Source organism: Microcoleus sp. AT3-A2 (assembly GCF_036705685.1).
In the GTDB taxonomy this organism is placed as follows: domain Bacteria; phylum Cyanobacteriota; class Cyanobacteriia; order Cyanobacteriales; family Microcoleaceae; genus Microcoleus.
Window position 1 is genome coordinate 57,672 of the sequence record NZ_JAUBVF010000001.1, and the last position, 57,671, is coordinate 115,342.

At 45.3% G+C, this 57,671-nt stretch carries 42 protein-coding genes and 1 tRNA gene (2 of these 43 cut by a window edge); 25 read left to right on the forward strand and 18 right to left on the reverse strand.

The window, feature by feature from the left end:
- Both QUB37_RS00270 and QUB37_RS00275 read right to left on the reverse strand, forming a co-directional pair.
- Positions 1–187, reverse strand: partial view of a hypothetical protein gene (locus tag QUB37_RS00270; protein ID WP_333158006.1) — the 5' portion only. The gene continues 287 nt to the left of window position 1, outside the view; the window shows 187 of its 474 coding nt (coding positions 1–187); it begins with the start codon at positions 185–187; its stop codon lies beyond the left edge, outside the window.
- Between the two features lie 73 nt (positions 188–260).
- Positions 261–896: a hypothetical protein gene (locus tag QUB37_RS00275; RefSeq protein ID WP_333070590.1), complete on the reverse strand. Its 636-nt coding sequence runs from the start codon at positions 894–896 to the stop codon at positions 261–263.
- 626 nt (positions 897–1,522) lie between these two features.
- Between QUB37_RS00275 and QUB37_RS00280 the strand changes: the two genes are divergently transcribed.
- The 3 genes from QUB37_RS00280 to QUB37_RS00290 all read left to right on the forward strand — a co-directional run bounded on the left by QUB37_RS00280 (position 1,523) and on the right by QUB37_RS00290 (position 3,971).
- Positions 1,523–2,452, forward strand: coding sequence for an energy-coupling factor ABC transporter permease (locus QUB37_RS00280; RefSeq protein ID WP_333158007.1), 930 nt, complete (start codon positions 1,523–1,525; stop codon positions 2,450–2,452).
- Positions 2,445–3,101, forward strand: coding sequence for an energy-coupling factor transporter transmembrane protein EcfT (locus tag QUB37_RS00285; protein ID WP_333158008.1), 657 nt, complete (start codon positions 2,445–2,447; stop codon positions 3,099–3,101). Before QUB37_RS00280 ends, QUB37_RS00285 begins: the two co-directional genes overlap by 8 nt.
- Positions 3,102–3,236: 135 nt before the next feature.
- Positions 3,237–3,971 carry an ABC transporter ATP-binding protein gene (locus QUB37_RS00290; protein WP_333158009.1) on the forward strand — a complete coding sequence of 245 codons (735 nt, stop codon included), beginning with the start codon at positions 3,237–3,239 and terminating at the stop codon, positions 3,969–3,971.
- Positions 3,972–4,068: 97 nt separating this feature from the next.
- Here the strand turns inward: QUB37_RS00290 and QUB37_RS00295 are convergent, their stop codons facing one another.
- Positions 4,069–5,073 (reverse strand): ion transporter, encoded by a 1,005-nt coding sequence (locus tag QUB37_RS00295; protein ID WP_333158010.1) that lies wholly within the window; start codon positions 5,071–5,073, stop codon positions 4,069–4,071.
- A 243-nt stretch (positions 5,074–5,316) separates the two neighbouring features.
- Between QUB37_RS00295 and QUB37_RS00300 the strand changes: the two genes are divergently transcribed.
- Entirely contained in the window at positions 5,317–6,324 is a 1,008-nt protein-coding gene (locus tag QUB37_RS00300) for a 2-hydroxyacid dehydrogenase (protein WP_333158011.1), read from the forward strand.
- A gap of 196 nt (positions 6,325–6,520) precedes the next feature.
- The gene (locus QUB37_RS00305; protein WP_333158012.1) at positions 6,521–6,958 is read left to right on the forward strand and encodes a CAAD domain-containing protein; all 438 of its coding nucleotides are present in this window, start codon (positions 6,521–6,523) and stop codon (positions 6,956–6,958) included.
- A gap of 309 nt (positions 6,959–7,267) precedes the next feature.
- Here the strand turns inward: QUB37_RS00305 and aroA are convergent, their stop codons facing one another.
- Positions 7,268–8,623: a 3-phosphoshikimate 1-carboxyvinyltransferase gene (gene aroA / locus QUB37_RS00310; RefSeq protein WP_333158013.1), complete on the reverse strand. Its 1,356-nt coding sequence runs from the start codon at positions 8,621–8,623 to the stop codon at positions 7,268–7,270.
- A 445-nt stretch (positions 8,624–9,068) separates the two neighbouring features.
- Between aroA and QUB37_RS00315 the strand changes: the two genes are divergently transcribed.
- Entirely contained in the window at positions 9,069–9,572 is a 504-nt protein-coding gene (locus QUB37_RS00315) for a hypothetical protein (protein ID WP_333158014.1), read from the forward strand.
- 118 nt (positions 9,573–9,690) lie between these two features.
- Here the strand turns inward: QUB37_RS00315 and QUB37_RS00320 are convergent, their stop codons facing one another.
- Positions 9,691–10,170, reverse strand: a complete 480-nt coding sequence (locus QUB37_RS00320) for a hypothetical protein (RefSeq protein WP_333158015.1) — start codon at positions 10,168–10,170, stop codon at positions 9,691–9,693.
- 280 nt (positions 10,171–10,450) lie between these two features.
- On the opposite strand from QUB37_RS00320, the gene QUB37_RS00325 reads away from it, so the two are divergent.
- The 3 genes from QUB37_RS00325 to QUB37_RS00335 all read left to right on the forward strand — a co-directional run bounded on the left by QUB37_RS00325 (position 10,451) and on the right by QUB37_RS00335 (position 12,580).
- Positions 10,451–11,128: a hypothetical protein gene (locus QUB37_RS00325; RefSeq protein WP_333158016.1), complete on the forward strand. Its 678-nt coding sequence runs from the start codon at positions 10,451–10,453 to the stop codon at positions 11,126–11,128.
- A gap of 237 nt (positions 11,129–11,365) precedes the next feature.
- Positions 11,366–11,668, forward strand: coding sequence for a putative quinol monooxygenase (locus tag QUB37_RS00330; protein WP_333158017.1), 303 nt, complete (start codon positions 11,366–11,368; stop codon positions 11,666–11,668).
- A 105-nt stretch (positions 11,669–11,773) separates the two neighbouring features.
- Positions 11,774–12,580 carry an MOSC domain-containing protein gene (locus QUB37_RS00335; RefSeq protein ID WP_333158018.1) on the forward strand — a complete coding sequence of 269 codons (807 nt, stop codon included), beginning with the start codon at positions 11,774–11,776 and terminating at the stop codon, positions 12,578–12,580.
- Between the two features lie 12 nt (positions 12,581–12,592).
- Here QUB37_RS00335 and QUB37_RS00340 read toward each other — a convergent pair whose 3' ends face one another.
- The 3 genes from QUB37_RS00340 to QUB37_RS00350 all read right to left on the reverse strand — a co-directional run bounded on the left by QUB37_RS00340 (position 12,593) and on the right by QUB37_RS00350 (position 16,079).
- The gene (locus QUB37_RS00340) at positions 12,593–13,420 is read right to left on the reverse strand and encodes a Uma2 family endonuclease (protein WP_333158019.1); all 828 of its coding nucleotides are present in this window, start codon (positions 13,418–13,420) and stop codon (positions 12,593–12,595) included.
- Between the two features lie 40 nt (positions 13,421–13,460).
- On the reverse strand, positions 13,461–14,330 hold the full coding sequence (locus QUB37_RS00345) for a calcium-binding protein (protein WP_333158020.1): 870 nt from the start codon (positions 14,328–14,330) through the stop codon (positions 13,461–13,463).
- Positions 14,331–14,405: 75 nt separating this feature from the next.
- Complete coding sequence (locus QUB37_RS00350) at positions 14,406–16,079, reverse strand: methyltransferase domain-containing protein (protein WP_333158021.1); 1,674 nt, start codon at positions 16,077–16,079, stop codon at positions 14,406–14,408.
- 369 nt (positions 16,080–16,448) lie between these two features.
- Between QUB37_RS00350 and QUB37_RS00355 the strand changes: the two genes are divergently transcribed.
- The 7 genes from QUB37_RS00355 to QUB37_RS00385 all read left to right on the forward strand — a co-directional run bounded on the left by QUB37_RS00355 (position 16,449) and on the right by QUB37_RS00385 (position 30,262).
- Entirely contained in the window at positions 16,449–20,300 is a 3,852-nt protein-coding gene (locus QUB37_RS00355; RefSeq protein ID WP_333158022.1) for a glycosyltransferase, read from the forward strand.
- Between the two features lie 273 nt (positions 20,301–20,573).
- Positions 20,574–21,323, forward strand: a complete 750-nt coding sequence (locus QUB37_RS00360) for a peptidylprolyl isomerase (RefSeq protein WP_333158023.1) — start codon at positions 20,574–20,576, stop codon at positions 21,321–21,323.
- A gap of 120 nt (positions 21,324–21,443) precedes the next feature.
- The gene (locus QUB37_RS00365) at positions 21,444–24,452 is read left to right on the forward strand and encodes a peptidase domain-containing ABC transporter (protein ID WP_333158024.1); all 3,009 of its coding nucleotides are present in this window, start codon (positions 21,444–21,446) and stop codon (positions 24,450–24,452) included.
- A gap of 52 nt (positions 24,453–24,504) precedes the next feature.
- Complete coding sequence (locus tag QUB37_RS00370) at positions 24,505–26,511, forward strand: chromosome partitioning protein ParA (protein WP_333158025.1); 2,007 nt, start codon at positions 24,505–24,507, stop codon at positions 26,509–26,511.
- 225 nt (positions 26,512–26,736) lie between these two features.
- Positions 26,737–28,440, forward strand: a complete 1,704-nt coding sequence (locus QUB37_RS00375; protein WP_333158026.1) for a hypothetical protein — start codon at positions 26,737–26,739, stop codon at positions 28,438–28,440.
- Between the two features lie 3 nt (positions 28,441–28,443).
- Positions 28,444–29,205, forward strand: coding sequence for a glycosyltransferase family 2 protein (locus QUB37_RS00380; protein WP_333158027.1), 762 nt, complete (start codon positions 28,444–28,446; stop codon positions 29,203–29,205).
- On the forward strand, positions 29,198–30,262 hold the full coding sequence (locus QUB37_RS00385; protein WP_333158028.1) for an NAD-dependent epimerase/dehydratase family protein: 1,065 nt from the start codon (positions 29,198–29,200) through the stop codon (positions 30,260–30,262). The genes QUB37_RS00380 and QUB37_RS00385 overlap by 8 nt, the downstream gene beginning before the upstream one ends.
- A gap of 84 nt (positions 30,263–30,346) precedes the next feature.
- Here the strand turns inward: QUB37_RS00385 and QUB37_RS00390 are convergent, their stop codons facing one another.
- Positions 30,347–31,036, reverse strand: coding sequence for a methyltransferase domain-containing protein (locus QUB37_RS00390; RefSeq protein ID WP_333158029.1), 690 nt, complete (start codon positions 31,034–31,036; stop codon positions 30,347–30,349).
- A 50-nt stretch (positions 31,037–31,086) separates the two neighbouring features.
- On the opposite strand from QUB37_RS00390, the gene rfbC reads away from it, so the two are divergent.
- The 4 genes from rfbC to QUB37_RS00410 all read left to right on the forward strand — a co-directional run bounded on the left by rfbC (position 31,087) and on the right by QUB37_RS00410 (position 35,471).
- Positions 31,087–31,632 (forward strand): dTDP-4-dehydrorhamnose 3,5-epimerase, encoded by a 546-nt coding sequence (gene rfbC, locus QUB37_RS00395; RefSeq protein WP_333158030.1) that lies wholly within the window; start codon positions 31,087–31,089, stop codon positions 31,630–31,632.
- A gap of 2 nt (positions 31,633–31,634) precedes the next feature.
- Positions 31,635–32,507 carry a dTDP-4-dehydrorhamnose reductase gene (rfbD, locus tag QUB37_RS00400; RefSeq protein ID WP_333158031.1) on the forward strand — a complete coding sequence of 291 codons (873 nt, stop codon included), beginning with the start codon at positions 31,635–31,637 and terminating at the stop codon, positions 32,505–32,507.
- A gap of 106 nt (positions 32,508–32,613) precedes the next feature.
- Positions 32,614–34,404, forward strand: a complete 1,791-nt coding sequence (locus tag QUB37_RS00405) for a hypothetical protein (protein WP_333158032.1) — start codon at positions 32,614–32,616, stop codon at positions 34,402–34,404.
- 92 nt (positions 34,405–34,496) lie between these two features.
- Entirely contained in the window at positions 34,497–35,471 is a 975-nt protein-coding gene (locus tag QUB37_RS00410) for a glycosyltransferase family 2 protein (RefSeq protein ID WP_333158033.1), read from the forward strand.
- 136 nt (positions 35,472–35,607) lie between these two features.
- On the opposite strand, the gene QUB37_RS00415 is transcribed toward QUB37_RS00410, so the two are convergent.
- The 5 genes from QUB37_RS00415 to smc form a co-directional block, all read right to left on the reverse strand.
- A complete protein-coding gene (locus tag QUB37_RS00415; RefSeq protein ID WP_333158034.1) occupies positions 35,608–37,440 on the reverse strand; it encodes a DUF6798 domain-containing protein in 1,833 nt (610 codons plus the stop codon).
- Positions 37,441–37,452: 12 nt separating this feature from the next.
- A complete protein-coding gene (locus QUB37_RS00420) occupies positions 37,453–39,633 on the reverse strand; it encodes a hypothetical protein (protein WP_333158035.1) in 2,181 nt (726 codons plus the stop codon).
- 142 nt (positions 39,634–39,775) lie between these two features.
- On the reverse strand, positions 39,776–40,801 hold the full coding sequence (locus tag QUB37_RS00425) for an SGNH/GDSL hydrolase family protein (protein ID WP_333158036.1): 1,026 nt from the start codon (positions 40,799–40,801) through the stop codon (positions 39,776–39,778).
- A gap of 327 nt (positions 40,802–41,128) precedes the next feature.
- On the reverse strand, positions 41,129–42,157 hold the full coding sequence (locus QUB37_RS00430) for a PRC-barrel domain-containing protein (RefSeq protein ID WP_333158037.1): 1,029 nt from the start codon (positions 42,155–42,157) through the stop codon (positions 41,129–41,131).
- Positions 42,158–42,225: 68 nt separating this feature from the next.
- Complete coding sequence (gene smc, locus QUB37_RS00435) at positions 42,226–46,116, reverse strand: chromosome segregation protein SMC (RefSeq protein WP_333158038.1); 3,891 nt, start codon at positions 46,114–46,116, stop codon at positions 42,226–42,228.
- A gap of 738 nt (positions 46,117–46,854) precedes the next feature.
- Here smc and murA point away from each other — a divergent pair.
- From murA to QUB37_RS00460, 5 genes are all read left to right on the forward strand, one after another.
- Positions 46,855–48,270, forward strand: coding sequence for a UDP-N-acetylglucosamine 1-carboxyvinyltransferase (gene murA, locus QUB37_RS00440; RefSeq protein ID WP_333158039.1), 1,416 nt, complete (start codon positions 46,855–46,857; stop codon positions 48,268–48,270).
- A 136-nt stretch (positions 48,271–48,406) separates the two neighbouring features.
- Entirely contained in the window at positions 48,407–49,276 is an 870-nt protein-coding gene (locus tag QUB37_RS00445; protein ID WP_333158472.1) for a M48 family metallopeptidase, read from the forward strand.
- Positions 49,255–49,336: transfer RNA gene (locus QUB37_RS00450), tRNA-Leu, on the forward strand. Before QUB37_RS00445 ends, QUB37_RS00450 begins: the two co-directional genes overlap by 22 nt.
- Positions 49,337–49,527: 191 nt before the next feature.
- On the forward strand, positions 49,528–50,403 hold the full coding sequence (locus QUB37_RS00455) for a DMT family transporter (RefSeq protein WP_333158040.1): 876 nt from the start codon (positions 49,528–49,530) through the stop codon (positions 50,401–50,403).
- Positions 50,404–50,566: 163 nt separating this feature from the next.
- Positions 50,567–50,698 (forward strand): hypothetical protein, encoded by a 132-nt coding sequence (locus tag QUB37_RS00460; RefSeq protein WP_333158041.1) that lies wholly within the window; start codon positions 50,567–50,569, stop codon positions 50,696–50,698.
- A gap of 164 nt (positions 50,699–50,862) precedes the next feature.
- Here the strand turns inward: QUB37_RS00460 and QUB37_RS00465 are convergent, their stop codons facing one another.
- The 4 genes from QUB37_RS00465 to QUB37_RS00480 form a co-directional block, all read right to left on the reverse strand.
- Positions 50,863–52,500 (reverse strand): acetolactate synthase large subunit, encoded by a 1,638-nt coding sequence (locus QUB37_RS00465; protein ID WP_333158042.1) that lies wholly within the window; start codon positions 52,498–52,500, stop codon positions 50,863–50,865.
- Between the two features lie 148 nt (positions 52,501–52,648).
- The gene (locus QUB37_RS00470; protein WP_333158043.1) at positions 52,649–54,016 is read right to left on the reverse strand and encodes an NAD-dependent succinate-semialdehyde dehydrogenase; all 1,368 of its coding nucleotides are present in this window, start codon (positions 54,014–54,016) and stop codon (positions 52,649–52,651) included.
- A gap of 422 nt (positions 54,017–54,438) precedes the next feature.
- Positions 54,439–56,763: a polysaccharide biosynthesis tyrosine autokinase gene (locus tag QUB37_RS00475; protein ID WP_333158045.1), complete on the reverse strand. Its 2,325-nt coding sequence runs from the start codon at positions 56,761–56,763 to the stop codon at positions 54,439–54,441.
- Between the two features lie 143 nt (positions 56,764–56,906).
- Positions 56,907–57,671 carry the 3' end of an SLBB domain-containing protein gene (locus QUB37_RS00480; protein WP_333158047.1) on the reverse strand. It continues 957 nt past the right edge of the window, so only the last 765 of its 1,722 coding nucleotides appear in the window; its start codon lies beyond the right edge, outside the window; it ends in the stop codon at positions 56,907–56,909.

Below are 57,671 nucleotides of genomic sequence, written 5' to 3' on the forward strand. Positions count from 1 at the left end.
GAGTCACCATCATTGTAAAACAACCAATTGCTGCACTAATTACTGCGGCTGCTGCCGGCCCGGAAACACTAGGTGCTGTTTCCGATCCTTCAGCTAAACCGCTGGGAAAGTGTTTTAATTTAGTCCAAAATTTCCCGTAAACAGGTTCATTACCCGCATAATTTTGGCGGGATAATTGTCTAGTCATTTCAAAAATCTCCTAAGTTTGGGAATCGGTAATTAGCCAGCGCCACTACTTTCAAATAACTATTAACCACTGACTATAGAGCGTGAATTTTAGCAACACCAAGTCCGCTCACCATGCCGCCCATTGCGAAAAACATGATTGCCATCAAAGCCACGCAGGTAGCGGTTAAAACTGGGCGATTTTGCTTTTCTAAAATCGAGTTGCCGTAGTTCCACAAAATCCACGCACAAGCTACTGTTAAAGGCAATGTAAACAGCACGCTAAATTCGTGATATTCCATCAAAACGTACTGCGCTAGAGGAGAGTTTTCTTTCAGCGCTGCTCTAGCTCCGCCGAAATCTATGCCTGCTCGATACCGCATATAAGCCCAATTGCCAGTAGCAATGGCTAAAAAACTCAAAAGAGTTGACCAAAAGGCTAATGTACGCATTTGTGGCAAGATTTTAGGGACACCTCTCAACAAGGGAAAAGCCAAATGTCCTGTATAAACCATTACCACTAATGCCAACATTGCGCCCATGCCGTGAATGGTTCCCATCCACCGCTGCCAAGGGCTTGGATGCAGTAGGTTAACTAAAGGTAAAAACAGAAATAAACCAGCGGATAAAAAGCTAAGTCCGTAGACAGAAACTTGAGCGATATCTAACTGTTTGGGAAATTCAGATGGAACTAAATCGGTAGTTGAGTCTTGGGTTGAGTGCTGCACCACTGGCAAACATCCTGTAGGTTGTGCGGAAAATTACTTGAGAATAAGTGCATTAGTATTTTGAGTTTCTTGATAATGCAGCTCGTGGGGTCGTTGATCGCACATTGGCACGATCGACAACCGCAAACATACTGCTAACTATATAAATTAGCAATAATTTAGACTTTTTAGTTTCTCTAACACGCAATACTTGGGCTGTGACTAGCTATCTGCTAATTTCACTGCTGCGCTCGTCAAAAACTTAATGCTATTTATTCTCAAGAGTTGAGAATAAAACCAATGAGAGATTTTCAGTATATTCTTTATATTTTTTTAATATTCTTGCTTGAGCTTGACGGTGAATACAATTTGGCAGTTGAATCTGTAAACAAACATTGATAATTCTTATCAAAAAGCTTGAATGTGGGGGGGGTCGGTAAAATATCCGAATAATTCTTCAGGATTATTTAATGTTACATTTCTCATCCTCAAAACTCTGGCTGGGAAGCCCGAATCTATATCGAGTAAGCGATCGCCCGCCGCAAATCCCCCGATCGCTCGAACCCATTAATGCCCCCAGAGGGGGTTTTAAATTTTTGTAAAAAATAGTTGACTAAAGAGTTGGAACTTCTCTCGTTTGGGATAGATAGATGCACATACCTGATGGTTTCCTTTCACCGCCAGTAGCCATTGCCACCGGCATAGCAAGCGCAGCAGTAATTGCAGTTGCCCTAAATAAAACCCGCGCCAGTCTTGGACTTCGACAAGCCCCAATCATGGGCTTAACTACAGCTTTCGTGTTTGCAGCCCAGATGATCAACTTTCCCGTAGCTGGCGGCACCAGCGGTCACTTGTTGGGAGGGGCGCTCGCATCCGTCGTTTTGGGGAGTCCTTGGGCGGCAACTTTAGCGATGAGTACAGTTTTTATAATTCAGAGCGTCTTGTTTGCCGACGGGGGCATCACCGCCTTGGGAGCCAATATTTTTAACATGGGGCTAGTTGGCATTTGGGTTGGCTGGTGGCTGTTGCAGCCATTGCAGCAACTTTTGGGAGGTTCCAGAAATCGTTTGCCCCTAGCTGCAGGTATCGCCGCTGGCCTCAGCGTCGTGGCTGCTTCAATTTGTGTGGCGATCCAATTGGCAATTTCTGGAACAGTAGCGCTCAATATCGCATTGCCAGCAATGGTAGGGGTACATATTTTAATTGGGATTGGCGAAGGGGTAATTACAGGTGGCGTTTTAACTTATCTCGTCAAAGTGCGGCCGGATTTACTGCCGGGAGAACAGCCACAATTGCAGAAATGGGTAGTGCCAGTAATCGGAGTTTTATTAATTTCGGGGGTGCTTTCGCTGTTTGCTTCAAGTTGGCCTGACGGGTTAGAAGCGGTAGCCGAAAAACACGGCTTTAAAGATAAAGAAGCTGTGGCGATCGAAAACCCTACTCCTTTAGCAGATTACACAGTTAAAGGATTAGAAGAACAGCCTATTGGTACTAGCATTGCTGGACTTTTAGGCTCTGCATTCAGCTTCGGTGCGGCGTTTGGCATTGCTCAGTTGGTGGTAAAACCTAAAGATGTCTAAACTCTCCATACCTTTTCGATTGCGGCTGTCTTTGACAATTGTCATCGGCATTGGTTTTATGAAGACTGGTGCTTGGCTGTGGCTGGGAATTTATGGGGCGATCGCACTTTTTTGGTCGTTTTGGCTCAGGGCTCCGGTGCGAACCCTAGCGCAACTATTGGGAGCAGAATTGCTTTTTCTCTCTTTATTAGTGCTGCCCCAAGGTTGGGAACGCGCCAGTTTTCTGTTGCTGCGTTCCCTAATTTGCCTGCTAATTATGAACAGTTTTCTGCTAACTTTACCACCCCACAGTTTCGGAATCGCCCTCAAAGGATTACCCCTACCAGCAGGTTTGCAAGAGATTGTACTTTTAACAGGACAATACTTAGAAATCCTGCTGGCAGAAGTCAACCGCATGAAAATATCTGCCCAACTCCGGGGCTTGTCCGGCACCGGAGGATGGCTGCGTTACGCCAGCGCTTCCATGATCGGAGCGCTTTATTTGCGAAGTCTCGATCGGGCAGAAAGAGTACACGCAGCCATGCTAATTCGCGGCTATCAAGGAGCTTTACCTGCTGACTCAAAATCAACACCAAAAGAGCGACTCTGGCTGAAAGTAGCAATTTTAATGGCAGCCGGATTAACAATAGCTTCTTATGGTAAGTGGTAATTTAGAAGGGGCAATTGGTAATTGGTAACTGATTCATTCATGCCTCTACCTTTTGCCTTCTCCCTTCCCCTCTCTGCGGTCTCTGTGTTCTCTGCGGTTAAATACTCTTAATCCTAAAATCGAGGCAAATAAAAATTGACTAAACTCAAATCCGTGCCAACAATTGAAGTAGAAAATTTAGTATTCGGATATCCCCAACAAAAACCAATATTACGGGGAATTTCTTTTACTTTGCAACCGGGAGAAAGAGTTGCTCTACTCGGTCTGACAGGTGCTGGTAAAAGCACTTTGCTCGAAAACTTGATCGGATTAAAAATGCCTCAATCGGGCGAGATTAGAGTGCAGGGAAAAAAGTTGGAAGAGGCGACTTTATCGCAGGCGCGGAGGCAGATTGGATTTTGCTTTCAAGATGCTAACGACCAGCTATTTATGCCGACTATTTTAGAGGATGTCATGTTCGGCCCCCGCAATTACGGAGTGCCGCCGGGAGTTGCGCGCGATCGAGCTTTATCGCTATTAGACGAATTTGGTTTAGTAGAATTTGCCAACCGTTCGGCCCACGAACTTTCAGGAGGCCAAAGAAGATTAGCAGCCTTGGCAGCCATTTTAGCATTAGACCCAGCAATTTTAATCTTAGATGAGCCGACGAACGGACTCGATCCCTCGTGGCGGCGTCACTTGGCTAAGGTTTTGTCCCAATTGCCGATCGAGGTAATTTTGATCGCTTCTCACAATTTGAATTGGATTGGGAAAACGACTCAAAGGGCGTTAGTTTTGGCGGATGGTGAGATTAAAATTGACCGAAAAACCCAAGATTTGCTGGCAGATAAATCAACTCTAGAATATTACAATTTGCCGCCAGATTGGTAATCAACCATTGGTCATTAGTCATCACAGAAAGCAGTCATAACAAACCACAAGCTATCGTAACGATTGGGTGGCAATCACAGGCAATATATATCTGTAATTACAGCTCGAATTTGCTGAGGGCTTCATTGTACAGATGAATAGCTAAATCGCGCAGAATTTGTTCGTTTTGGAACTCACTTCCTAACTTCTGTTTTGCCATTTGAACACACATTTTCATCAACTCTGACGAACTTTCGATGTGAAGCGCGATCGCCCTTTGTTTTTGGCCAAACCCGACCTCGATTTCCGCCAGCCTTTTCACCGATTGACAATTCGCCGATTGCTCTAAATTAGCCGCCATTTTTTCCTGCTTTCTCCTTTGGACTTCCTCGGAAAAACCCGCAGCAATGAGCCCCGCAGGTAACGCAAAAATTCCGATTCCCAAAAATGCTAATATTGCTCCTAAAAGTTTCCCTAAAGGAGTGATTGGATAAATATCACCGTAACCGACAGTAGTTAAGGTCACAACTCCCCACCACATTGCATCGGGTATGCTCGCAAAAGTTTCTGGATGCGCCTCATTTTCAACAAAATACATGACGCTAGAGGCAAATATTAACAGAATAAAAACTGCAAATGCAGTGGCAATTAACTCCTCTTTTTTAGCGTACAATACTGCTGCCAGAGTTCTGAGTGACTGAGAATAACGGCTCATTTTTAGCAACCGTAACAAGCGCAGGACACGAATTAAATTAACGAAGTTTAAACTAGGAAAGAACAGCAAAAAGTAAAAAGGTAAGATGGAAATTAAATCTATCAAACTTAGGGGTGTAAGAGCATATCTCAATCTTCCCCAAAGCGGGTGGATGTATCTGCGATCGACTGTGGACACCCACAGCCTTAAAATATATTCTATTGTAAATACTAAGGAGGAAACAATTTCGATGTTTGCCAAAAAGGATGTGTGTTCTGGCGACAATGTGGGCGAAGTAGAAGCAATGAAAGCTGCGACGTTGATCAGAATTAAACAAGATATGAAAATATCATCTGCTAAACTGTATAAATTGCTTGAATCTGAGGTTTCTAAAATTTCATAAATTATAGTTTTGATTTTTCTACGCATCTGAGTTTGTCCTAAATTTTTAGCAATTAACGATCGCGCTTGACTACAGTATAAGCAATTAAATTCCAAAAATTAAGCAGGAGTTGCCCTCAAACTAAAAATTTGGTGTCTTCAGAGATCTCTTGTTACGAAACTCAATATTTCTCATGGAAAGTGGGTTGTTTGGGGCAACGGCGCTCTAGTAAAATTTAGAGTTAATCTGGAAAAAATTTCCAACTATTACTGGATTTGCAGGCAAAAATCATGAAGGTAGCCGTATTTAATACCAAATCCTACGATCGCACTTTTCTGGAAGCAGCGAATGTCGGCGGCAAACACGATTTAGTTTTTTTTGAACCACGTCTGAACCTGGAAACCAGCGTTTTGGCTGCTGGATTTCCGGCCGTCTGCGCGTTCGTGAACGACTCCTTGGACGCGAAAACGCTGCTTGCCATTGCCGAAAAAGGCGTCCGCTTGCTGGCCCTGAGATCCGCAGGATTCAATCACGTCGATTTAGCAGCAGCGAAGGATTTAAATCTAACTCTCCTCCGAGTTCCTGCTTATTCTCCCTACGCAGTGGCCGAACACGCAGTCGCCATGATTTTGTCTCTCAACCGCAAAATCCACCGGGCATACAACCGCGTCCGCGAAGGCAATTTCGCCCTAGATGGCCTGTTGGGTTTCGACCTTCATGGTAAAACGGTGGGAATCGTCGGAACAGGCAGAATTGGCGCAATTACTGCCCAAATTCTGCACGGATTCGGGTGTCGCCTGCTGGGATACGATGTTTACCAAAACCCAGATTGCCTCGCCATAGGCATGGAATACGTCGCACTCCCGGAACTATTCGCCGCCTCTGATATTGTCAGTCTCCATTGTCCGCTGATACCGGAAACTTACCATTTGATCGGTGCAGAGGCGATAGAGCAAATGAAACCGGGGATGATGCTGATCAATACCAGCCGCGGTCAGTTGATTGACACTAAAGCTGTTACCAAAGCACTAAAGTCTGGTATAATTGGCTACCTCGGTTTAGATGTGTACGAACAAGAGACGGATCTGTTTTTTGAAGATTTGTCAAATCACGTCATCCAAGACGACGTTTTTCAGCGTTTGCTGACTTTCCCCAACGTCCTGATTACCGGACATCAAGCTTTCTTCACCGAGGAAGCTTTGAAAAATATCGCCGAAACCACGATCGGCAATATCACCGACTTTGAACAAGGACGCCCTTGCCCGAATCAAATCGACCTCGATCAAGTGAAAAAATGAGTCAAAAGAGCGATTTGGCAACGAGGGAAATTGTTTAAAATCAAGTCATATCGTTATTTTTGCTTGCAATTTGTGAAACTCTGCCTTAGTCTCATCAATTAGTCCCTGCAGCGCGGATGCTGTGCTAATTGCCGGACAATTATACTGGCAGCAATTCACAGCCTGCAATTTTACCTGACAACGGAGGAAGTATCCAATGACACAAGCTAACTTTTCGGACGAGACACAAACAATCACTGATGTCGTGACAGTAGATCTGGTGGAGGACAAACCGGGGGTCATGACTACAGTGACAACCACAGAAACACCGACGAGCCAGTTCCAAGATATTAAAGACCAAGTTATTACAATTTTGTCGGAGCTTCCAGCCTATCTCTCCAATTTTTTTGCTGACTACCAAAAGCCCCTCATAACTGTTGGTTTAATTCTGGCAGGCGGTATTAGTATTAAGGTAATGCTGGGAGTTTTAGGTGCTCTTAATGATGTCCCTTTGGTAGCTCCAATTTTTGAGTTGATTGGCATGGGATATACGGGTTGGTTTGTTTACCGCTATCTGCTCAAGGCTTCCGATCGCCAAGAGTTGTTAACGGAAATTGATTCTTTAAAAGAACAAGTTGTAGGTAAAGATTCTTAGAGGAAGTCATTAGTCATTAGTCATTAGTCATTAGTTAGTGGTTATACCAATTTTAAAAAAGAATGCAACAGTGGAGATCCCCCCTAGCCCCCCTTGAAAAGGGGGGGACAAGAGTTAATCAAAGTCAACCCCATACTCCCCTTTTTAAGGGGAATTTAGGGGGATCTCCCTACTGTTGCATAACTTTGGAGAATTGGTATTATTTGTGAGGCTATACCAATAACCGATAACAAGTAACCAGCAACCAATGCCCAATGCCCAATGCCCTGGGAAGGCCAATGCCCAATGCCCAATGCCCAATGCCCAATCTTAATTTGGATGGCACACTTGTTGCAAAGTGGCGGTAAAGTCGGGGTAGGAAATGGCAGCAGCTTCTGCCCGGTGAATGTTAGTAATACCTGTGGCGTTGAGGGCTGCGATCGCCAAACTCATCGCTATTCTGTGGTCGGTGTAGCTGTCAACATCCGCGCCGATCAAAGGAGTTCCCCCAGTAATTTCTAAACCGTCGGGTAACTCGGAAATTTTGGCTCCCATGCGGTTGAGTTCGGCAGCAGTCACGGCCAGCCGATCGCTCTCTTTGACTCGCAACTCGGCCGCATCTCGAATTATTGTAGTACCCGATGCAAAGATCGCCGCTACGGCCAAAATCGGGATTTCGTCAATCAGTCGGGGAATTAAGTCGCCAGCAATGGTGCATCCCCGCAATTGGCCGGAACTGCGAACCAAAATATCCGCTACCGGTTCCCCAGCCGCCTCTCGCTGATTTTGCAGTTCAATGTCGGCCCCCATCATCTCCAAAGCTTCCAAAATGCCTGTACGAGTTGGGTTGACGCCGACATTTTCGACGACGATCTCCGAACCCGGGACGATCGCCCCAGCAACTAGCCAAAAAGCCGCCGAACTAATATCCCCCGGTACAATCACATTCTGCCCTTGCAGTTGTGTCGGCCCAGTGACTGTCACGCTACAAGTTTCTGGATCGACGCTCAATTGGGCTCCAAACGCTCGCAGCATCCGCTCGCTGTGATCCCGCGACAGAGCGGGTTCTGTGACTGTAGTTTCTCCGCTTGCCATCAAACCGGCGAGCAATATGCAAGATTTAACTTGAGCCGAGGCGATCGGAGAATGGTAGTGAATCGGTTTTAACTGCTGTCCGAGTATCCCTAAAGGAGCTAAAGAATTACTTTTTCGGCCCCAAATTTGCGCTCCCATTTGTTGCAGCGGTTTAATGACGCGCGACATGGGGCGCGATCGCAAAGAACTGTCACCCGTTACCGCAAAAAAACGCCCCGGATGAGAGGCTAAAATTCCCAACATCAGCCGCATCGTTGTGCCGGAATTACCTGCATCCAAGACATCCACAGGCTCCTCTAACTCGCCAATTCCGACGCCCCGGACTGTCACCCGTTCCGCGTTGAGTTCAGAAACTTTGGCTCCCAGGAGCGAGAAACATTTAGCCGTGCTGCGGGGGTCTTCTCCTAGGAGTAGTCCCTCAATTGTCGTTTCACCTTGGGCGATCGCACCCAACATCAAAGCTCGGTGAGAAATCGACTTATCGCCCGGAACTCGAATCCTCCCGACCAGCGACAAGCCCGATGCCGGTTTTTGAATTCTTAAAGTTTGGCTTTTGTCAAGAAGCGTAGTAGTTATAATGTCAGCTTGCATTGAGATAAACTAGGATTGGATGGCGTTAGCTATCCTACCTTTTTCCCAGTCCTAAGTCAGTTGTCTTTTGTACGGCCTGCGGGTTTTTTCCCAATGTGTCCGGTTAACTTAAAGCCTGATAAAACTCGCCCAGAGACTCCGCTGTCAGTTATCGATGACACGGGAGTGCGGACGCAACGGCACGGATTTCACATTAATTTCACATTAATTTCACAAATATTATCCGTGTATATGCTTAGATTTCATGTCCAGCTCTGAGTTATCGACCAGATGATTGAATTTTGACTAAACAATTTTCGATTTTCGATTGCCAGTTGTAGATTTTTCATTTTTTTAAGCAAAAGCTCCGGAATTTGGAACCCAGCTAATCTAAAATCTAAAATCTAAAGCCTAAAATCTCAAATCTCAAACCGCCCGATCCACAACAACTCCTAAACTTTTATTTATGCTGACGCATCACCGCAAGCCTGTAAGTTTATCGCTCGTATCCACTGATTTACCATTGTGGTCAGTTGTTGAAACCGCTGGTACGCTTTATCAAAAAGACCGCGATCGCTTTCACTTGTTGTTGCATGAACCAGCCATCATCGATCGCCAATTTTCCGACGACTCCGACGCATCTGCCGAGCCAGTTACAATCTTGCCCCCAACTACAAAACCCCGGTTGCTCTGGCTAGAAGTTTCGCCCTATCGAGTCATTATGACGATGCAAGGAAACGGCAAATACAGTTACCGCCACTGCTGGGAACGAGGAATGTACGGCCTGAGCCGTTATTGGCTTCAGGGCGAATCGCTGGCGACTCCCGAACAGTTGCGACTCCGCAACTTCACTCGCAACTTGACGCTGACAGGAACGCCAGAACCGGAACACCTGCGGTTAGAATATGAGTTGTGGTCGGAGAAAGTGCAACTCGGTCGCTATATTTTGAATTTAGAAATTCATCACTAAATTGGGTAATTGCAAAGCGGTAGATAGTAGGTGAAGGCGACGCATTCCTCCAATTCATTCACCCCCCGTGGGTTGTTGGGGTTCGCGCGGCCATCTCAAAACTCAAAATTCTTAGCCTTTAGCGATCGCTCTTACAATAATTAATCAGTTTGCTAGTCAAAGCGTCTTGATTTGCGGCTGCTTGATTTGCCTGTTGGCCTGCTCTAATTATATCTGCTTGAGCTGTTTGGATTTGCTCTCGACCTTCTATACTTGTAGAAGCGAGATTGCCAGCCTGAAGACTTTTGCTTATGTCGCCGAGTGCTTGACTAATTTCCTGGAAGGATTTAACCGATGGCTCCTGAATTTCTTTCAGGGTTGGATCTGTTATTCGCAGAGCTTGAAGTTCATTCGCTATCAGGTTCAAATTTTTAGCTAAGTTGTCGGTCGTTGCAGCATCGTTGCTGTCTTTATCAACATCAATGAGAGCGTTGCCTTTGTTGACAATTTCAGTAAATTTAGTACACTGGACAGCTCGGCTCTCGCTGCAACTAATCGTCAGCGTACAGCAAGCAACAACTATCAGCAGGATGGCAATCTGTTTGCGAAAAAAGTACATGAACCCTCGGTTGAAAAAAAAGTAGATTCTGGGATTTTGTCGTAGAGTGCGTCACTCGATTTTCGATTTTCGATTTTCGATTTTCGATTTACTTGCGACATTGAATCAAAGGAGCTGGAACTTTGGTCTAAAATTAGGGATTGTCCACAAGGCGAGTGTACGCGGCACAGTATCCGTTTTTGGGTGTGTCAGCGGGCCGATCGATATATCGACTGTCGAGAAACTTTCGCGGCATTCAGACACACTCTACTAAGCTAAACTACGTACCTGTTTAGGAACTATGGTCAAAAACAGCAATAACCTAAAGAAGGGAAGCATTTGGGGATATCTTACCCTGCTTTTGCCTATTTCCTTGACGGCGGTTGCCAGTTTCGAGTCGGGAAGGATGTTTTGGGCGATCGCCACCACAGCGGGCGTTGCTTTGGCTTACAAGCTCTATCAGCAGCAGCAAAAAAATAAACTCGCTCATTTAGACTCGGTTTTCTATAAGTTGATCAAGGAAAATCAAGGGCGAGTTACGGCTTTGGATTTGGCGATGAATGCGAAACTCCCCGGAGAAAAGGTTCAAGAGTATCTCGACGAACGAGCCTCTGAGTTTGCCGCAGATTTTGAAGTGACGGAACAAGGCGGAATTTTGTATTATTTTCAAATAGCTCCACCTGTCAATCAAAGCGAAACAGCTAATGCGGGAATAGCTGTTCAAGAGCCTCCCACAAATCGGGAAAAAGCACAAGATAAAAAACCAAATTTATTCCCCATTGCTCAAACCAAGACTCCTGAAAAGCCCAAAATCTCTTTTACCCAGACGGAACTCTCCCGCAGGTTCAAAGTTCACGCAACTACGATCGGCAAGTGGAAACTTAAGCCGGAGTTTGCTCAGTGGAGCCGCGAAAAAGACCCGGAGGATCTCGCCTGGGAATATTCTACAGAAAACAAGCGATTTTATCCCAAAGATTGAGTGCCTCCGATATTTGCCAAAATATCTCAAGAAACCCGGTTTATACGACGCTCTGCGCTTAGTAACGAAGAATTTGGCAAGAAACCGGGTGTCTAAGAATTGAGCGCGTCTAGGACTGATTTTACTGCGGTTGACCGATCGACCTGTGTAGGTTATTTTAAGTAAAATCTTCTATAGTTGAGTTTGCCAAATAAAAATCGGTAAATTCGATCGTCCTATCTGTGACTTTTTTCTCCTATGTCCAAAACAACCTTGCGAGTGGTCGCCCGCCTCGTCGCCTTTCCCGACAAAGTAGCAGAACTTAAATCTCTTCTGCTGCTGAGCATTATGGAACCCACTCGCAAAGAAAAAGGCTGCATCAAATACGAACTCCTGCAAAATCAAGCCGATCCCACAGATTTTACGTTTGTTGAAGAGTGGGAAAGTGCAGATTTGCTCGAACTACATCTCGGTTCAACTCACATTCAAGACGCCGTGCAGAAATTAGACGGTTTGGCCGTTGGGCCTCCAGATATCCGTCGCTATGAATTGCTAGCTTAATCGGGTTTTTATAGCAATTTTATTAATGTTTGTGACACACTTTCGATCCCCCCTAACCCCCCCTTAAAAAGGGGGGGACAAGAATTCAGTTTAAATAAAAAAATCATGACATTAGCAACAATAAAACAGTTATTTATTTATCCAATAAAAGGGCTGACGCCACAAGAAATGTCGGAGTTTGCTTTAACCGCAGGACACGGAATTAAGGGCGATCGAGCTTTTGCCTTAATGTTTGCAGATAATCTTGAAGCTGCAAAGATGCCCGCCCAAAATATGCCTTGGATGAGCAAAAAAAATTTTGCTGTCCAAAACGATTGGCCTCTCTTAGCAGCTTTGGAATGTGATTATCAACCGGAAACGGCCGTTTTAACAGTCAAGCGTGAAGGAGTTGCAGTGTTATCAGCAGAAACGAACACAGCAGCGGGGCGCGATCGCATCGGCAGTTTTTTCACCGAATATTTGGCGGCAATTGAACCCACAAAAGAAGCGAGACACCCGCAGTTTGAACCTTTGCAATTAGTCGGTGACACCAGCGGCGAAACTCGTTATCCCGATCGAGAACCCGTACACATTTCTTTACTCAGTCAAGCCACATTAGACCAATTAACAGAAATCGCTGTTCAAAAGATTGATGTGGCCCGATTTCGCCCGAACATTGTGCTAGAAAATATGGCAGCTTGGTCAGAATTTGAGTTGATCGGAAAACAGTTTCAATTAGGCACAGCGCGCATAGAAGTTACAGCACGAATCGGTCGGTGTGTCAATATAGAAGTGAATCCAGAAACGGGCGATCGGGATATTTCCCTACTCAGTTTACTCCAAAAGGAATTCGGTCACGCACAAACAGGAGTTTTAGCCAAAATTATCAACAGCGGCACAGTTAAAATCGGGGATGTTTTGACTTCTGATTAATAAAAAGCAACATTAAGATTGTGAATGCTGCCTAACTTCCTCTACTGATAAACCGAGTGCTTCTGCCACTTGCTGTGTATTCAATCCCATTGCCAACAACCGAGGGATGGCATCCCGCCGTGCTTGGGCTTCTGCACTCAAAGCCTGCTCTGCTAAGGAAGCTCGTTCTGTACCTGTCAGCAGCAAATTGCCCTCGCTGTCCCACCACCGCAGCCACAGCATTGTCTGGTTTTGATAACTGCCTTGCCACAGTCCTAATTCTACGCCCATTGGCGCGATCGGATAATGAGCGCGATCGTTCGGAAGCAACTGCTGGTAAAACCCATTGTTCAGGCTGTAAACCTCCAGCCTGCCACTATTGATTTCATAGATGCCATAATACGGAATCCGCATGATCCGCTCATAGACCCAAAACTTCCCAGGTCTTGGTGCCGATTCGACTTCTGAGTACGATAGCGGCGTTCTGTCTCGCTCTTGTGAACCGTCTCCCGATGCGAACTCCAAAGCAATCATCGGAGCCATGAATTCCCGCCACAGCACGTAAGAGCGACGAATCTGATTTCCTAATGTTGGTGGCACGTTGGACACGTAGAACCAATCAGGAGCTTCTGCTCCCTTTTCAAGCGGGTCTGTTTCTCGCCAATAGATGCCACAGTCTTGCCCTATAGCATATTGCCCATCGGGATGAAGCCCTTGCAATACCGACCCGATAGAATCAGTCAAAATAATGCTCTGGGGATGCTCCTGAAAATTCTTCACAAAAGTGCCGTCTTCCTCTGGCAGTTGAGTGTGGTCGGGGAAGGGAGAGGGAAGGACAATCTTTTCGGTTGCCGGGGTCATGCTACCTCTCAAGTATTGCAGCTTACCTGAATATCTTAACTCATCCTTCTTCCGGCACCCTCACCTTATTACCAATCAAGTTCAGAAAACTCGTTCCAAAATGTTGAACCTCCAAAAAATTAGCATAAGCAGGAGTTGACTTGTAAACTCTAAAAGTCCGCATAATTCCTAAAGTTGCCGCGCTTTCCAGCGGGCCGATAAAGCTAGTATCCCTGTCCAAAAAATGAGACTGCTTAGCCCAGTGTGCCATCTGTTCCGCATTCAAAAAATAGCAGCCGGAATGAGGATTTAAGGCCCGCTCAAAAGCGACTGTTTGTTCCATGATTTTTCCCATTAACTGCCGCTGCTCCTCTACATTTTGAAACGGAGAAGTCGCTGAGTCTGCTAAATCCCCATCAACATATGCTTTAAAAACCGCGCCTTTAGGCGCTATTTCATAGCGATTAGGTTGCAGCAAATTTCCATTTCCCCCGTGATGCGTAAACCACTTTAATTTACTAAAAAACCACGGATCATGCAGCACTAAATCATCTTCCAAATAACAGAAATAATCGTATTTGTTAAGACACGCTCGCAAAACTGCTTGACACTCAAACCCCAACAGCAGCGGTTCGCATTTTGTAGCGTGGTGCATAAAACATCTGGGCTGCACTGGGAGCTGAGGCAACAGATGATAACCTTGAGTAGTGCAAACAACAATGTCAATTTCGTGCTGTTGAGATTGATTTGCTGGGATAGTTGCACATTCGCTAATGTCAATCATGGACTGAGATTTGCCGTACAAAGCTTGCAGCGATGTCACGCAAGCCGTTAAAGCATTTAGTCGTGGTTGCGGATCATTTCGCTGGGAAGCGTGTTTCCCGTCGCCGCTGGGATTGTAAAAGTGAGCAATAGTGAAGAGAATTCGCATTGGTGTGGAGTAACAATTAGAAATTAAACAATAAAACAGAACGATCGCACAATAACCCTATAAATCTTACCGCACTTAGTCACCAAATAACTCCGGCAGACGATCGCGCAACTCAGCATTTAAACGTGGCAACTCGTCCCGCATCTGTAAGTACCAATCTCGCCGCTGCCGGTAGTGCCCACGCAGCAAGCGGTTGTCCCGCACCCATTCGTAAGCATTCGCGGCTATTTTTCGGCGCATAGAAGTGTCTGAAATCAGCGAATTTAGTTTGGTTTCAAACTCTTTTTCATATCTATAAATCAATCCGGTTTCACCTTCGACAATCGAATGTTCGTAAACAGTGGGACTCGCCAGTACCGCTACTCCCCGCGCTGCACATTCAATAAATTTTAAGTCGGATTTCATTTCGTTAACCGGGTTGGAAACGAGCGGTAACAGAGCGATATCGCAACTGTACATGATTTCTTGATACCGTTCGTAACTGCAAAAGGGTTCAAATTCTTTTTGTTGTATTTTCAATGATTCAAAAAATTTGCTATCGTGGATTACTTTAACTCGAATCCGGTGCTTGTGTGCAACTAAAACTCGATTGAGCGCTGCCATAATCGGCTGCCAATCTTTTTCGCGGTTGAGCGCACCAAAAAAGATTGTGACTGTATCTTCAATCGGATAAATTCGCGGGGGCGGTAGATAAGCTAATTGATTGGGAAATACGGCAACATTGGGATTGTAGTGCCGCAAAATTTTTGCTAGCGGTTCGGTAGAAGTTTGAACGCAGTGACAGCCGCGATAGCTGAGGTAATTATTATCTGCATATTCGCGGCGACGGATGGGATTGTCGTCAATTTCAGCTACTATTAAATAGCCTTGTTGCAGCAGTTCTTTGAGTTTGGGAATATAGGCGGGATATTGCATGATTGTCCGCTGCCAGATGAAGACTTTTTCTTCTCCAGACAGGGGCGGAATTAATTCTGCTGTTTTGACGTGGGATACCGTGCGGACACCGGGAATTGTGGCGCTAAATTTGTCCGGTTCCAAAACTCGCACGCGATCGCACCCTGTAGGAGCCATAATGATAGTTTGAATCAGCAGTCTGCGGGCAGGTACGGTCGATTTGGTCGATCGCACGATATAATGTTCAGCACCGGTTTCCGTAGCAAAGCTGCTCGATGTGAGCTCTAAAGCCTTTACCATTGGATGCAATAATTCCTGAAAGTGGACAAAATTTTCGGTTTTGTGTCCCTTCCCTTGAAATTCATAAACCTGCAATCCGGCCTGAGCAAATAGTGATTTAATACTTTCTAGGGTAAACCAGTGCTGCATCTTACTGTCGGGATTCTCCCACTGTCCCCGCAACAGATTGACAATCCGCCGCCAGTATTGAACATTAGGGATTCTGGCGAGAATTTGCCCCTCTGGATTCAGTAAACCACTGTACTGCTTGAGCACTTCCCAGGGATTTTTGAGGTAGGGTAGCAAGTCACCAAAAACCAAACAATCGACGGTTCCTGGGGCGATGTCGAAACTTTCGAGGGCAATTTCTTCAATATCAGCTACCGTCACCCAGTTTAGCCGATCGACTGCAATTTTAGCTTTTTCTCGATCGCATTCAATGCCAATATACTGACAATGGGGATTGATCAGCTTGTACTCTTGGCCCGTCGAGCCCGTACCGCAGCCAATTTCAACAATGACTTTAGCATCCGGCGGTAGCAGCTTCAAGAAGTCGTGGTTGACGCGATCGATCACTTTCTCTAAAATTCCTGATTAGTTTATCGTAAAATAAAACCGAGCCACCCATGCCAACAGAATACGAGCCGAAGGTTAGCATTGCGATGCCAGTATACAATGGCGATCGGCACATTTGTCAAGCACCAAATTTTCTGTTGCCAACTCTTTCTCTTCCCCCTCTTCTCTTCCTCTGCGTTCTCTGCGCCCTCTGCGGTTCATTTAATCTTATTTACCCATCCTGCAAAGATTGCTGTATCTTAGCAAATATTGAGCAAAATTATAATTTATTCTCAACCCCTAGCCTCTTTTAGCGCGATTGAGGATCTCAATTAATTTGGCTTTTTCCCCAAAAATAAACCCAACAATTTGCTGAATACATTTTAAACTATGAGTCCAAATCTAGGAATTAACATCGCCGGCTACATCAGCGGCGAATTTGGCATAGGAGAAGGTGTCCGAGCCAACATCAGAGCCGCAGAAGCCGCCAACATTCCCTTCGTTATCAACAATTTTACCCGCAGTCCCCACCGCAAACAAGACACCACTTATCAAAATTTTAGCCAAGACAATCCCCATCCCGTAAATTTACTTCAAGTCAATGCCGATGAAGTTGCAACCTTTATCAAACATACAGGGTCCAGCTATTTTGAAAACAAATACAATATCGGATTTTGGGCTTGGGAACTTCCCGAGTTTCCCCCAGAATGGCAGCCAGCATTTAATAACTTTCACGAAATATGGACTTACAGCAACTATTGCGCCGAGGCAATTTCCGCAGTCTCGCCAATTCCCGTTATCAAAATCATGCCCAGTATTGCTCTCTCTGCACCTTCCCTTAACAGAGAAGCACTGAATTTACCTAAAGATAAATTTATTTTCTTGTTTGTGTTCGACTTTTCCAGCCGCATCGAGCGCAAAAATACTTTAACGACAATTCAAGCATTTAAGCAAGCTTTTGGCGAAGATAACAGCGTATTATTGGTCATCAAATCTTCTAATTCCAACAAATTTTCAGCGGCGCAAAAATCCTTAAACTTAGCCATAGCAAATAATTCAAATATCAAACATCTAGACGGGTATTTGTCCAAAAATAAACTTAACGGATTGCTCTATAATTGCGACTGCTACGTATCGCTGCACCGCTGCGAAGGATTTGGCTTAACAATGGCTGAAGCCATGTTTTACGGCAAACCTGTAATTGCCACCGGCTATTCATCAAATACAGAATTTATGAATGTCTGCAATAGCTATTTAGTCAAGTATAAGTTAATCCCAATTGAGCAAGATTGCGGGCCTTACAAAAAAGGCAATGTTTGGGCCGAAGCGGATGTCGAACACGCTGCTGATTTAATGCGGTACGTCTTTAACAATCACCGGGAAGCTCAACAAGTGGGAGCGATAGCTGCTGAGGAAATTAAGACTTTACTTAACCCGCAAGTTACAGGGAAGAAAATTAGAAAACGTCTCGAATATATTGCCGAGATTACCGATAACTTTCAAAGCATACCTCTGTCAGGAACAGCCAAAGCGAAGTCTGCCAAAATAAGGGCTAACTTGCCACCAGCACAGCAACAAAGTCAATCAAAAGCAGAGCTGCTAAACGGACAGCCGAAGGTTAGCATTTGCATTCCGACATACAACGGAGAAGCATTTATTGGAGAAGCAATCAAAAGTGCTTTGGCCCAAACCTACCCTAACATAGAACTGATTATATCCGACGACGGCTCCACAGACCGCACAATTGCGATCGCCCAATCATTCCAATCAGAAACCTCAGTCGATTTCCGCATCATACTGCACCGCAACTACGGCTTATCACAAAACTGGAATTTTTGCATCTCTCAAGCAACAGGTGAATACATTAAATTTCTATTTCAAGACGACTTGCTCGCACCAGAATGTATTGAGAAAATGGTCGCACTCGCCCAAGAAAATCCCAGAATAGGTATGGTTTTCTCCCCGCGCGGCATCACCATAGCTGACAATGAATCTAACCCAATTTTGCGCGGAGCTTCCCAATCAATTAAAGATTTGCATAAAAGTTGGTCGAATTTAAAATCTATTCAGCCAGGAAAAGAATTACTCGCAGATACTAAATGCTTGAACAACCCGATAAACAAAATTGGCGAACCGAGTACCGTCTTAATTGCCGCGCGAGTATTTACAGAAATAGGATTATTTGATTCGGGATTATCTCAGTATGTAGACTTAGATATGTGGTGGCGGATCATGGGGAACTATCACATCGGATTTGTAGATGAAAAACTGTCCTCCCTGCGGATTCATCCCGAACAACAAACTTGGAAAAACTTCGCTGCTGGGGAAAATCATAAGGATGTAGTAAGATTTTACAAAAAACTACTAAATAGTCCTGATTATAGTTTCCTGGATCAACAAATCAAACAGACAATCCGCCAAAAGCTGGCATTGAGAACCCAACCGAGTTTATCGGAATTGTCAGCACTGCTTGAGCAATACAATAAATTCCCCTCAAAACAGCCTCTTCTCGCGCTGCGCCCATACCGCCAACAGCTAGCTGAATATTGGCTAAATTTGCCATCGAAAAAATTAGAAAGTGCTTACTCGAAAGACATGGGGAAAGCTCACAAATTGCTACTAAATAGCGGTATCAAAAATGAAACTTTAACTGAGGAAGAACAACGTTTTGTCCAGCAGTTATCCTCGAAACTTGCTGCTGAAGGAGGGGAAATTGCCGATAAGATGCCACATCTCCTCGCAGCGATGCTGTACCGCCACGCTTATCAGTTACCACTTGAGTATAACAATGCAGCGATTCCCCAGTGGTTTTTTGACGACTTTTTGAAATTTATATTTCAGTCTCCCCGTTATTTTAAACAAAACGGGGAAGTAGAAAGGTACTCTGAATATTTCCAGCAGTTAATCAAGTACGTCGCAGCTAATATCGCCAGTTTTCCCGATTCAGACGTTTGGCGTTATTTAGCGGCTTTTATTGCGAAAAATGTTAGCTTCCAAGCTTTGCATTTGAGCGATGTCAATCTGCTCAATATATTGAGTCAACGAGCTGATATTCTGGAATTTTATTTGAAAATTATCGGCTGTCAACTAGAATGGAATTTTCCTCATAGAGAATCTGGAAAAAATAAAATCCGAGTGGGTTTTTTGCTTGATAAAATTAGTGATAAATCCGAGACTCGTGCTGCAATTTCAAGTTTTGAATATTTAGACAGAAGCAAATTTGAAATAATCGTGTACCATTTCCAGGTACAAGACGAGCGACTGGGGAAATATTGCGAAAATGGCGCCGACAAACTGGTGCAACTGTCAGAAGATTTGCCAAATCAAGCCCGAGAAATGCGATCGCACGATCTAGATATTCTGCTAATCTGCACCAATACTACCGACACTTCTCAACCAAGCGCGCTGCTGTGCCTGCACCGATTAGCGCGGGTGCAAATAGCTACGGGTGCATCAAACCCCGCAACCACAGGCGCCCGAAATATCGATTATTTCATTGCTGGAGATTTGACATTGCCTGTAGGTGCAGCAGCAGAGTATCGCGAAAAATTAATTACTTTAGAAGGGTCGGGAGTTTGTGTAAGCTATACTGTAGGATCAGCACCTGCCACAGTTGAACCGACTCGCAGGAGTTGGGGAGCCACCGACGAATCTGTAGTGTTCATGTCCGGGGCTCAAGCTTTTACAATTATCCCAGAATTGAGAGAAACTTGGGCAAAAATTATTGCGGCGGTACCAAATTCTATTTTAGTTTTGTATCCCTTTCGTTCGCGCAATGAAAACTATCCGAAGGTGCCTTTTTACAACCAAATTCGATCGCTCTTTGCCAAATACGGTATTGACAAAAAGCGCTTAGTGGTGATTAAGGCGCTGCCATCTCGCGCAGATTGCATAAAATGTCTGGAATTGGCTGATATATATTTAGACTCCTATCCATACAGCAGTGGCTGCTCCTTAGCAGAACCTCTGTTGGTTGGGTTGCCTGTAGTGGTAAGAAAAGGGCAAACAACTCGATCGCGACAATCAGCCGCCGTGATCGAAGAACTGCTAATTCCGGAACTGGTAGCAGACAGCGAGAACTCTTATTTAGAGCTCAGCATAGCACTGGGAACCAACCCAGAACTGCGCCGGCACTACCGAGATCGAATCGATCACAAAATGGCGGCAAACCCCAAATATCTCGACAGTCGCGCTTGCTCGACCCAACTCGAAACACTCTTTGAAAGACTATTCCGAGAGTGAAGGAAGAAGGAAGTTCAGCAACTAAGCAGTGTACGGGATTTAACGGATAGATGTTGAGGGAAGATTTTCCCACTCTCCCACTCTCGCATCCCGTTACCATTCTGAGACCCGCGGGGAACCCCTCGCTAGGCAGAGCGTCAAGAAATAGACAGCAATAGCGCTAGCCCACTGACGGTCTGCTATCATCGGGGAATCGAGGGGTTAGTGGTTGTCGCTCTTTTCCTGCCACAGCTAAATTAAAAGGGGAAGCGCAAGTCAGTTGGAGATAAAAAAATGACAGGACTTTTTCAAATAGGCGATAAATTACTGCAAGCTCAGGATATGCCATCGCTCCTGAAGCGTTATCAGTTGATGCCACAATTCTTGCGGGGTGTAATAGTAGACCAAGCGATCGCATCCTTTAGTTGCAGCGACGAAGAACGCAAATCCGCCGTCCTTGACTTTCTGGCACAACACCAACTGACAGCCCCCGAAGCCAAAGAAGCTTGGCTGCGCGGCCAAAATATGACGGAAGAAGAACTTCAAGAGATGGCCGTTAGGCCCTTGCTGATCGAAAAATTTAAGCAAGCCACTTGGAGACCTAAAGTAGATAATTATTTTTTAACCCGCAAAGCCAGCCTAGACCACGTAGTCTATTCCCTGGTACGCACCAAAAATCCAGCACTGGCAAACGAACTTTACTTTCGCATCCTCGAAGGGGAACAAACCTTTGCTGAAGTGGCCCGCGACTATTCCGAAGGGCCGGAGTCCAAGTCAGGCGGCTTGTTGGGTCCAGTACCCCTCAGCCAGCCCCACCCGGCAATCAGCAAACTTTTGTCCGTCAGCCAGCCAAATCAACTCTGGACGCCGCGTCCTCTGGCAGAATGGATGGTAATTATTCGACTAGAAAAGTTCATGCCGGCCCAGCTCGATGAATCGATGCGGCTGCACTTGATTAACGAACTCTTTGAAAGCTGGCTCGCCGAACAGATATCGCAAATAGGCCCGCTACAGCCCCTCTCCTCGGTGTCTTCAATATCATGACAATCAAGCAATTTGGTCAGGGGCCCCCGGATTTATCCGTGGAGACTTAAAAAAGCGTAGCATCCTGACAAAAACCCCCTGGATTCAATCTAAAATCTAAAATCTAAAATCTAAAATTGGATGACTTCTTCCGCTGTTTCCCTCTCCCAAATTCAGGATTTCCTAGCTCAAACACCTCCCTTTGACCGACTGTCAGAGACGGCTATGACAGCCTTGGTGGCTAAATGCCAACTCCTCGGCTACCGGACGGGGCAACCCCTGTTTGAACGGGAAAAAATGCCGACTCAGGTGGCAATTATCTATCAAGGCCAGGCCCGGCTGCTGGGCTTTGACCAGCGCTCGCAACGCCACGTAAGTTTACGCTTGGTGCAGTCGAAGGAAATCCTGGGCTGGGCTGGCTTGCTCAGGGGAGTTCCCTGCGAAACGGCGATTGCCTCTACAGATGTGATCGCGATTGTCCTACCGGCAGAAGATTTCCTGAGCGTACTCGAAAAACAGCCGACATTTGGAGAAGCCTTTCGGGAACACTGTTCCTTGAGCGAAGTATTTGAACTGTTGAGCCTGGAATTGCAGCGCCAAGCCGACGGCACTTCCAATCTCAAGGAACTCACCCTGCAAGCTTGGCAAGATGCGACAGTTGTCAACGTACCAAACGGCAACAAAAAAACTCAAGACATCGCCAAAGAGCTAGATGCCGATCGATTTTGGCTCGTCAGCAGCGGCGTCTTGGGCGACTTTCCCACCGGCAGCCGCTTCTCGGTGGAAAACGCAGCCAAATCCTTAAAAGTAGAAGGCCGCCTCGGCGCCCGCTTGGTCGGCTTCCGGGAAGCCCCAGAACCCCAACCAGAAACAGAGTCATTAAATGGCACGACAGAGACAGTAGGCCCAGGGCAGAATCCGCCCAGCGGAACATTCATTGAGGTTAAACCCGGCCCTGACCGTCCCCCAGAACCAACAGGCGACCAACCAAAGGATGCCGGGAGATACCCAGTTTTCCGCGCCAAAGGGCAGATTGAGGGCCCGCTTGCTTGCTTCCAAATGTTGAGTAAGTATTTTGGCCTCAAATTTCGTCGAGATATCATCCGCAAAGTTCTAGAAAATCAGTTAAAAACCGCTGGTTCTATCAGTATGCAAGCCTGCGGGGCGATCGCTCAAAGCATCGGCCTCACGCCCCAATTGGCGCAAGTGCCAGCAGAAGCCATCAACCGCATCAAAGCCCCCGTAATGATTAAATGGCAAGATACCTTTGCCATTATTTACAGCATCACCGAGCAAGAATTGGTGCTCGCCACGCCCGAACAGGGGCTGATGCGGAAGCGGATACCTCAGTTTAAAGAAATCTGGGGAGAATCAGGAGAAGTCCTGCTGCTGCAAGCTCCGCAAGTTGAGCAAAAAGAGCAGTTCAGCTTCTGGTGGTTTGTGCCGGCTCTCATGGAACACAAAACAGTGTTTTTTGAGGTGTTGCTCGCTTCGTTTTTTGTACAGTTATTTGGTCTTGCCAACCCATTAATCAGCCAAATAATTATTGATAAAGTCTTAGGTCAGCGCAGCATTGACACCTTGGATATTTTGGGAGCATTTCTGTTAGGTGTTGCTCTGTTTGAAGGACTACTCAACGGTTTGCGTACCTTTTTGTTTATAGACACATCAAACCGCATCGATGTCAAATTGAGTGCGGAGGTAATCGACCACTTGCTCCGGCTGCCCCAAAATTACTTTGACAACCGGCGCGTGGGAGATCTGGTTTACAAATTCAGCATGATGGGCCAGATTCGGGAATTCATGACGAGTACAGCTCTGACAGTGGTTCTCGATGCGGTATTTTCGGTGGTTTACGTCGCCGTGATGCTCTCTTACAGCGTGCAGCTAACGGCAGTATCTTTGGCAGTGGTACCGATACTGGGGCTGATGATTGTTCTAATCAATCCGCTGGTGCTGCGCCTGATCAAACAAAGAAACAACCGTTTTGCTGACTCTCAATCTTATTTAGTGGAAGTAGTCAGCGGGATTCAAACTGTTAAGGCTCAAAATATAGAATTGAAATCCCGCTGGGAGTGGTCGAGCCGCTACGCAAAATACATTACAGCCAGTTTTAAAACAATTATCACGGGAACTGCGGCCGGTACGGTTAGCAGCTTTTTAAACCAGGTGGGTAACTTAGCTCAGTTGTGGGTGGGAGCTTATTTGGTACTGGGAAATGAGATTACTCTGGGTCAGTTGATTGCTTTCCGAATTATTTCCGGGAACGTGACTGGTTCGCTGCTGCGTTTTGTGAGCGTGTGGCAGAGTTTCCAAGAAGTATCGATGTCGATCGATATGCTTAAGGATGTGGTCGATACGCCGACGGAAACCAGCGATGAAGACCGGAGCAATATCCCGCTGCCTGCAATTCAAGGGCAGGTTACCTATGAGGAGGTTTCCTTCCGATTCCTCGAAAGCGGGCCACTGCAATTGGCTAATGTTAATTTGGAATTTCCCGCTGGCAGTTTTGTGGGAATTGTGGGGGGAAGCGGTTCCGGTAAAAGTACGGCGATGAAGCTGTTGCAGCGTCTTTATCCGCCGCTGTCGGGCCGGATTTTTATTGACGGCTATGACATTTCTAAGGTGGAACTGTACTCGCTCCGCAGCCAACTTGGGGTAGTGCTGCAAGATACTTTGCTGTTTAACTGTACTGTGCAGGAAAATATTGCTCTGAGCAATCCCGATGCGAGTACGGATGAGATTGTGCGAGCTGCAAAATTAGCGGTAGCTCACGATTTTATTATGGGCTTGCCTGCTGGCTACAATACGGTGGTGGGAGAGCGGGGTGCCTCGCTTTCTGGAGGTCAAAGACAGCGTTTGGCGATCGCCCGGACGATTTTGCAAAACCCGAAACTGCTGATTTTGGACGAAGCTACAAGCGCCCTCGACTACCATTCCGAACGCCAAGTTTGCAATAACTTAGCAGAAGCTTTCGCCGGCCGCACGGTGTTTTTCATTACTCACCGCCTGACTACCATCCAAAACGCTGATGTAATTATTATGATGGATCAAGGTTCTGTAGTTGAGCGGGGAAGTCATAAAGAATTAATGGCTCTTAAAGGGCGTTACTACTGCCTCTTCCAACAACAAGAGTCATCGAATACCTGATCTCTAACAACTCACAACTGATCACTAACGCTTAACAACTGAGAACTAACAAATGGCTATGAAATCGTTAATACTTTCTGAGCAACCAGTCATTCTCGAAAAACCAGCGATTTGGTCGCACTTGTTTTTGTGGATGATCATGCTGATGACCACTTCGGCTGTAGTTTGGGCTTATTTTGCTAGCGTAGAGCAAGCTGTCCCCGCTGTCGGCCAATTGGAACTCAAAGATGGTGCCAGAGACATCCAAGCACCTGCTACGGGCGCTGTGGTGAGACTTCACGTTGAAAATGGCGATCGCGTGGAAAAGAACCAGCCTCTGCTCACTTTCAACCCCCTTGCACCCAGCGCCGATTTAACATCGATACAGAAAACTAAAGAAGCTCTGGAAAAGGAAAATAAATTTTACGAAGATGTTGTCAACGGCAAAATTCAAGGCGCTGTTCCTTCTAACCTAGAATCAACAATCAAGGACAGACAGAGCCTCACGGCACAAAATCAAGTGCTGCAAGCTTTGATTGACGAACTGTACCTCAATCGGGGAGCTAGCGGAAATTTTGATGCTGCTCAGCAAGGACTTTATGTTAATTATCGATCGGAATTTCTGTCTCGCGTAGCCGCTGCCCAAGGGCAAGTTCAGGAGTTGGAACAACAACTGAAGCAAGCTCAGGATGCTGAGAAAGCCGCCGGCGATCAAATGATAGTCGCACAGCAACAATTTGGTTTTGCCCAGAACAAATTAAATTATGCCCAGCAGCAGTTAGATTCATCGAAAGAGCAAGTAAAATCGGCCCAGGCCCAGAAAGATTTGGCCCAAGAACAGTTAGCGAAATCCCAACAAGTATTGAAGTCGAATCAAAACATTCTAGGCAGACTCGCCCCCCTGGTAGAGGAAGGAGCCATCGCTGAACTGCAAAAAGAACGTCAAGAGCAAGATGTTTTCAGAGGCCAAAGCGACGTTCTCAAACAGCAAGATCAAATCAAGCAGCGCGAAGGTGAAATCAACGCTCGCAAAGGCGAAATTAACACGCGCCTCAGTGAAATCAATACCAGCCGAGGCGAAATGAACGCGCGTCAAGGTGAGATCCAAAAAATTAGTGCTGACATACAGCGCCAGCAAGGAGAGCAAGCACGCATTCAGGAGTCGATCGCCCGCGCCGAAGAACAGTTGAAAAACACCAAGGATTCCTGGGCAAAAGAACTTTACAGCAAAATTGCTGAAAACGAGAAACAAATTGCCAGCAGCGATTCTCAGCTAAGCCGCTTCAAAGTGGAAAACCTGAAAAAGTTGTCCGAGGTGAACGCTCAGCTACAAAAGGCTCAACAAAACCGCGACACTCAAGTTCTGAAGTCACCCGTATCGGGGGTAATCTTTGATTTGAAGCCTTCTACGAAGGAGAAAGCTAAGTTGGATATGGCAAAAGATCCCATCTGCCAATCCATTATTAATTCGGTGGTGAAACCGGGCGAACCGCGCCCAGCACGCTGCGAAGAAGCTTATTACGAAGCGCAGCAAACTGAAAAGCTACTCAAGGTTTTGGATGACGAAAACGGTTTGGAAGCAGTTGTTTACTTGGAAAACAGCAATGTGGCTCTGGTATTGGATGCTTTGAGACAGAAGCGGGCAAAATTGGAGCCGTATCACGGCAAGCAATTAGACGGAGAAAAGATTGACTGCGAAACAGGTAAAATTTGCGTTTGTCCGGAGAAGGAAATTAACAGAGAGAAACTGGGTTTGACGAAATACCAATGCGTGCCTGTGGAAGTGAATGTAGAAGCTTTCCCGGCGATGGAGTTTGGTACTGCTGAGGGTGAAGTGATAGAGATTAGCAGCGATGCTGAGCCTCCTACTGAACTGCGGAAATACTACGCTTTCAAAACCAAAATTAAGCTCAACAATCAGAAGTTTGTTTTGAACAAGGGCAAGGCAAATGAAGTGGAGGTTAACTTGCAGTCGGGAATGTCCGTGAGTTCTAATATCAATATCGGCAAGCGGACTGTTTTGCAGATGTTTATCAACCGATTTACTGGGAAAATGGATACGTTCAAGACTATTAAGTAATTCGGTTAACGGCTATCAAGAAGTAGGGTGCGCCTAGCGCACCTTACCGCTATAAGTAAATACAACGTCCTTGATAAAATTAGGTGCTTAAAACCCCTCAAAAGTTAAACTTTCGTTGGCTGCTAGACTCAGCTTAGCCGAACGTCCTTCGGTGACTAAAAAATAAATGGTATTTAAGCCGGGTTGATATAAAATGGTGATGGCAATCGGTGCGATCGCACATTGATGAAAAAAATTATCTTATTTACTTTATACCTAATTCCTGTTGTCCTGTTAATCGGATTTGTAGCGAATTTTAACGTTAACGTTCCCGTTGATGACGAGTGGAGGTTAGCTAGCCTTTTTGAAAAAATAGCTGCGGGAAATGTAACTTTTAACGATTTTTGGGCTTTGCACAGCAACCACCGCATACTTTTCCCTAAAATAATTATTGCGGTGCTGGCTTTTGCTTCCCGATGGAATATTAATTATCAGTTGTGTCTCAGCATAGGTTTGGCTGCGATAACTTTTATTGCTATGTACAAGTTATCCTCGATGCAAGTTAAGAATGTCGGGGATGATTTGTGGCATTTAGCTAATATTTTAACTTGTATTTTGCTTTTCTCGCTAGTTCAGCACGAAAACTGGCTTTGGGGATTTCAATTAGCTTGGTTTTTTGTGAATTTATGTTTTGTAGCTGCGGTTTATACGCTGGTTTCAAATCACAAATTATTGCCTAATATTAGAATCTCTATTGCTGCTGTATTCTGCTTTGTTGCGAGTTTTTCGCTGGCTCAAGGCTTGCTGTCTTGGTTGGCTGCAATGCCGGCTGTGGTGGCTTTGGAGGGAAATGCAGCGCAGAAACGAAAAAGAGCGATCGCATGGATGCTGCTGTTTGTAGCAACTTGTGCTGTTTACTCAATAGATTATCATCCTAGCCGGAAAGCAAGTCTTATTTTCTTGTTGAATAAGCCCCTTGTAGTTATTGATTACTTTTTAAGCTTGCTGGGTTCGCCAATTGTGCGATCGCCTGGAATTTCAGCATTGGTTGGATTGCTAATATTTGCAACTTTTTTATTTTTGGGATTCCACTTTGGGAGAAAGATTACCGAGCATCGTCAGGCTTTACCTTGGCTGTCAATAGGTTTGTTTTCGGTTTTATCGGCTCTGTTTATTACGGCTGGTAGGGCAGAATTTGGGGCGATTCAGGCGCTCGAATCGTCGAGATATACGACTAATTCGATTTTGCTGTTAATAGCTTTGGTTCAGCTCGGTCAATTGTTTGTCCGAGGTAAGATTGCTACCATAAATCGCAACTATAAATTTGTTTATCGGGTGTTAGCAGGGCTGTTAATTGGGATAATTATTGTTAACTCTCAGCAGGCGATCGCCCAAACTAGATCCGCACTTCTTTACAAACAAGGCGCTCAAGATTGTTTGCAGTTAATTAACTATCTGGAACCGTCGGATTTTTTCAAAAATTCGCCGGAAAGCTGTTTGAGGGTGCTGAGCAAAAAAACTTGGCTGGTGAGAGAAGGCGCTGCAATAATCGACAAAATAGGTTGGATCAAGTTCGCGAAGAATGTAGATTTTATTTCTAATACCGAGAAAGTTTACGGTTATTTAGACAAACCTCCAACTAGCGATAAATCCTTGACTGTTAAGCCAAAGGATGCTGTCAAGGCTGCTGGTTGGGCGGTTTTGCCAGGAAATTTGAAACAACCAAATATTGTACTGCTATCTGTCGGCGATAAACAATCTTTTTTTGCTAACGCTTATGTAAATTTGGACAGTCCCGACATTGCTGAGAGTTTAAAATCTGAGTTATACAATAATGCAAGGTGGGCTGTTGATTTGTCGGATAATAATTTGCCGATCGCCCAAACGGAAATAAAAGCTTGGGTGTATAATCCTGTTGACAACCAGTTTGTCCAGTTGCGCGGAGGATGAGGAGTGAAAATTTCTGTGATAATACCAGCCCACAATGAGGAGGGCTGTTTGTACGGTACTGTGCGGGCGATCGCCCAGACGCTTGATTTAGAAGGCATTCCGCACGAAATTTTGATTGTGAATGACAATAGTGTCGATCGAACTATTGATATTTGCCAGGAGTTGTCAGAGACTTTTCCCACAGTTAGATACATCAACAATCAACCTCCGAATGGTTTCGGATTTGCTGTGCGCCGGGGATTGGCGGAATTTGACGGAGATGCTGTGGCAATTGTGATGGCGGATGCTTCCGACGATCCGATGGATTTGGTAGCAGGATACCGCAAGTTGCAAGAAGGATATGATTGCGTTTTCGGTTCCCGCTTTATCAAAGGTGGCTTTATAGTTGATTATCCCATTCACAAGTTAGCAATTAACCGCTTAGCAAACTGGTTTGTCAAAAGTATTTTCGGCCTGCGCTACAGCGATGTCACTAATGCTTTTAAAATTTACCGCAGAGAAGTAATTGAAGGCGTACAACCGATTTTGAGTCATCATTTTAATTTGACGGTCGAACTGCCTTTAAAAGCAATTGTTCGGGGTTTTTCCTATACGGTGATTCCTCTGAGGTGGTACAATCGGACTGCTGGTATTTCTAAGCTGAAAATCAAAGAGATGGGCAGTCGATATTTGTTTATTGTCTTGTATGTCTGGCTGGAAAAACATCTGTCTCGCGGCGACTACCACCGGACTAGAAAGATAGCAAAGTTGAAAGTGAATGCCTGAAAGAATTTTAATTGTTGGTGGTGCCGGTTTCATCGGCAGTTGTTTGGCAATTGGCCTGAAGAAACTGCACCCGGAATGGCAAATAATTTGTTTAGATAACCTGCGTCGCCGAGGCTCAGAATTGAATCTGCCTCGGCTTAAAAATTGCGGAATTCAGTTTGTTTACGGGGATATTCGCACAGCGGCGGATTTAGATCCAGTTGCACTCAATGCTGACTGCATTATAGATTGTGCTGCGGAGCCTTCTGTGCTGGCTGGTTTTAGTTCGCCACAGTACGTTTTGCAGACGAATTTACTGGGCACTGTGAATGTTTTGGAGTTGGCGAGACAGACTGGTGCGAGTTTGTTGTTTTTGTCTACGAGTCGGGTTTATCCGATCGCCAGTGTCAAGTCTGTTAAGCTGTTAGAGTTGCCGAATAGATTTGCGATCGCCCCTGAGCAAACTTTACCCGGTATATCCGAGTTGGGCATATCAGAAGACTTCCCATTAAAAGGACACCGTTCACTTTACGGAGCAACTAAATTAGCTTCGGAATTGCTGATTGAGGAATACAGGGAAGCATACAATGTGCCGGCAATTATTAACCGCTGCGGGTTAATTACGGGTGCTTGGCAAATGGGTAAAGTCGATCAGGGAGTTTGTGGTTTGTGGGTGGCGGCTCACTATTTTCAAAAGTCGCTGAGTTATATCGGTTTTGGCGGCAGCGGGAAGCAAGTTAGGGATTTACTGCACGTTGAAGATTTGTTGAGGTTAGTTAATTATCAGTTAGAAAACTTTGCCAAATTTGATGGTGAAGTTTTTAATGTTGGCGGCGGTGTGATCAACAGTCTTTCTTTGGTTGAGACAACTGATTTGTGCCAAAAGATTACCGGGAAATCGATTTCAATTAATCCTGTTTTGGAGGAACGCGCGGGGGATATTCCGATTTTTATTACTGATTCTTCTAGGGTGATGGAGAAAACAGGATGGCGGCCTGTTATTGGGCCGGAAGCAGCTTTGCAGGATATTTATAATTGGATTGCTGCTAATGAGGTGGTGTTAAGTTCGATTTTGTAGCGATTTTTCAACCGTAGGTACAGGGGGATAAACGCGGCTAAACGCAGATGAATCTCTCTGCCTGCATATGACTAGGATTGCCTGTCATGAGGCTCTGCCTCTATTGTTTTGTTTCGATGCTTTAACAAACATTTGACCTCCCAAAAACCGCCACAAAATAGGCAATTTTAAGTAAAATTTTAAAAGCCAGGGCGATGTCGGTCTGCCTTTGGTCGAAAATGGTAAAAATCTCGGTATAATTAGATCGATTTCAAAGCCGACGGTTTGTAAAAGTTCTTGCAGCGATAAGTGGGTAATCGGTAATTGATGATCGATAAAATCATAATACTCTTTGAAAGAATATTTAAAATTTGGCTGGATAACTAACAAAGAACCCCCTGGTCTAAGCGCCTCAAAGCAAAATGAGATAATTTGGATAAGTTCTTCTTTACTGCGGAGATGTTCAAAAAAGTTAGAGATAAATATCCGGTCAAATTCTTCGATAAAATCAGCTTTATCGCCCCAATTCAACACATCAATATTAAGCACCTTCACCTCATTATTGGCAAATAACTTTGAATCGGGATTGAGGTCAATCAAACATTTTTTTTTAGCCCGAATTTGATTTATAAACTCGCAGTAACCGCCGCCAATATCTAACACTGCTGATTCGGGAGGAACATAATATTGTAAGAATTCGTCAATTAAAACTTTCCAGAGCGCCACCTTGGCTTGCATTTGTCGAGAATCAAATCGATTGGCGTACAACTTTTTGAGATATGTGTCAGTTTTCATAGTAAAATAGCCTTGACTGAGTATTAGTTTATCACGCAATACAGGCAACTATGAATGTTATATCTACTGAAATACCGGAAGTTCTGATCATTGAGCCAAAAATTTTCGGAGACGATCGCGGTTTCTTTTTTGAGAGTTTTAATCACAAAACTTTTGTCGAAAAAACAGGCGTAACTGCCCAATTTGTTCAAGACAATCATTCCAAATCCTCTAAAAATGTGCTGCGGGGTTTGCACTACCAAATGCAGCAGCCTCAAGGCAAATTGCTGCGGGTAGTTGCTGGCGAAATATTTGATGTAGCGGTGGATATTAGAAAAAGTTCGCCGACTTTTGGGCAGTGGGTTGGGTGTTTGCTTAGTTCAGAAAATAAGCGGCAATTTTGGGTTCCGGCGGGGTTTGCTCACGGTTTTTTAGTGGTTTCCCAGACGGCTGAAGTTTTGTACAAAACTACAGATTATTACGCACCGGCACACGAGCGGTGTATCCTGTGGAATGACCCGGATTTGGCGATCGACTGGCCGCTAGATGGTGCCCAACCAATCTTATCAGCTAAAGACCAAGCTGGACAAACGTTGAAAAGAGCTCAAGTGTTTTGATTATGAAAATTTTACTCGCAGGTGGCAGCGGACAGCTAGCTCAAGAATTACAGCCGATTTTATTATCTTCGGGAGAGGTTATTGCGGTCGATCGCACTCGCCTCGACTTATCACAACCCGAAAGCATCCGTCAAGCAATGGCTGAAATTCAACCGGATTTAGTCGTCAATGGGGGCGCTTACACTGCGGTAGACAAAGCAGAAAGCGAACCGGAATTAGCAAACGCTGTCAACGGTATTGCACCCGGAATTCTCGCAGAAGAATGCGAAAAACTGGGAGCAAGTTTGATTCACTTTTCTACTGATTATGTCTTTGACGGCAGCCACAGTTCTGCTTATTTGGAAACAGATTCTACCAACCCGCTGGGAACTTACGGCAAGTCGAAATTAGCAGGCGAGGAAGCAATTAGGAAAGCGGGAAGCCGCCATATTATTATTAGAACAGCGTGGGTTTACGGCAACGGCGGCAAAGGTAATTTTGTTAAAACAATGCTGAGGTTGGGAAAGGAAAGGGAAGAAATTCGAGTAGTAGCAGATCAGATCGGAAGTCCTACTTGGACGGGCGATTTAAGTGCGGCGACTTCGCAAATTATGCCTCTCCTTGGGTCGGAAAATTTTGGGACTTACCACTACACTAACAGCGGTGTTTGTAGTTGGTACGATTTTGCGATCGCCATTTTTGAGGAAGCAGCACAACTCGGCCTTCCCCTAAAAGTTCAGCGCGTAATTCCCATCACCACCTCCGAATATCCGACACCAGCAAAACGTCCGGCTTTTTCTGTCCTCTCTACGGTAAAAATATCAGCACTTCTAGGCACGTATCCTCCCCACTGGCGGCAAGGACTCAGAAAAATGCTGGCAAGAGAAGTGAAATAAAAAATTGAGGAAAACTCAAAACGCGAGGGCGGGTTTTGTTAATGAGTTACCTGTTATTTCCAAAGTTTCTCACCTAAACCCGCCTTTACCAATTAAAAATCTCCCCATGTCTGAATCCATGAAAACCAAGCAACAATATATTTTAATTGCCGCATCAGTTCTCGGCATTCTAATACCAGCGTCATATATTTTGTACTTGATATCCCAAGCGGGAGACTTGTCTAATTTTGATTATTGGTGGATGACGTGGAATTTTTATTCAGTAGACGGTTTCTCTACAAATCCTTTTAATTGGATATTTCGGGCGAACGAGCATTTTGTCTTGATTCCGGCAATTATTTATGGTTTGAATATAGTTGTCACCCAAGGTTCAAATATTGGTTTGTGTTTAGTGGCCTGGTTCTTGGCTTGGATTCAGTGCCACGTATTAATTGCTCTGCTTCCATTAAAATTGAGGCGTTTTCCCCGGCAATTTATCTCGCTACTGCTTTGCATTTCTATTTTTAATTTTACTCCGGCGGCGGCTCACAATTGGATGCGGGGATTCAGCGGTGTTCACTGGATAATTGCTAATTTATTTGTGATTTGTTCGATATTTTGTTTGCAATCCTATGTGAAGCTTTTGTCAAGTAAGAGAGAGGCGGAGCCTCTGGATATTAATTCCCAGGCAGAGCCTGGTAACGAAGGATGGAAACAAAATAAGTGGGTAATTGGCAGCATTGTTTTTGGCGTTTTAGGCTGTATTAGTTACAGCACTCCTTTAGCTTTGTGGCCGATATTGTGTGCTGCTGCTGTTGTGCTGCGGTTTCCTCGGCGAATAACTTATTTGTATTTCATTGCTTCGATTGCGGTGATTGGTATTTATTTTTTAACTTATAAAACTCCTTCTCATCACCCTTCTTTAACTAAAATTAACCCGCTCAAAACTCTCGAATATATTCCCACTTATCTCGGCGGAATATTTAGCGAAAATATTATTTTTGCTTCAATTATTGGTATAATTGGTTTGATTGCAACGACGGGTTTTGTGGCTTATTGGCTATTTATAAAAAAGGTCGATCGCCCGGATTGGCTGCCTTGGCTATCAATCCAACTTTACACGCTGCAAACGGCGTTAATGGCTGCGGTTAGCCGATCGGGATTTGGCGTCGAACAGGCCACCGCTTCCCGCTACGCCACACTCCCAGCTTTGTTTTGGATGAGTACAATTGTGCTGACAGTATTGTGGGTGCGCGAGTGGCAGCCAACACCAAGAATTCAAGGGCGTTGGCTGACACCGGTGTTTGCAGTCGCCACAGTTGCCATTATTTTAATGTACGGGGTGGGAGGTGAAACTGCAATGGCGATCGCTCACAGAGCAACCTATCAACCGTTAGTAGCATTATCACTGCAATTAGGCATCACCGACGTAACGCTAATTAAAGACCGCGTAGGCAACAAACCCGCCGCTTTTGTCGGGTTAATCGACGCCTTAAAAACTAACAACTTAGTGCCATTTAACCGAGACATTAAAAAACACAATTTCTGTGCAGCATTAGACACAAAAATCGACGGAAATTTACTGTCAGCGCCCAAAGACGGAGTACCCGGATTTTTTGATACAGTAACTAAACTCGCCCCCGCCGCCTCCAGAGTAATTGGCTGGGTAGGAGACCCCGAAAACAATGTAAAATGTATTGCCATTCTCAACCAAGAAAATGTCGTTCGAGGTTTTGCCATGTCAGGATTTCCCCGCCCAGATTTAGTTAAATTGTTTGGCCCTTCCTACGAATTCGCAGCTTGGAGAGGATACATTCAAACATCACCAACCGATAAATTATTGACAGCCTATGCCTCCTTTAAAAACCGCAAAGGTTGGGTAGCCTTGCGAAACTCCCAAGTTATCAATAAAAACTAAAAAACCTCTCCTTCTCCTCCTCTGCGCCCTCTGCGCCCTCTGCGGTTAATAAAAAAATCTCATTGACAACACAAATGAAATAGAATAGCCCTATGCCAAAACATCTCAGCTTCGTAATCCCCGTTCACAACGAAGAAGCCACCATAAAATTACTGTTTGAAAAAATCCAACTTGTCATGTTCCAAACAGAAAGTGACAGTTACGAAGTCATTTTCATAGATGACGGTAGCCGCGATTATTCGTGGCAAGAAATCACAGATTTAGCCAGCCAACATCCCAAACTAATTAAAGCGATTAAAATGCGCCGCAACTTTGGCAAATCCGCCGCGCTTTCAGCAGGATTTCGCAATGCAGCAGGGATAATTATTTTTACTCTCGATGCTGACCTTCAGGATGACCCCGCTGAAATTCCCAAGTTTTTACATCATTTAGAATCGGGATTTGATTTAGTTTCCGGTTGGCGAAAACAGCGGAACGACCCGCTTTCTAAAACTTTACCTTCCAAGCTATTTAATGCTGTTGCGTGTTTGCTGACTGGGGTGCAAATGCACGATATGAATTGCGGTTTTAAAGCTTACCGTAGGGAAGTTTTGCAGTCGATTAAATTGTACGGGGAATTGCACCGCTACATTCCAGCTTTAGCCAACAATTTAGGGTTTAAAATTGGCGAAGTAGTTGTGGAACATCATCCGCGAAAGCACGGAAAATCTAATTACGGCTGGGAACGCTATGCGCGGGGATTTATTGATTTGTTGACGGTGTTAGCCACGACGCAGTATTTACACAAACCGGGTCATTTGTTTGGCGGCTTGGGATTGTGTTTTGGCTTGGTTGGAACTGTTTCGCTGAGTTATTTGATAGTTATTTGGTTTCTGAATTTGGCGGGGATGAATTTTGGACCGATCGGCAATCGACCTTTGTTATTTTTTGGGATTTTGTGTACAATTCTGTCGGTGCAGTTGATTTCTTTGGGGATTTTAGCTGAGTTGATGGCGCGGAATGTGGATGCTGATTATGTGGACAAGCAAATTAGCGAAATTATTGATGATTCGGGTTTTGATATTTAACCGCAGATTAAGGCTGATTAATGCTGATTAACGCAGATAAATCGGATATTGAAATTGCTTCTACACAAGCAAAGTCTGCCTCCGCAGACTAAGATAAAAGTCATATTTGGATTTAACAAGTTTTACCAATTACTTATTATCTAATTTTAAACAGTATCCATTTGCCTTCTTGCTCTACTATTTCTCCGTCAATATTTGGATGCCAATCGCTGCGAGTCAGGATATAATCGGCATGGTAGTTTCTGGCTACTTTGACTAAATCTGCACTGCTGCGTCGGATGAAAAAGTCATTTCCTCCCCAAATCATTTGCGGGTTTAAGGGAACCCCTAAAACGGTTTCCATGCGAGTTTGCCATTCTTTGATGCCTTTTTCGGTAAAGGGAAAGTTCTTGAAGTTGACGACAATCGCTCTTTCGGAGAAAAACTGGAAGTTGGTAACTGAAGGTGGAATTAATACGAGTGAATCGCGGCTGCTACTTTGGGAAAATCGCACAGCTAATTTGCTTAAGTCATCTCTGGGAACGGCATTGATATTAACTCTTGTTTGAAATAGATTTAATATAGGTTTGGGCATAATTCCTGCTATTCCGAAAACTAAGGTGGCGGTAGTTATTAAGGCTAATGTGTGAGTTAGAGTTTGTTTTATAGATGTAGCTAGGGATGTTTCTTTTAAAATGAATGGGAAGGCGAGGATTGAGAAAAAGATTGGGATGCTAATTATTCGATCGCCCATTATTTCCCATGAATCACTCAGCGGATATATCAAGCTGAAAATAACCGTTCCTGCTGCAAAAATCCACAACAATATATTATATCGTTTGGGCAATACGTAATTTTTTGTTTGCCAAACTGATAATCCTAAGAAAATGATGCCCCTAAAAGGCAAAGTTAGTACAGCTAACAGCGAGAAGCTAATAGCTATTTGTTTTTCTCTGTAAAGTTGCTCGACGGTCAAAGCAACAGCAATAAATATAATTAATTGAGCAAAAGGTACAGTTCTAGCTAACTGTAGTTTTGCGATAAAAGCCAGCGGATAAATTTCGACAAATATGTAATTTAGAAACAGTGCAAAAATGGATGTACCAACAATGATATAAAAATTAACCTTGTCTTCTTTTGGCAATAAATCGGAATTTTTGATGCACAGCAAGCCACCCATTATGAAACATATAAAGTTGAACCAATTCCCGACATCCCAATTTGACGGGAGGATGTGGTGGGGGTTGCGGACTTTCGCGTGAATGTAGACAAACTGGGCGTTGTCGATAGTGTGAGTGCTGGTAGTACCTGTTAATAACATCGGTACGTAAACGATACTTGCCATTGCTGCTAAAAGTGCGATCGCCAAAATCAATATTTTAAACTTCCGCTGTCTTACAGATTCAATAAATAAAACGGGAACCATCATCAATCCAGGCAACAAACCAACTAAAAATTGCAGCAGACAACCCAGTCCAAAAAAGAAATATCCTGTCAGCCATTTCTGGCGTAAACTAAAGTAAATTCCCCAAATTGCGAAACCCATTGCGAAGGTACTGGGTACTGATTTGGTGGAAAATATCAGGGTGTTACCAACATCTGTAAATGAAGCGGCTATACATAAAAAAGCCATCGCTGCGGCAGGCAGTTTGGAATTAGTATAGATATTGATAATTGCGTAGCAAGCGAGAATAAATGAACCAAAGGCTAGGAATTGATAAATAAAGTGCGCTAGGGGAATGCTTGTTCCTAAGTTGGCGAGCAAATAGATAATATAATAATAGTAATATCTCGGATTAAACTTAACCATTTCCTGAACGTAATAGTCATTTTTGTACAGTTCAGGATTTAACATAAATTGAATGGGCGGCACTTCTGGGAAGTTGCCTCCAATCGGGAAAAGATAGCCTGTAGCCATCAGGGAACCGATGATGACAAAAGTATACAGAGATAGATTAAAATACCAGTGGGATTTTTGATTTTTTTGCATTGACGGTTCAACTTACCTACTGACAGTTAAATTGTTAATCTCCAGTTGGCATTGGTTTGTTAAATCCTGTTTGCTGCTACTCAATACCTCAAGCAGCAGATAAAGGGGATTTTTGCCCTCAACTAATAGATTTAAGCCGATCGCACTTTTTTGACTATAACCCATCTCTGCTGAGTCTATTAATTTACCTTGCTTGTTCCACAAAGTCAAGCGCAGGGCAACTCCCGGACATTGTTTGTTAGGTAAATTGAGTTTGCCGGTAACTTTCGCTTTGTCTGAGATGGAACCTAAATACAGGAAAGATGTATCGAGTTTCTTGCTGTTTTTAATTGGATGAGTTACAATTTTATATAGGTTATCCGATTCTTGAGTGACAGAATAATTGGCACTTGTGTAGATTGATTGATGCAAACTAATCCAATCTAACTGCGTGCCCGGTCGATCGACTATTTGCCGCTGCATCGCATCCAGAGTCCTAACTGCCGTTGCTGTATCAGTCGGCCGCATCCTCCGATAAACGCTGACAGTCACGCCGTTTTCTAGCTTAAAATGTTCCGGTAGCAATTGGAAATCGCGCGCAATTTCCCAGTTTTGAGTAAAGGCATCGTACACAACTTTAACAACATCTTGTTCGTGCGATCGCAAAACTTGTTCGTCGGTCGGTAACACCTGCTGAAAAGGTACAGCAACCACCGCATATTGTGACTGCAACAACTCCGGTAGCGGGTAAGTATCGCGCGAGTCAATTTGCGGCCTCCCGATGGTATTTAATTTCCACCAACCCTCCGGCGGGTTTAATTTTCGGTTGGCTTGTCTGAGGATATTAGCATTAAAACTGTTAGAAGCACCGGCAATATAAATTGGTTCTTCGTTGGGTGCTAATTTTCGCAGAAACTCTACTAATTTTACAACTTCGTCGTAGTCCGATCGCACTAACGGCGGAAAATTACCCACAAACAGTCTTGGCAAATCAATTTTGAGAGGAATTAACCCGACTGCGGCATTCAAAACCAGGTACAAACCCGCTGCGCCCAGCATCAAATACCGGACTTTTCCCTTGAGTGTCAGCCAAGTTGTCCAGAAAAATGTGGATATTCCTAAAAGTGCGATCGGTGTAATATGAATTGTATAGTGCAAGTACCCGTAACGCAACACTAACAGCCATTCAATCAGCGACAAAACCCCAAACAACGAAACAAAAATAGCCGCCGCCGGAACCAGGATTCGGGTGAGAATTCCCGCAGAAAAACCAATCAGTACCAGTAGCCAAGTTCCTAAACCGTAAAAATCCGCATAACGAGTTAAAATATCATTTACAGGCAAACTCCAAGCGACATACAAATTGCGGTAGTCAACCGTCAGAGCACTGCGAGTAAAATCTCCCGCTACCAACATTAAAATAGTCAAGCTAGTTACAGCAATTAACCCTAACTTTACACCGGATTCAAACAAGCATCGGTAGGGAAACGGCACTGTCGCGTCCTTGTTTTTGGGAGACGACAATGCCGATTTCCTACGGTATATTAGTACAATAAACTCGGTGAAAGCCTGTAAAGTCGCTGCACCAAAAAATGCGATCGCACTATAAGCAAAATGGCGCCGCAACAGAATAGCCGCCGCCAGCAAAAACCCAATCAACGGGATGTTCCACCAAGATTTCAGCTTAACATCCTGCAAATAAACCAAAATTGCCAAGGCTACAAAAACACACCCGCCAGTATCTAGATATCCCCGCAGAGTCGGTATCCAACTCATCGGAATTAATAAACTCAGCAGCACAGTTGACCAAAACACCCGGCGGGAATAAACTGGAATTAGTTTTGCAGAAATTGCCCCCAGCAACAGGCGAAACGGCAGCACATAAATTAGGGAGACACTGAGAATGTAACTCAGCCGAGACTCGCCAAATAAGAGAATAAACGGCACTAACGGCAAAGAGATTAATAGGTTTTTTTCCTTAGATAGCGATTCTATAACTCCGCGCCATGCTTTATCTGGCGACTCTCGAAATAAATTTGCCGTGTTGACTGTAGCAGTGTTGTAGCCCGCATAATCCCACCAATAAAAAGTATGTTCGCTGGATACATAGATTGATGTTACTGCAACTGTTATAAGAACAAGTAAAAACAGGAAAAAACCATCACTTATAAATTTTCGAGGCAATTTAAAAGAAACAAAATCAAATAATCCCATCAGCCTAGCAACCCTAAATCAATTGTATAGTCCTGGAGGCACGGGTAGTCAGAAACCGGGTTTTTTTGCCAAAATCTTGCATCAAAGCCTTTAATTTCGGTAAAAACCCGGTTTCTTTGGTATGGATGCGCGTCCAAGATTGTTACCTTAAAACACTACGTTGCAAAAAACCTTCCAACTTTTCTGCATATTGCCGATTGGCGATCGCACTTGGATGAAGGTCATGAGGTAAATTATTATTAGCAGATATTTTCAAATCAACCGAAATATCCGCCGTAGCAATTCCCTCCTCACTTAACTCCTCCAACATCTTAGCAGAACCCGCATTAATTCCTGCCACAACTAACTTAACACCATTAGCCTCAGCCACACGGTTAAATTCTTCAATAATTGCCTTAGAAACCTCATGGCTTCTATACAATCCCTCTTCAAATTGATTGTAATTAACCTCCAAAAAATGGCTTAATGCAGAAACCCGCATCAGGGGGAACTCGCGATATTCAAGTTTTGCCATGTTGTAGGTAAAATTATTTTCTCCATTCAGCCTAGCATCGGGCTGGAATAAAATACCCAGTTTATTCCAAGCAGCCATTTGCTTTCTTCTCGCCCTTAATAAAGTATTGCGGCGGTCATGAAATCCCGCATAAGCAATCACCGCAATTTTGGGTTTATTTCCTTGTTTGAGTGCTTCTTTGAATTGAATCAATGAGTGCAGCGTGCCGTAGCCGTTAACGCCAAAATTAACTATTTCATATTTGGGTAATTTCTCTTGCAGCAACCAAGGATAAGTTTCTCTGTCATTCAATGACCAACCGTAGGTAAAAGAACAGCCAAATATCCAAAGTTCAGGTTTCTTTGAGGATTGATTATAAGTATTGAGTGGATGTGTAATTCTTAAACTATTATTGAGGTGAGTCGCATTAAATGAGTAATTGCCATTAAGTGTCACCTTGAATTTACCGGGCAAATGCTTGTAGCCTAGTTCCGAGTCTTTGGTAAAAAAGTTACCTTTTGGTTCCACCGCAACATCAACATTTTCGATTTGCCAGGGTTTGTATCCCGCAACTCGCAAGACCATTTCAGCCGTGGTGGTGGATAAAAAAATTGGAAAAATTAGATATGTTATTAATCTGAAAGCAACATTTTTAGCAAAGTCTTTTTCGCTCATTAACATAATATGAAACGTCAGCCAAAGTATACTAAACTGCCATGCCAGTATTATCTAGTTCATGGATCTAATTTAATTAGATTGAGCGCACCAATATCAGCAACGGGCAAGATGCCCGTTCCACAAGAAAATCTACTTTTTGTGGAACGGGCATCTTGCATGTTAAGCGAGAATAGTGCCACATCTCAGTTTAAACTCACATCTTGCACCAATATCAGCAACGGGCTAGAAGCCCGTTCCACAAAAAATAAACTTGATTGTGGAACGGGCATCTTGCCCGTTCTTAAGAAGAGTGCAAAATATTGGTTTGAGCTAATTGATTAATTCCTAATAACCAGGCTCCTCCTCATACTCAGGAGTCTTAGTTTTCTCAGGGATATTAACCCTAGGAGCCTGGTAAGGCTTCGGTGCCTCATCGTCAGCCCAAGCATCAGCCTCGACATCATCCTCGTACTCGTACTCCACCACCGGCTGCTTCGGGCGAGAAATCTCAGCGCGAGTGTATTGCGGCTTCTCCTCGTACTCCTCCTCGTAATCGTCCTCCTCACCGCCCCAATTATCCTCTTCGTAATCGTCGTAATCGTCGATTATTGGCTCAGGCTGCTGTACCTGCACCGCGCGCATCGGCGGCTGGCGAACCGCAGGCCGATTCCAGTCTAAATCCTCGTCCCAAGGAACTTCCTCCACCGCAGGCGCAGCTACCCGGCTCCGCATTTCCGGTGCAGGTATCCGCACGCCCGGGCCCAATTGATTTCCCGTAGCCACGGGTTTCGGATAATAACCTGCCTCGTCCTCTTCTCGTTCCCAAGGTGCTTGGCCCAAACCAACGCGCTCCAGCAAACCCACACTAAGCTGCCTGAGCCTTTCCTCGGAACCTTCAAACACAATCAAGCGATTCGGGCCGCTGCTGACAATTTCTTCAATCCCCAACTCGTAAGTGCTGAGAACTTGGTCGGGGATTTGGGGGATTCCCAGGGAAGCGATAATTATAGAAACTAACTTACCGTCTTCGGGGTCGAACCTAAAGCCCCGCACCCTACCTAAAAGTTCGCCGGTTTCGGTAATAACTTCGCTGTTAATCAAAATGCTGTAGACTTCAACATCAACATCATCTTCGATCGCGCTCTCATCTTCCACCAACAGCACGTCGCCGATTTCGCTGACATTGCTGAGGAACATAAACTTCGGCATTCCAGCGACCGCAAATATATTATCACGCAGACCGATCGCCACAACTTCCCGCCGATCGATGTCCACCCACAATTGACTAACCACCCCCAAGCGTTTACCTCTGTCGCGGGTGATGACTTGAGTGCCTAGAATATCGGAGCGTTGGCAGATTTGTTCGGATGTCATTCTAACTTTAATCCTGATTTATTAAGTACATATATCACTCAACACGAGCGTTAACATAAACTCCGGGACTACAACTTCAGTCCTATGACTTGAGTATAAGCTCCCCGTGCTTGAGTAACACCAATTGTACGCTCAGCCGATTGAATCATAGGTCGCCGCAAACTCACAACAATAAACTGGGCTTGTTCAGACTGTCGTTTTATCATTCTAGCTAATCGCTCCACATTTGCCCCATCCAGAAACATATCCACTTCATCAAAAGCGTAAAACGTAGACGGGCGGTAGCGTTGCAGCGCAAAAATAAAACTCAGAGCCGTCAACGACTTTTCGCCTCCAGACATGGAAGCCAGCCGCTGTACGGGTTTGCCCTTCGGGTGAGCGACCAAATTCAAGCCACTGCTGAAGGGGTCTTCCTGATCATCTAGCTGGAGATAGCCGTCGCCTTCGGAAAGTTCCGCAAAGATAGTCTGGAAGTTCTCGTTAACCGCGTCGAAAGCTTCCTTAAAAGCGCGCCGCCTGAGTGTGGTAAAATTTTCGATTCTCAACAGCAGTTCAGTGCGTTCTCCTTCCAATGTTGTCAATTTTTGACTCAATTCTTGAAGGCGTTCTTGAGTGCGGTTGTACTCTTCCAAGGCTAGCATATTGACTGGTTCTAAAGCTTGAATGCGTTTGGCGATCGCCTTTACTTCCTGCTGCAATTCCGTTAAATTGGCTTTCTCGACATTTTCAGGAATCGACGGCACGGGGTCGGGCATTTCCGCCCGCTGCGCTTCCAATAGAGTGCGGACTGCGGCTAATTGTTCCCGGCGTTCTTGCTGGGTTTCGTAGAGTTTTTGCAACTGCCATTGTAACTGCTGTTTGGCTAAATGCTGCTCTCGCAGTTGAGATTCCGCCCGATCGCGCTCTCCCTTCTGCACGCCCAATTTTTCCTCAATTTCCCCCAAAGCAGCCTTAGCTTCCGCAATTTGCCGATCGAGTTCTAACTGCTGCGAAACAATGGAATCGAGTGCATCCGCCCCCGCGTTTTGCTGCACTTGCCATTCCTGCAATTTCTCGCTACCTTCCTTAATTTTGTCTTCCAAACGCCCAAATTGATTTTCCAAGTCTACAAGGCGCTGCTGGACGTTTCTCAGAGCCAATTCTCGCTCTTGCAGTTGCGCTTCTAGAGCGCGCAAACTCGATTGCATTTGCTGCCATTCGCTGTGACTGTTCGACTCTTCCAACTGCGCCAAAGTTTGGCGGTATTGCTGCAATTGAGTTTCCTGTGCGGGCAATTCTCGTTCCAGCAACTGCAATCTCGATCGCGAATTAGTTAATTCCTGTGTATTTTTCGCAATTTGCGATCGCACTTGTTCCTGTTGCGCTTGCAAATTCTTAATTTCTGAATCCAACTGTTCCAAGCGCAACTGATTTTCGCGCAAATTCTGTTTTGCTTCCATCAATTCTTGGCTGCGAGTTTTGACTGCAACAGACGCGCGATCGATCGCAATTTTGCACCGTTCCAAAATCCGCTCAATTTCCTCCAACCTTTCTTGCAAAGAGGCGATCGTCCTGGCTTCACTAGCAGCCTCACTCGCCTCAACCGTGCCAAAATGCAAGGTAGATCTGTTACTAGAACTTCCCCCAGTCATCGCCCCGCTAGTTTCCAAAATTTCCCCGTCCAAAGTGACAATCCGGTACTGTCCCAAATAGCGGCGGGCGTCACTGAGATTGCTAAACACAACCGTACTGCCAAAAACGTAAGCAAAAATTTCCTGATACCGCGAATCGCAGTCAATCAAATTAACAGCCGCATCCACAAACCCAGCCGCGCGCCGCAAATTTTCATTCACCGAATACCTGCCGCCCCTAATCTTATTCAAAGGCAAAAACGTCATCCTTCCCGCCCGTTTTTGTTTCAACAATTCGATCGCAGCAGCAGCCACGCTATCATCTTCCACAACCATATTCCCCATGCGGCCGCCCGCCGCTATTTCCAGCGCCAACTGATAGCGCGGTTCCACCCTACCCAGTTGCGCCACCAAGCCACAAACTCCGCCAATTCCGCTTTGCGCGACAATTTTTGCCGTAAACGTTCCTGTCGCTTCTTGCAGTGCTTGAAACTGCACTTCTAGCTTGTCTAATTTGCGCTGTCTTTCGCGCTGTTCTTCCAACAAACGAGTTTGAGTTTCCTGTTGCAGTTGCAATTCTTGTTCGGCTTCGACTAAAATCTGATTTAGCGATTCTACTTGCAAAGATGCAACGCCTTTGGTTTCCACAAGGCGAGATTGCTGCTCTTTTTTAGCTGCAATTTCCTGTTCCAATACTTGCAGCGATTGGTTTTGTTCTTGAATTTGACTTTGCAGGCGATCGGCTCTTTCGCCAATGGTAGCTTGTTCTGTACGCTGCGGTTCCAAAGTTTGTTGAATTGTTTCGATTTGGCGGTGCAGTTCCGTTTGCTGCTGTACCCAAACTTCGGCCGTCGAGGCGATCGCATTTGCAACTTCCCGACTTTCATCTAAACTTTGCTGGGCTGCGTCCCGCTGTTCCTGCAAACTTCCTATTTGAGACTTAACATAAGATATTTCAATCTCAATTTGCTCCAAACTTTGCTTAAATTGCCGAACTTCTGACTCGGTTTGTGCTATAGTAGCCGCCATTTGCCCAGCAGTTTTTTCCAAATCCTGTTTGCGGTTTTGCAGTTGCCGCCGTTCCGCTTCCTGAGTGGCAATCGTCGCTTGCAAAGCCAACAATTCCGACTCTCCCAAAGCTTTAACACGGGCATTAAGCGCGTCAAGTTCGGCGGTCGCTTCTTGAATTTGGGTGCTAATTGCTTGCAGTTGTTCGGTGAGAGATGCCGAAGTGCGATCGCCCGCTTCGATTTGTTCGCGCAGTTTCCATTCTTGCTTTTGCAACTGGCGGAATTTCAGCACAATTTCCCATTGCGACTTTTCTTGAAATTCCGCCCGCAATTTTTGATATTTTTCCGCTTTTGTGCGATCGGAAGCAAGTCTATCGCGCTGAGAAATCAGCTCTTTTTCCACAATACTGCTGCGTTCTTCCACCTCTTTAACTTCATCCAACTTCTGCCTAGCTAAAGAGATTTTGCGATCGAACTGAGCGACTCCAGCCAATTCATCAATGATTTCTCTGCGTTCCTTAGAATTCATCGAAATAATGCTGGTAACGTCTCCTTGCAGGACGACGTTATAGCCTTCGGGATAAATTCGCAAACGGTTGAGTTGTTCGTGAAGTTGAGTCAGCGTGCAAGGTTGACCGTTAATGTAATAAGTTGAAGTGTAAGTACCTTGGCGAGTTACCCGAAGTTTGCGCGTTACACTCCACTCATCCGATTTTGGATTTTGGATTTTGGATTTTTTATTAGTAGCGAGTAGTTGCCCGTTGTTGTCTTGAGTTGCTGCAATTTCTATCTCTTCTACGTCTTCAACAGATAACTCATCCGATTTTTGATTTTTGATTTTTGATTTTCGATTGACAGGAGATGATTGGCCGTTGTTGTCTTGAGTTTCGGCAGTTTCTATCCCTTCGGCTTCCTCAACAGATACAGGTGATTCTCGATTAGCAGATGATTGGCCGTTGTTGTCTTGAGTGTCGGCAGTTTCTATCGCTTCGACTTCCTCTGCTTCAACAGATAACTCATCTGCTGCATTTTCATCATCCTCATCTTCATCCCGCGCGAACCATTCCTCGCCCACATCTTCCAGCGCAAAAGTCGCAGTCACGCTAGCTTCGATCGTACCGCGTTTGTTTTGGGCGCTGTTCACCAAATCCGGCAAACGTTCAGCCCGCATTCCCTTAGAACTCGAAAGTCCGAGACAAAACAACAAAGCGTCGAGGATGTTGGACTTCCCAGAACCGTTGGGCCCGGAAACCACAGTAAAACCGGGCAGCACGGGAATGGCCGTCGTGCCACCAAAAGATTTAAAGTTAGTCAGTTCGATCCGTTTAATGTGAACCATATGCTAGGAGTAGCTTTGGCTCTCGGTTGTTGTCACAAAAAATACTCGGTAAGTGGGAAACTCCGAGACTTTAGTCCTGAGAGGAAAACGACCCGGCGATTTCAATCGCCTTGAATCCCCTCGCGGGGCAGAGGGGTATGGTTGCCCCAAGGCGTGAGGATATGGTTGTCCTCAATCTCCCATTTCTGGGGTAAAGTTAGCTTCGCCAATGTTATAGAGGCTTGTTAGGCTGGCAGCACTGTCTCAGTGACTTTAAGACTGTTTAACTACTAGCGACAGGGCAGGGGACTAGCTTCGCATCCCAGGGTGTCATGACCTAAATAACGTAGCCTGTTAAGGCTTAGGCTGGTCAGTACAGCTTGTTTGATTTCTCTTACAAGCTCAGTGGCTTTAGCCCTGAGTTACTGACAGGGTAGCACAGGCAATGGGGCGATCGACAATGTGTTAACTTTCTGGCATTGTCGATCAAACCGATATCTTACACCATTGTCAACAACCGAGTCGGCTTTTACTTCAAAAGATCGTTGACAAAAGTACAACATCTGCGATCCGAGCGACCGCTACAAATGAACGTAAATTTTGATACAGATAATTTCATGAGACTCGATCGACATTATTTGTGTAATTAAACCTGAAAGCCTTGTCCATAGTGAATTCCAGCAAATATAATTCCGGTAATTCCTAATGTTACCCCTAGACATATAAAAACTTTCCGGTAAAATCGAACCAAAATTAATAATGTATAAAGTAACGAAGCGCATTATGGAGGGCAAACCCATTACACCAGCTCAGAACTCATCTAACCTGCCAGCTTCACCTGAAAGCGACCAACAAGTATTGCAAATTTGGGGTCGCCAGCCCCTTAAAGGACATATCAAAATCAGCGGCGCCAAAAACTCGGCCTTAGTCGTCATGGCTGGAGCCCTGCTATGCCCAGAGGATTGCCGTCTCCGCAACGTTCCCGGTCTAGTCGATGTCGCCCGCATGGGGCAAATTCTCTCGGCTGTAGGAGTCAAATTACAGCAAAACGGCGACGTTTTAGACATCAACGCCAGCAACCTCATAGACGCTCAAGCCCCCTACGAATTAGTCAGCCAACTGCGGGCGAGCTTCTTCATCATCGGCCCACTGCTAGCGCGTTTGGGATTTGCCAAAGTACCCTTGCCCGGTGGGTGCGCCATCGGTGCCCGACCCGTTGAACTCCACGTTCGCGGTTTGCAAGCCCTCGGTGCCGAAGTCCACATCGACCACGGCACGGTTCACGCTTACGTCAAAGGGCCGAACCGCCGCCTGAAAGGAGCCAAAATTTATTTGGACTACCCTAGCGTCGGCGCAACTGAAACTTTGATGATGGCGGCGACTCTGGCTGAAGGAGAAACCATAATTGAAAATGCGGCTCAAGAGCCGGAAGTCGCTGATTTGGCGAATTTCTGCCGCGCTATGGGAGCAAAAATTCAAGGGGCTGGCACGAATACGATCGTCATTTCGGGAGTTCCCAAGCTGCACGCGGTAGACTATTCAATTATTCCCGATCGCATTGAAGCCGGAACATTTTTAGTAGCAGGAGCCATCACTCACTCCGAAATCAGTTTGTCGCCAGTAATTCCCGACCACCTGACCGCAGTCATTGCCAAATTGCAGACTATTGGGGCAAAAATTATTGCAGAATCCCCCGACATTTTGCGGATAGTTCCCGGTCAAACTCACTCGGCCACAGACATCGAAACTCTGCCTTACCCTGGTTTCCCCACAGATATGCAAGCTCAGTTTATGGCTTTGCTGACGCTGAGCGAAGGAGACAGCTTGATCAAAGAAACCGTGTTTGAGAATCGCTTGCGCCACGTAGCAGAGCTCAACCGCATGGGCGCCGACATTCGTCTTAAAGGCAATGTAGCGATTGTGCGCGGAGTGTCGCGGCTGTCGGGTGCGCCGGTAGTGGCAACAGATTTGCGGGCTTCGGCGGCGTTAGTGTTAGCGGGACTTGCAGCCGAGGGTGTCACAACCATCAGCAGCTTGCAGCACTTAGACCGCGGCTACGAGCAGTTAGAGGTGAAACTGCAAAAATTGGGAGCTAAGTTGCGACGGGTCAAAGAGGGTACAGACCCGGCGACTGCTGAGGCTCCTGTCAATCCCGTGCGATCGGGTTTAAAGTAGTCAGAAGGAAGAAGGAAGAAGGAAGAAGGAAGAAGGAAGAGGAAAAAAGGAAGAAGCAAAAGAATTCCCCATGCCCAATTCCCCATGCCCCATGCCCAATTCCCAATTCCCAATTCCCCATTCCCAACTGACTAAAATGTCGAACATACCGCTCATCGGTTTGAAAGCAGACCAGTTTCGCCACCCCCTAGACTTGGAAGCTACCAGCACTCTCAAACAACTGCCCGGCCTGGATTTGATCGTCCGGCAGTTGTTGGGACAACTTGGCGAACAGTTTTTCATGCTGGAAAATCTGGCTTCCAGCGTCCAAGTCGGCGAAAATCAATTGCCCCACCTGCATCAATTACTGTTGGATGCCTGCAAAACTCTTGATTTGGAACCGCCGCAGCTTTATGTCCGCCAGCATCCGATGCCAAATGCTTACACCTTTGCGATGCGGGGAAAACAGCCTTTTGTGGTGATGCACACTTCTCTGATTGATTTGCTCACAGACGAGGAAGTTAAGGCAGTAATCGCTCACGAGTTGGGGCATTTGAAGTGCGAGCACGGAGTTTACCTGACTCTGGCTAATTTAATTGTGTTGGCCGCCGGTCAAATTTCGCCTGTGGGAACCGTGCTCGCCCAGGGTTTGCAGGCGCAAATGTTGGAATGGTTGCGTTGTGCGGAATTTACGTGCGATCGCGCCGCCTTGCTCGCCACCCAAGACCCAAGAGTGGTAGCATCACTGTTGATGAAACTGGCCGGAGGTTCGCCGACTTTAGCTCCCAAACTGAATGTAGATGCGTTTTTGGCGCAGGCGCGGGCCTACGATGACCTCAGCAGCACTCAATTGGGAGAAATGCTCAAACAAGCTCAGACGGCTCAGTTGTCCCATCCTGTACCAGTATTACGCGCCAGAGAGATCGATCGCTGGGCAAGTTCAAAAGATTATGAATCTTTGCTTGCAGGAAATCGATCGGTGTGTTATGATGGTGAAACCCAAAAGGGCGGGTGGCGAAATTGGTAGACGCATCAGACTCAAAATCTGACACCGAAAGGTATGAGAGTTCGATTCTCTCCCCGCCCACTGCTAAAAAAGCTTAATAAATCTAGGGTTCCAGATGATTAGTCTGGAACCCTAATTTATATTGGGAATCGGGAATCGGGAATTGCGAATTGCGAATTGGTAACTAATGACAATCGTTAACCGTCAACAGTCAACCGTTAACCGTTAACCGTCAACAGTCAACAGTCAACCGTTAACCGTCAACAGATTTTATGGGTGAAATCGCCGCTTTAGGCGCTGCATTTGTCTGGGCTCTATCTTCCACCATCTGGCAGCGAGTGGGACAGCAAATCCCCGCAGTGGTGCTAAACTTGCTCAAAGGTGCGATCGCCCTTTTCATGCTCCTTGCCACTCTACTAATTTTAGGAAAATCTTTACCCGCAATCAACCCTAATATTTTAGCAATGCTGCTGATTAGCGGCGGTTTAGGAATTGGCATCGGAGACACCGCTTTCTTTATCGTATTAAAATATTTAGGCGCGAGACGAACGCTGCTTTTAGAAACCCTTTCTCCCCCTTTAACAGCTTTATTGGGCTTAATATTTTTGCAAGAAAAGTTATCGCTCATTGCTTGTACTGGCATTCTTTTAACAATCTGCGGCGTAGCGTGGGTAATTGCAGAACGAACAGCCGAAACAACCTTATCATCAAAACATCTTTGGCAGGGATTAGGTATTAGTTTATTAGGACAAACAACCCACGCCGTTGGAGCAATTTTATCCCGCGCCGCCTTCACTCAAATAGATATCGATCCCCTGTGGACGGCGGCGTTGCGTTTGAGCGGTGGTATGGCAGTCATGCTGTGCTTTTTGAAGCCAACAAACCTTGACAGTTTCAAACAATTAAAATCCTCAAAAATATTAGCTGCAATAATTCTGGCAGCTTTTTTAGGAACATATCTGGGAATTTTTCTGCAACAGACTTCGCTGAAATATGCACCCGCAGCAATCGCTCAAACACTCAGTTCTACCAGTCCCCTATTTATACTGCCTTTAGCGGTGCTGGCGGGCGAAAGAGTGAGCATTCGGGCTGTTTTAGGGGTAGTTGGTGCGATCGGCGGAATCGCCTTATTATTGGGTTTGAAGTGATTAGATTTGATATCAATTCCGATGCCACCGGAATGATTGTTGACTGTTGAGTGTTGACTGTTGACTGTTGACGGGCGGGTAGAAAAACTGAATGGTTGAGTGTTAACTGTTGACTCGATTAGGGACGGCGCCGTCTCGAAAGCAGTAGGTAATATTAATTCCTATGCTACCGGATTTGATATCACAACTCCGACAAGTGGAAACAAAACTCTACGGAGATATTGAGAAGCCAATTGCAACAGATCGCCAGAAGGAAGAGGAAGTGATTTATGCTTCTTATACTTGGGTAAAATAATTGGCAGAAGTACATTGCCGAATGTCCAGAAGTCCCCACAGTTGACCAAGGCGAAACCATAGAAGAAGCGATCGGCAATCTTAAACAAGCTACAAAACTCTATCTCAAAGAATGTCCATTATTAGATCCCCAACTTTTTAAAGAAGTCGGGGATCTAGCTACTCTTACAAATTGCAACTCATATCCCCAGATAATTGACTGAAACGCGCATTTTCCCGATAGTCTACCGGACAGTCAATCACGCAAGGGACATCTTGAGCCAGGGCTTCTTTCAGAATCGGAATAAAATCGGTTGCAGATTCCACTCGATAGCCTTTTAAACCCATACTTTCCGCAAATTTCACAAAGTCGGGATTGCCAAATTTGACGAAATCGGAATGACCAAAATAATCTTGCTGCTTCCATTCAATTAACCCGTAACCGCCGTCATTAAATATCAGCGTCACAAAATTAGTACCGACTCGCAAAGCAGTTTCTAACTCTTGGCAATTCATCATAAAACCACCGTCGCCGGTGGCTGCTATTACTTTGCGATCGGGATAAACGAGTTTTGCAGCTACCGCACCCGGAATCGCAATTCCCATCGCCGCAAAGCCGTTGGAAATTAAACAGGTATTCGGGCGATCGCAATGATAGTGCCGCGCGATCCACATTTTGTGAGCTCCGACATCAGATATAAGAATATCTTCCGGGCCCAGGACTTGCCGCAAATCGTAAATGAGTTTTTGTGGCTTGATCGGGAAACCATCGTCGGCTGCATATTGTTCGTAGCCAGCGCGAATATCCGCCCGCAATTGCTTAGCAAAAGGGTCTACTTTCTCCATGCGATCGGCACGCTGCAAAATTTCATTGAGGGAATCAGAAATATCCCCCACAACTTCTATAAGAGGAATATAACTGCTGTCAATTTCTGCAGGCAGAGATCCAATGTGAATAATCGGAATTTTTCCTTCGGGATTCCACTTCTTCGGGGAATATTCAATCAAATCGTAGCCAACAGCAATCACTAAATCAGTTTCTTCAAAAGCACAGCTAATATAATCCCGTTTTTGCAATCCCGTCGTCCACAGTGCCAAAGGATGAGTGTAAGGAATTACACCTTTGCCCATGAAAGTATTAGCTACGGGAATATTCAATCGAGTAGCAAATTGTGTCAAAGCATCGCTGGCGCTAGCGCGGATCGCGCCGTTTCCTACTAAAAGCAGAGGACTTTTTGCTTTGGAAATTGCCACAGCGGCTTTATTCAAGCTTTGGTAAGCGCCAAAAGTTTTTTCGCGGTTGTCTTTGGTGAGCGGCTCTCCTTCTGCAGGCATTGCTGCGATGTTTTCAGGTAAGTCAATGTGAACTGCTCCCGGCTTTTCACTTTGAGCTACTTTAAAGGCTTTGCGGACAATTTCTGCCGTCGTGCTGGGTCGGACAATTTGAGCATTCCACTTAGTAACAGGTGCAAACATGGCGACCAAATCTAAATATTGGTGCGATTCTATGTGCATTCTGTCTGTGCCGACTTGTCCGGTAATTGCTATTAAAGGAGCGCCGTCTAAGTTGGCGTCAGCAACTCCTGTCATTAAGTTAGTTGCGCCAGGGCCCAAGGTGGACAAGCAAACGCCGGCTTTGCCTGTGAGACGACCGTAAACGTCTGCCATGAAAGCGGCGCCTTGTTCGTGGCGAGTAGTAATAAATTTAATTGAAGAGTTTCTCAGGGCTTCTAGAATTTCTAAATTTTCTTCTCCGGGAAGTCCGAAGACGTATTCGACGCCTTCATTTTCTAAACATTTTACCAATAGTTGAGCTGTGTTCATTTCCGTTTTTCTCCTCGGTTAATGGGGGTTGTGGGTATTGATTCTTCAACCGATCGCAAAAATACTAAATGGGACTTTTTAACCCCAGGTAAAAGCAGATAAACGCAGACTTATGTAGATTTGTGCGATCGGTTGATAGAGTGGGATATTATTTCACCCACACTGTTTTTATGTTAACAAATTCGTGCATTCCTTGGATGCTCAATTCGCGTCCGTAACCGGAGCGTTTGATGCCGCCGAAGGGCAATCTTGGGTCGGATTTTACTAAACCGTTGATGAATACCGCGCCGGCCTCTAGTTCGGAAATAAATCGATCGCTCTCTGAGTTTACTGTAGTCCAAGCTGACGCACCCAAGCCAAAAGATGTGCTATTTGCCAGTTCGATCGCCTCATCGATGCCTGCAACTCGGAATACTAAAGCTACGGGCCCGAAAAATTCTTCTTGACGGGCAGAGGCATTCGACGGAATATCTGCCAGAATAGTTGGCAAGTAGAAATTGCCGGCATTCTCTGACAATGGGCTGCCACCTGTCAGAAGTTTTGCTCCCGATTGGATGCAAGTTTGCACTTGATTGTCCAAGTCTTTGAGGATTGCGGGAGTAGCTAAAGGGCCGATATCGGTTTCTGGCAACATCGGATCGCCTACTTTTAATTGCTTGAATTTTTCGACAAATCCTTTGATGAATTCGTCGGCAATCTCTTCTGCTAAAATAAAGCGTTTGGCGGCGATGCAAGATTGACCGTTATTGAGCATCCGGGATGTCACAGCAGTTGATAAAGCTGCTGCTAAATCGGCGCTGGACATCACAATAAATGGGTCGCTTCCTCCCAATTCCAACACTACTTTTTTCAAATTTTTGCCCGCATTTGCTGCCAAACTTTCACCCGCTGGTTCGCTACCGGTGAGAGTTGCTGCTTTTATACGATCGTCCGCAACGATATTGGCTACTTTGTCGGCGCCCACTAACAAAGTTTGAAAAACTCCTTCGGGAAAGCCAGCAAGCGTAAAAATTTCTTCGATTTTCAAAGCGCACTGAGGCACGTTGGAAGCGTGTTTGAGCAAGCCGACATTGCCCGCCATCAGTGCGGGCGCCGCAAACCGAAAAACTTGCCAAAATGGGAAATTCCACGGCATAACGGCTAAAATAGGGCCGAGGGGTTGGTAGCGGACAAAGCTGCTGCTAGCGTCAGTGGTTGCGGGTACGTCTGCCATAAATTGAGCGGCATTTTTGGCGTAATACCGACAAACTAAGGCGCATTTTTCCACTTCGCCGATCGCAGATTTGAGCGTTTTACCCATTTCCAGGGTCATCATTTCAGCATAAATTTCGCGATCGCGCTCCAAGATGTCTGCAGCTTTCTGCATCCACAGAGCTCTCTGCTCAAACGGCAGTTGGCGGTATTTCTTAAAAGCTTGCTGTGCTAATTCCAGCTTAGCTTCTATTACCTCATCCGCAAGTGGCTCGAAAGTTTTCAGCGTTTCTCCCGTTGCCGGATTGATAGTAGCAATAGCCATTGTTTCATCTCCTGTGTAAAAAACACAAAACTCCCTGCTAGTTTTCAGCCGAGGCAGGGAGTTGTATCAAGGTATTACAAAATAGGAATTTACCAGCCACGTTTTCTTTCAGGTCCTGCCAATTTGCAAGTGCCGCGATTTGTTTAAATTTCTCTACTTTTAATTATAGTTCAGAGTCTCGATCGCAAATCTTAAGAAAATTTGTCTTTCTGAAATCACGCACAAATATCAAGAACAGGCTAGACGGCCTGTTCCATAAAAGTTAAATGTTCTTGCGGGGCGGAACGCCCGCCCCTGAAAGCTTGATTCACAATTAATGGTGCAAGATCGAGGAAATATCTGGTCGGGTGTCCCGCCCGCCTTGCATTCTCAAGAACAGGCGCGACGGCCTGTTCCACTACACATTTCTCAATTCATCTCCCTCAAACCGACTGTTCCTGAACGTAATCCTGCACGTAAGACTGATAGTAATACCTGCTGCCTTTATCGTTATTCGCCACCATTCCCAACAGCGGAATTCCCGCCATTTTTAAATCTTCAAAAGCCAACAACAGCGCCTCCCGCTCAGTTTGATGCAGCCCCACTACCAGCATCAATCCGTTAGTGTGAGCCGCCAACAAATTCGCATCCGCCAAACCCAAAAGTGGTGCAGTATCGTAAATAACTAAGTCAAAATGACTTGACAAAGCTGCCATTAAATGCTGCATTTTTTTGGAAGAAAGCACCTTTGTGGGATCGAAAGGAACCGGGCCGGAAGTTAACACAAACAAATTTTCATCGCGGGGCGATCGCACAATCACCTGTTGCACATCCACATCATCAGCAATCACATTGTGCAAGCCTTGCCAATTCGGTAAACCCAGCATTTCGTGTACCTGCGGGCGCCGTAAATCCCCATCCACCAACAGCACTTGCTGCCCCATTGCAGCCGCCGCCCGCGCCAGATTTACTGCTACCGTAGACTTGCCGTCACCTACTTGACAAGAAGTAATTACGCAAGAATTAATCGGAGTTTCAACGTTTAGTAAGCGAATATTCGCATTGAGCGATCGAAAAGCTTCTTGAAAAGCATCCGTCGGCATCGGCGAAATTGCCACATCCACCGGGCTTGTCTCAGCAGGAGGAAGTCTCAAAATTTTATCGCTAGCAGGAATTACCCCCAACAAAGGCAGGCGAATCGACTGTTTAACATCCTCTGGAGTTTGGAACACCGTTTTATTGTTAAACCGTTCCGCCAACTGCGCCGCCAGCATACCAAATAGCAAACCAGCCAATCCCCCCAAAGCCAAATTCAAAGGCATAATCGGAGCAACAGCCATCAACTCGCCATTTTTGTAACGCGGAATTTCCGGCTTAGCAATAACTTCCCAAGCCACCTCTTTTTTGCCCACAGCTTCAAGCTGCAAAGCTTGCTGTTTTGCCAGCAAACCATTGAGCGTATTGTTAGTCAAATCCAACTCGCGCTGCAAATCGGAATAGCGCCGCAAAATCACCGGGAATTTTTGAGAGTATTGGTTCAACTGCTTAGCAGCTTGTTCCAAAACTTGATTCCGTACACCCAGCACCTGAATTAAATTAGCAGTACCGACAAACTGCTCGATCAACTTAATCCGCACCGGATCTTGAAAAGCCAGCACTTGTGAACTTACCTTAGCTAAATCCGTCCCCAGAACTTGTTGGGCTTCTTTCTTCAACAAAGGAATCAGGTTCTTGCGCTGTTCTCGCAACAATTGCATTTGCGGAGTTTCGTCGGTAAACGTAGCCGAGTTAATCGCAATTTCCCCTTCTAATTGTTGCAATTGAGTCAGCATCCCTTGATAGCGGGGAGCTTGACTCAGAGCCGAGGCCATCAGCGCTTGCTGCTGGTTAAGTCCGAGCTGATTTTGCAGATTGGAATAGAGCAATCTCTGCTGATTGAGCTGCGTTTGCGCTTCCAATCTTTGCGTTTGAAGTTCACTGATTTGCTGCGCGAGTTGTTGCGTTTGAATTTGCGGGTCGATGAAATTGTACTGCTGCCGCAATTTTTGAATTTCTGTTTGCAGAGCTTGTTGGCGCTTTTGCTGGTTGGGAATTTTCGATTTTACAAAATCCAGAGTCTGACTAATTTGAGTGGTGGTATCTTGCACGCTGTAGTTGCGGTATCCTAACGCAACTTTTTCCAAAACAAACTGAATTTTTTTCGGGTCATAATCCCGATACTTAACTTCTATAATTTTGGTATTTTTGAAGCGATTAATTGACAGCCTGGTTTCCTGAGATAACGGCAAATTATCTGCTTTTTGGTTTAAAAGGTAATTGTAGTTTATTTCGGGATACTTAGCCTGCAACTCTTTAATAATCGGCGCCATTACTTGCGGACTTTGCAAAACTTGAATTTGGGATTCGTAGTCAAAACCGCCCTTTTCTTGGGTCGCTGGGGCCGCTGGTTGCAGTTTCAGCTCACCGGAGTAGATTTTGGCTAAAGTATTTTGCGTAACGGCTGGTTCTACTAATAATTGAAAGCGCCCTTCGTACTCGCTTTTTTGATTCAGTGTCCAGGCGAAAACTCCGGTAGTCACTGCCGCTGCTACGCCGATGACTAAGATTGATCGACTGCGGCAAACTTCCCAAAAACTTAACTCTTCTGCCTCGGTTTTGTTTCTGCCTAAAAATTTATCTTCTTCATAAAGCCCAGAAGACATTTTTTCCAGATTAGCGGCTTTTTTATGATTAAACAGTGCTACTTGAGATTGTTTCCCTGGTTTCATTTGATTTCTACAACTTATTAGTTTAAACGTCTGTATTGGTGGCGGATTCTCAGGAAATCGGTTGATTCCTCGATATTTCATTACCAAACCGCCATTTTTTCTAGAAGCCTGGTTTCTGAGGCCTTAATGCCAGTCTATTCAAATCACCGAAAAATATCGAACAACCGAAATATTCCTAACAGCGGGCTGAGAGGAGCGAGAGTCCCGCCTACATTATCCGAGAACGTAGCGCGACCCGATCGCCTTACCATAATTACATCATTATTTTGCAGTTTGGGATTAGTTTCTTCATTGGCAGTTGCGGAAAAATCCACCTTAATATTTAGCTGCGAAACGGTGCCGTTAGGATTGAGGCGAATTAAATTCACCGAATCCATTTCGGCCCGCGCTTTATTAAAACCTCCCGCTGCTACCAGCGCTTGATTTAAAGTAGTGTTGGGCAGCACCGCAATCGCTCCCGGTTTCACGACTTCTCCTACAATGTTCACCCTAATCGTATCCGGTGAAAAATTAGAATTAGCAACTTGTTCGTCTTGGGTTGCATCGAGGTTTTCGGCTTTGGGAACGATTACCGTATCTCCCTGTTGCAGCGCTAAATCTTGGGATACATCTCCCCCTTCCAAAAGTTGCCACAAATTCACATTAATAATTTGCTCTGTACCCGCCCGTGTCAGGCGGCGAACTTGTATTTGTCTGATATCAGCTACCGGCGTAATGCCGCCCGCCATTTTAATTGCCCTCGTTACAGTTTGCTGCAAAACAGTTTCCCCGCCGTTGGTTTCGCTGGCAGCAAACAAACCAGAATTTTCACCCATTTCATTCTCTTGTACCCTACTTTGAGCCTCTTTTGCCAAAGTATAAGTACCGGGGCGAGTTACTTCGCCCACCACAGCAATATTAATTGGTTG

Bases quoted from the DNA above. Each gene is read 5' to 3' on its own strand.
- QUB37_RS00280 (WP_333158007.1), top strand. From the start codon at position 1,523: ATGCACATACCTGATGGTTTCCTTTCACCGCCAGTAGCCATTGCCACC.
- QUB37_RS00285 (WP_333158008.1), top strand. From the start codon at position 2,445: ATGTCTAAACTCTCCATACCTTTTCGATTGCGGCTGTCTTTGACAATT.
- QUB37_RS00295 (WP_333158010.1), bottom strand. From the start codon at position 5,073: ATGCGTAGAAAAATCAAAACTATAATTTATGAAATTTTAGAAACCTCA.
- QUB37_RS00300 (WP_333158011.1), top strand. From the start codon at position 5,317: ATGAAGGTAGCCGTATTTAATACCAAATCCTACGATCGCACTTTTCTG.
- QUB37_RS00305 (WP_333158012.1), top strand. From the start codon at position 6,521: ATGACACAAGCTAACTTTTCGGACGAGACACAAACAATCACTGATGTC.
- aroA (WP_333158013.1), bottom strand. From the start codon at position 8,623: ATGCAAGCTGACATTATAACTACTACGCTTCTTGACAAAAGCCAAACT.
- QUB37_RS00315 (WP_333158014.1), top strand. From the start codon at position 9,069: ATGCTGACGCATCACCGCAAGCCTGTAAGTTTATCGCTCGTATCCACT.
- QUB37_RS00320 (WP_333158015.1), bottom strand. From the start codon at position 10,170: ATGTACTTTTTTCGCAAACAGATTGCCATCCTGCTGATAGTTGTTGCT.
- QUB37_RS00325 (WP_333158016.1), top strand. From the start codon at position 10,451: ATGGTCAAAAACAGCAATAACCTAAAGAAGGGAAGCATTTGGGGATAT.
- QUB37_RS00330 (WP_333158017.1), top strand. From the start codon at position 11,366: ATGTCCAAAACAACCTTGCGAGTGGTCGCCCGCCTCGTCGCCTTTCCC.
- QUB37_RS00335 (WP_333158018.1), top strand. From the start codon at position 11,774: ATGACATTAGCAACAATAAAACAGTTATTTATTTATCCAATAAAAGGG.
- QUB37_RS00340 (WP_333158019.1), bottom strand. From the start codon at position 13,420: ATGACCCCGGCAACCGAAAAGATTGTCCTTCCCTCTCCCTTCCCCGAC.
- QUB37_RS00345 (WP_333158020.1), bottom strand. From the start codon at position 14,330: ATGCGAATTCTCTTCACTATTGCTCACTTTTACAATCCCAGCGGCGAC.
- QUB37_RS00355 (WP_333158022.1), top strand. From the start codon at position 16,449: ATGAGTCCAAATCTAGGAATTAACATCGCCGGCTACATCAGCGGCGAA.
- QUB37_RS00360 (WP_333158023.1), top strand. From the start codon at position 20,574: ATGACAGGACTTTTTCAAATAGGCGATAAATTACTGCAAGCTCAGGAT.
- QUB37_RS00365 (WP_333158024.1), top strand. From the start codon at position 21,444: ATGACTTCTTCCGCTGTTTCCCTCTCCCAAATTCAGGATTTCCTAGCT.
- QUB37_RS00370 (WP_333158025.1), top strand. From the start codon at position 24,505: ATGGCTATGAAATCGTTAATACTTTCTGAGCAACCAGTCATTCTCGAA.
- QUB37_RS00375 (WP_333158026.1), top strand. From the start codon at position 26,737: ATGAAAAAAATTATCTTATTTACTTTATACCTAATTCCTGTTGTCCTG.
- QUB37_RS00385 (WP_333158028.1), top strand. From the start codon at position 29,198: ATGCCTGAAAGAATTTTAATTGTTGGTGGTGCCGGTTTCATCGGCAGT.
- QUB37_RS00390 (WP_333158029.1), bottom strand. From the start codon at position 31,036: ATGAAAACTGACACATATCTCAAAAAGTTGTACGCCAATCGATTTGAT.
- rfbC (WP_333158030.1), top strand. From the start codon at position 31,087: ATGAATGTTATATCTACTGAAATACCGGAAGTTCTGATCATTGAGCCA.
- rfbD (WP_333158031.1), top strand. From the start codon at position 31,635: ATGAAAATTTTACTCGCAGGTGGCAGCGGACAGCTAGCTCAAGAATTA.
- QUB37_RS00405 (WP_333158032.1), top strand. From the start codon at position 32,614: ATGTCTGAATCCATGAAAACCAAGCAACAATATATTTTAATTGCCGCA.
- QUB37_RS00410 (WP_333158033.1), top strand. From the start codon at position 34,497: ATGCCAAAACATCTCAGCTTCGTAATCCCCGTTCACAACGAAGAAGCC.
- QUB37_RS00415 (WP_333158034.1), bottom strand. From the start codon at position 37,440: ATGCAAAAAAATCAAAAATCCCACTGGTATTTTAATCTATCTCTGTAT.
- QUB37_RS00420 (WP_333158035.1), bottom strand. From the start codon at position 39,633: ATGGGATTATTTGATTTTGTTTCTTTTAAATTGCCTCGAAAATTTATA.
- QUB37_RS00425 (WP_333158036.1), bottom strand. From the start codon at position 40,801: ATGAGCGAAAAAGACTTTGCTAAAAATGTTGCTTTCAGATTAATAACA.
- QUB37_RS00430 (WP_333158037.1), bottom strand. From the start codon at position 42,157: ATGACATCCGAACAAATCTGCCAACGCTCCGATATTCTAGGCACTCAA.
- smc (WP_333158038.1), bottom strand. From the start codon at position 46,116: ATGGTTCACATTAAACGGATCGAACTGACTAACTTTAAATCTTTTGGT.
- murA (WP_333158039.1), top strand. From the start codon at position 46,855: ATGTATAAAGTAACGAAGCGCATTATGGAGGGCAAACCCATTACACCA.
- QUB37_RS00445 (WP_333158472.1), top strand. From the start codon at position 48,407: ATGTCGAACATACCGCTCATCGGTTTGAAAGCAGACCAGTTTCGCCAC.
- QUB37_RS00455 (WP_333158040.1), top strand. From the start codon at position 49,528: ATGGGTGAAATCGCCGCTTTAGGCGCTGCATTTGTCTGGGCTCTATCT.
- QUB37_RS00460 (WP_333158041.1), top strand. From the start codon at position 50,567: ATGCTACCGGATTTGATATCACAACTCCGACAAGTGGAAACAAAACTC.
- QUB37_RS00465 (WP_333158042.1), bottom strand. From the start codon at position 52,500: ATGAACACAGCTCAACTATTGGTAAAATGTTTAGAAAATGAAGGCGTC.
- QUB37_RS00470 (WP_333158043.1), bottom strand. From the start codon at position 54,016: ATGGCTATTGCTACTATCAATCCGGCAACGGGAGAAACGCTGAAAACT.
- QUB37_RS00475 (WP_333158045.1), bottom strand. From the start codon at position 56,763: ATGAAACCAGGGAAACAATCTCAAGTAGCACTGTTTAATCATAAAAAA.